This is a genomic window from Stutzerimonas stutzeri (assembly GCF_024448985.1).
Lineage (GTDB): Bacteria > Pseudomonadota > Gammaproteobacteria > Pseudomonadales > Pseudomonadaceae > Stutzerimonas > Stutzerimonas stutzeri_AP.
This window is the reverse complement of record NZ_JAMOII010000007.1, coordinates 113513-163048: the sequence shown is the minus strand read 5'-3', so window position 1 is coordinate 163048 and position 49536 is coordinate 113513. Positions and strand designations below refer to the sequence as shown.

Below are 49536 nucleotides of genomic sequence, written 5' to 3'. Positions count from 1 at the left end.
CATTCTACAGCTTTGGTTCGCCATGTCACGGCCTAATTTAGGATAGCGCCTATTTCTTCAAGCGCTTAGCGAAACGCTGATACCTGATTTCGCAGCAGCAGCCGGGAACTGCCGGGCCGGTGTGGCGCTCGGGCTGGGCTTTTGATGGTAACGAGTGATTCGCAGCATCCCCCAAAGCATCGCCAGTGCGGCAGCGCTCCAGCCGAAGATCATCAAAAGAATTACCAGTGCGGGAGTGATCATTGTTGGATTCCTTTCTAACCTGACATCAGCCTCTGTAGCTGGGACCTGGGTTTGGATGGACGGTTCCGCTGCCGCTGGTCAGTGATGCTGCTCGGCGGCGCACGGCTCGCACTGAGGGTTGCCTAACGATTGCCACGACTCTTGAAGGAGGAGATATGAAGACCTGTCTAGTTATCACGCTTGGCTTCGTGGCTGGGCTTGCCGCGATCGGCACAGCTGCCGCATCGGCCGATTCCGTTGATATCGAGTTGGCACAAAACACGGGTGCGGTCGACCGTTCTTTGGGTAACGGCTCGATGGGCGTCGGTGAAGGGATCCGGCGGCTACCCGAGCAGCCCGGGGCAGATCGAGTCGAGAGCAAGGAGCGGCAAAAAAAGATCTACGACGAAGCGGGTCACGGTGATAACGACACCGATATGGAACATCGCCCGCGCCGAACCCTCGGTGATCGTGATCGCGATGACGACTGACTGGCTGAATCGATGAAACGGGAGAGCAACGATGTCGAACACACTTGTCTTGATGACCGCTGGCCTGATATTCGTTTCCGGCGCTGCCTTGGCCGAGCCCAGCGGTGAGCTGTCCAATCCTTCTACTACCGATAACCAAGCGATAGAGCAGCCTTCATCCGATATTGGGGGCGCAACGCAGGATGAACGGGACGATGGCGAAGGGGTGGATGATGAGCCTGGGTTAGGCACCATGGGCACGGGAGCCTCCGGCACCACGGGTGGCATGGGCGCAACGACCGGAACCGATACCATTGGAGACCGCGAAGATACAGACCAGTAGTCGCCAGGCGGCACGCCCAGGGCGTTTCTAAGCGCGGTCGGCCTACGTACAATGCGCTCCTTTTTCGATTGGGCTGTTTCTGATGCAAATTGCCTTGGCCCCCATGGAAGGGCTGGTCGATGAGATTCTTCGCGATGTGCTGACGGGTGTCGGCGGTATCGATTGGTGCGTGACCGAGTTCATTCGAGTGTCGGATCGCCTGTTGCCGCCGTCCAGCTTCCGCAAGCTTGCACCCGAGCTCGATAACGGCGCCCGGACTCGCGCCGGCACCCAGTTGCGTGTGCAATTGCTGGGTTCGGATCCGTCTTGCCTGGCCGACAATGCGGCCTTTGCCTGCACCCTCGGTGCGCCTGCCATCGATCTTAACTTCGGCTGTCCGGCTAAAACGGTAAACAAATCTCGTGGCGGCGCTGTTCTGCTCAAGGAGCCCGAACTGCTTCATTCGATACTGCGCGAGGTACGCAAGGCGGTGCCTGCACATGTCCCGGTCACGGCCAAGATGCGGCTGGGTTTCGACAGTCCGGACGGGGCGCTAGATTGCGCCAGAGCCCTGGTGGATGGTGGTGCGGAGCAACTGGTCGTGCATGCCCGGACCAAGTTGCAGGGTTACAAGCCGCCTGCGCATTGGGAGTGGGTCGCCAAGGTTCAGGATGTAGTGAATATCCCTGTGTTCGCTAATGGCGATATCTGGTCGCTGGACGACTGGCGTCGTTGCCGCGAAATCAGCGGCGTCGAAGACATCATGCTAGGGCGTGGATTGGTCTGTCGGCCGGACCTGGCGCGCCAGATCAATGCAGCAAAGCATGGTGCAGAGGTTGAGCCGATGAGCTGGGAAGATCTGCAGCCGCTGCTCGCTGGCTTCTGGTTGCAGGCGCGCCGCAAGATCTCTCCGCGCTACGCACCCGGGCGTCTCAAACAATGGATTTCCATGCTGACTCGTACTTATCCGCAAGCCGTTACGCTGTTTGCCCAGCTGCGGCGGATGGACGATTGCGAGCGACTCGATGCCTTGTTGGGCATCACCTGCAAGGCATCGGAGTTCGAGGCGGTTATCTAGCGCCCGCCGCTGACGTCCAGTAGGGCGCCACTGGTGTAGCTGGCTTTTTCACTGGCCAGCCATAGAATCGCCTCAGCCACTTCCTCAGCGTCACCGCCGCGCCCCATGGGCACGCTGGCCTTGACGCGCTCAACGCGGCCCGGCTCACCACCGCTGGCATGAATCTCTGTACGAATCACGCCCGGCCGCACCGCATTGACCCGAATGCCTTCTGCGGCAACTTCTTTCGCCAGGCCAAGCGTCATGCTATCGATCGCGCCCTTGGCGGCCGCGTAATCGATGTATTCGTTAGGCGCGCCGAGCTTTGCGGCAATCGAGGAGACATTGACGATGGCGCCGCCGTTGCCGCCATAGCGGGTGGACATGCGTTTCACCGCCTCGCGCGCGCAAAGGAAACTGCCGGTCACATTGGTCGCGAACACCCGCACCAGCCGCGCCGCATCCATCTCGTCCAGACGCATCTGCCGTTCCAGCATGCCGGCGTTATTGACCAGCACGTCGAGCCTGCCGAATTCCTTGTCGATCGTGGCGAACAGGCTGGCGACCTGTGCCTCGTCTGCGATATCGGCTCTTACCGCGATGGCGTGTGTGCCGGCAACTCGAAGCTCCTCGAGCAACTGCTGCGCGATATCTTGACGCTGATGGAAGTTGAGGCACAGCGCGTAGCCTTCGGCTGCGGCGAGCCTGGCGGTGGCCGCACCGATGCCTCGGCTGCTGCCTGTAATCAGCATGACTCTGGACATGAAAACTCCGACGAATGGTCTTGAAATGGGCGGGGCAATTCCTATTTAGGGTTACACAGGATGCCGAATTCGGGTCCTGTAGTAACCACTCGCTGACTATCAGGAGATACAAATGACTAGTTTTTCCATGGCTCCGCTGTTCCGCCAATCCATTGGCTTCGATCGTTTCAATGATCTGTTCGAGTCGGCCCTGCGTAACGACGCGGGCAGCTCGTTCCCACCGTATGACGTTGAAAAGCACGGCGATGACCAGTACCGCATCATCGTAGCAGCCGCCGGTTTCCAGGAGTCCGATCTGGATCTGCAGGTCGAGCGTGGCGTGCTGACCATTAGCGGCGGGAAACGAGAGAGCAGTGGTGAGAACGTCACCTATCTGCACCAGGGTATTGCCCAGCGTGCGTTCAAGCTCTCCTTCCGTCTCGCCGATCATATCGAGGTCCGAGGCGCAGCACTCAACAACGGCCTGCTGAGCATCCAGCTCGAGCGCGTGGTTCCGGAAGAGGCCAAGCCCAAGCGCATACCGATTAACGGTGAGCGCCTGGCTCTGAACGAGGCGTAACCCGCAAGGGGTCGCATTGCGGCTCGTCGACTGATGGAGAACCCCGCCGCTTCGGCGGGGTTTTCGTTTGTGGCTCGCGTGATTCAATCCGGAAAGACAGCTGCTCGGCTTGAACATAGAGGATCGTTGGGCTGTCTCTGTTAGAACGATCGGGCGAGTTTGTCTACTCCTAAGAAGCCGAAATTGCCTTAAAAAAGCGTTGACATGTTACGGTTATGCACATTCTGGGAAACGTAACCCACCGGCTTCGCCGTCACCGCTCAAGAAATTTCTGGACATTCTTAAGTTGCTGATTTTAAAGGCTTTATGTTCGCTGAGCAAAAACCCATCGATCTGTTTGAAGGCCGCGTCAGACGGGCGTTTGGGGAAGTCATCCAAGAACTGTTCACAAGGTTATCCACAGGAATTGTGGATAATTGCCGAATGCTTCTATGGCGCGGTTTTGCAGGAGGTATTCGATGAAGCTCCCTTGGAAATTCTTCCGCTATTTGCCCATAGCGCAACGCGTACTCGCCCGTGGACGGTTACCCATGGTGCTGCTTGCCGTCGCTCGCAAGCGCTCGGCACGTGGCGGGCTTATGAAAGGTCTGCGTGAAGACCTGGGTTTGCTGCAGGCGTTATGTGTGGCTTGGTGGCGGGGCGAGTACAGGGCCATCAGCAGACCTGCGCTGATCGCTGCAGTGGCTGGGCTGTTGTACTTCCTCTCGCCGATGGATGCCATACCGGACTGGATCCCCGGGCTTGGCTTCATCGACGATCTCGCGGTGCTGGGATGGGTCATGCGCAAATGGTCCGGCGAGCTGCAGGCATTCCGCGATTGGAGAGACAGCCAGCCGGTTGATGTGCAAGCTGACATCGATCGTCTCCCTTCGATAGATGAGCCGATGGCGGACGACGTTAGCCATGCGCGTAGTGCCCGATTCCGAGACGATACACCAAGGGATTAATCCTTTCGTGCTGCTATGGGCGGCCACGCTTTCACTCTCTTAGTGCGCACCCGTAGGCTAAAAATCCGTCCTCAGGCTGTTAAGATCCGCTTTCATTCATGGACAAACGAGCGGGGTAGCGGATGAGTGTTCAGGTCATCATGCGTGACGGTGTGCCAGAGTACGCCGTGCTGCCTTGGGATGAATATCAGGCGCTGCTGAGTGAACGTAATGGGCGCACTGCCCAGGCGGGCGCAGAGGCTCCGATTGCTTTACCGAAATTCAGCGAATTGTCGGCGATGCGTGAAGCCAAGGGCATGAGTCAGGAGACGCTGGCGCGTTCCGTAGGCATCAGCCCCGTTTACCTTGGCCTTATCGAAAGCGGCGAGCGTGATCCCGGTGACCCCATACGCCGCTCTCTAGCCCGTGCGATGGAGATCGAAGGATGGGAGCCGGAAGCTTGAAAGACGCCGCGCCGTCGATTCGCATCAGCCGCCCGCACTGGCAGGCGTTGCTGGATGAGTTGACCGCCGCTCGACGGCAGCGTCATCTGGTGACCTATCGTGCGCTGGTCGAACGCCTCCAGTTACCCACGCCGGCGATGCAGACATTGACGGCTGCACTGGAGTACTTGGCGACGCTGGACGCACGCGCTGGCCGACCGTTGCGCAGCGCACTGGTGATCAGCCAAGGTGCCAGCCGTTTACCCAGAACGGGTTTCTTCGAATGCGCCGCTCGTCTTGGGCGGTTTGCAGGTCCTACCGATGGCGCAGCTGCTGCTTCCTGGCATGCGGGCGAAGTCGCGCGCGTGTTCGAATTCGATTATCCGGAGGCGCCGTAATGCTGCACAAGGTTCGGGCGCGCGCCGGTTATCTGACCGCACGCAAGCTGTTGAGCATGCGTTGGGCTGTCGAGCAGCCTAAGTTGTGGCGCTGGATGGAGGGCCAGTTTTCGCGTATGGCCGCGATAGGTGATCCGAAGGCGCAGAGTTTTTACGGGCACATCCTGCTTTTCAGAGGGCAGGGTTATGGTGCAAGACGGGAAGGCATTCGTTTGTTGCGCCTGGCCGCCGAAGGAGGCGATGCCAAGGCTGCTTACCAGATGGGCGTGATCGCCTTAAGTGAGGATGCCGAACACGGCCCGGACGGAGCCCAGGCGGCGCATTGGTGGAAGCTCGCCGTCGAGGCCGGACATCCATTGGCCACGGCCCGTCTGGCTCAGTTGTACAAGGCGGGCGGACATGGGTTGGCGCCTGATCGGCAAGAGGCTGAACGTTACAGAGCCAGCGCCGCCAAACACGGCCTCTGAACGCCTAGTGACCGCCGTTCCGTATCGATCGTGTACAGGCTGTAACCCGCCACCTGCTTGGCCTGACGCTTGGCTTCGGAGGCCAGGACGGCGAGAGATGCGGCGTCGATTTCGGGGGTTGGCCCGGACTTGAGAAGGACCGCGCCGATCGAAAGGGAGAGTAGGGGGTAGCGTTGCTGGCCGCCTTGCCGCCCTTCGGCAATGAAGCAACCCTCGGCTAGATGATCGTCGCGGTAGAAGGACCGGCAGCGTCGCTCGAATGTGTCGAACAGTCGGCTGATTCTCGCTGACCAATCTTCAGACTTCATCACCAACATGAAGTCATCCCCACCGATGTGACCGACGAAGTCACGACTCGAATCGATCTGTTCATCCAGGCAGTGAGCAAGACATAGCAGGACCTCGTCACCCTTGGCGTACCCGTACAGGTCGTTGAAGGGTTTGAAATGGTCGATATCGACGTAGCAGATCACCGCCTCTCGATTTTGCCGCAGCAGTCGCGTCAGGCATTGCTGAATCGGTACATTGCCGGGTAGCAGCGTCAGCGGGTTGGCATGGCGTGCCTGCTGAACCTTCATCTCGGTGATCAGCCTCAGCACATCGATGACCCTGCCAAGGCCGTGATAGCGACCGTTGAGGGTGATGACGAAATCTTCGTCGATGCGCTGTCGCGCTCGGCAGGTCAACAGCCGGCTGACCTGTTGCAGCGACTGGCCAAGCTCTACGGCGAGAAAGTCATCGCCCATCAATCTACTGATGGGTTTGCGCGCCAGCAGGTCCGTTGCAAAGGGCTTGAGTAGGGCGTCAGAGAGCAGGCTTCGATGTACGACACCGACTGGCGTGTCCATCGCGTCGAGGACCGCGACCGAATTCAGATTCGCTTGCAGGCGGAACAGTTCCAGCACGTCCGCTATCGGGCAGGAGATGGTAACCGCGGCTTGTTTCAGTACCAGTGGAGACAGGTCCGGCTGGTTCTCGTCCAGCGTATCGTCACGATTCCCCATACTTGGCAACAGCACCGCTGCCTCGGTGGCCGGCACCTCTTCCGGTCGGCCCAACAAGTAGCCCTGAACCAGGTCGATGCCCATGTCCGAAAGAATCCGGAGCTCCTCGCTTAGCTCGATGCCTTCGGCGATCACCTGGGCGCGTGAGGCTCTGGCGATCTTCATGATGGATTCGACAAATTCGCGCTTGATGGCGTCCCGGTGAATGCCATCGATGAAATAACGATCGATTTTGACGTAATCGGGGCGCAGTTCCGACCACATACGCAACCCGGAATACCCGGCGCCGAGATCATCGAGCGCGATCGAGAAACCCATGTCACGGTAGTGATGCAGTGCGGCATCGAGCAGTTCGAAGTCGTCCGTGGGGGTCTGTTCCGTGAGCTCAATCACGACCCTGTCCGCCGGGATGCGATATTTCTGCAGCAGCTCCAAGGTTCGGCCCGGTTTGTGGGCCGCCTCCAGCAGTGTTTCCGGCGATACGTTGAGAAACAGCTTGCCTTGTAGATTCTGCTGGCTATAGCGGCGGCAAGCATTTTCCCGGCATGTCATTTCGAGCTCGTTGAGTCGACCGGCATGTCGTGCGGCCGCGAGCAGATTGATGGGGGAGTGCAGAGCGGTGTTGGACGGGCCGCGCGTCAACGCTTCGTAACCCAGAATATGCCGTTCGGAAAGTGAAACGATAGGCTGGAAAAGGCTGGTGATGTCGCCGTGAGCGAGGATGTTATCCAGCGTGCTCAACTGCTCGGTGACGGTCATGGTGGTCTCGTGTTGGCCGTAGGAATGCGAAGGGCCGCACAGTCAGATGGTGTGAAAACTACTGCGCTCGGTTATGCCGCGTTAAAAACAGGCTCGGATGCGAGCCCAGTCGGAATGCTCATTACAACTCGTAAACTCGAGTACGAGCCCAGTCCGCTTCCTCGCCTGTTTTTGTGGGGACGCCTAGTCCTTGCCTAACCTTCGCTCGCTACGTTGTCACACAGTCTGACAGTGGCGACCCTTCGTATTTCACTACTCGATGATGTCATTTTAATGACATCTTGAGTGGCTATCGCTCTACGGCGGTATGTCCAGCCATTGCGTCCTGCAGTCCGAGGTAGTCCAGCAGAATTCTGCCGCTTTCCGAAAGGTAGGCATCGTCCTCTGGCTTTACCTTTTTCTCTTCAATGACCGGGATCGTTTCATCTTCCCGTTCGAGTTTGGCCAGCGGCTCCTCGCCTTTGGCCTTGCGCAGCGTATTTTCCAGCGCCAGTTGCCGCTTCTCGATGCCTTCCTGCTGCGCCCGGCGCTTCTCCTCGTTGAGGCTGACACTCGTCTCGTGCATGAGCTCCTGTGTGAGCGCGAGGCGATCACGGGTGAAAACGAAATCAGGGTGCTCGTTCGTGCGTGCTTCGTGGCGTGCCTTGAGTTCTGCGAGGAATGGTTTGAACGGATTGATATCAGGATTGATCGCGGCGCGGATGCTGTCCCACGGCAGCGCTTCGGGCAGGGCGCTTTCGCCGATTTCCTTGGTGTCGACTTCGGCGGGATAAGAAATGTCGGGGATCACGCCCTGATGCTGGGTGCTTTGGCCGGAGACACGATAGAACTTGGCCAGCGTCAGCTTCAGCTCTCCATGATTGAGAGGCTGGACCGTTTGCACGGTGCCCTTGCCGAAGGTCTGGCCACCGACGATGAGAGCGCGATGATAATCCTGCATGGCGCCAGCGAAAATTTCCGACGCCGACGCTGACAGCCGATTGACCAGAACGGCAAGGGGGCCTTTGTAGAACGCGCCTTGCTGCTCGTCGGCAAGCACGTCGACACGCCCATCGCTGTTGCGTACCAGCACCGTCGGGCCCTGATCGATGAATAGGCCCGTCAGCTCCGTCGCCTCCTGGAGCGAACCACCGCCGTTATTGCGCAGATCGATGACGACGCCATCCACGTTTTCGTCTTTCAGCTCCGTCAGCAGCTTCTTCACGTCGCGGGTGGTGCTCTTGTAGTCCTTGTCTCCGGCGCGCAGGGCCTTGAAGTCAAGGTAGAAAGCGGGAATCTCAATGATTCCGAGCTTGTAGTTGCGGCCGTCCTGCTCCAGATTGAGCACCGATTTCTTCGCCGCCTGCTCTTCGAGCTTCACTGCTTCACGGGTGATAGCGACGATCTTGCTGCTTTGATCGTTCGGTGCGTTGCTTGCCGGGATGACTTCGAGGCGAACAACCGAACCCTTCGGACCGCGGATCAGCTTGACCACCTCGTCGAGGCGCCAGCCGATGACGTCGACCATCTCTTCGTCGCCTTGACCGACACCAACGATCTTGTCGGCAGGGACGATCTGCTTGCTCTTCTCTGCGGGGCCAGCCGGGACCAGGCGCACGACCTTGACGTGCTCGTTGTCGCTCTGCAGCACGGCACCGATGCCTTCCAGGGAAAGGCTCATGTTGATGTCGAAGTTTTCCGCATTGTCGGGCGACAGGTACTGAGTGTGAGGATCATAGGACTGGGCAAATGCGTTGATGTAGGTCTGGAATACATCCTCGCCACGGGTCTGCTCAAGACGCGCCAGCTGATTCTTGTAGCGTTTGGTCAGCAACTCCTCGATGGCTTTGGGCTCTTTGCCGGCGATCTTCAATCGCAGAACCTCGTCCTTGACGCGTTTGCGCCATAGATCGTCCAGTTCCTTTTCGTCTTTGGGCCAGGCGGCATTTTCACGATCGACCAGTAACTCTTCGTCGAGGGTGAAATCGAAGCTGTCCACGCCTTCGCTCAGCAGGCCTCGCGCGTATTCGAGCCGGCTCTGCAAGCGCTCAAGGTGCACCTTGTAGATCGCGAAGCCGGGCTCGAGATTGCCGTTCTTGAGGAAGTCGTCGAATTGATTGCGCCAGCCCTCGAACTCGGCAAGATCTCCCGCAGTGAAATAACTGCGCGACGGATCGAGCATTGCGATGTAGCTGTCGAAGATTTTTGCCGAGCGGGCGTCGTTAAGCGGGGGTTTGTTGTAATGATGGCGCTTGAGCAGTTCTACCACGTTGAGGCTGGCGATCACTTGGTCACGGTCGGGCTGCAAGTAATCCCAGTCATGTCCGTCGGCTGGCTTGGCCAGGGCGGTGTTGGCCTGAAGGCCTAGCAGCAAGGCTAGAAAACCGGCGGTCAATGATCGTTTCATTTCGAAGGGGCGACGCGAGGCTGGGTAATAACGCATATTAGGCCATCAATCAGGCGTCGAGCGGCATCCGCCCGACGGAATAACAACAGCCCGATGATACCTGGCGGCTAACACGCCGCGACAGAGATCGCATCAGCCGGCAGGCTAACCCCGGCGCCACGCCATACCGAATCGGCAATTCGTGGTAAGGGATAGCCATATGGTCTGATGCAGCAATTATCAGCGGCCTGCATCGCCGGCAAGTAACGGTTGAGCGGGCGCAGGTGTTAAGCACTATGGAGGCAGCATGAAGGCATTGCAAGGCGTCGAGGGGCAGGTCGAGTGGGTGGAGCGCGCCGCTCCGGTGTACGGTGATGGGCAGGTAAGGATTCGGGTGGCGGCTGCCGGCCTGAATCGGGCCGATCTGTTGCAGCGTGCCGGGCATTATCCGCCGCCACCGGGCGTGACCGATATCCTGGGGTTGGAGTGTGCCGGTGTGATCAGCGAGGTAGGGCCCGGCGTTTCTCATCGTATAGGCGACCGGGTCTGCGCCTTGCTGGCTGGCGGCGGCATGGCTGAGGAGGTGGTTGTCGATGCCCGTCACGTGCTTCCGGTGCCGCAAGGCCTTTCGCTGACGGAAGCTGCCGTGATTCCGGAAGTCTACGCTACTGCGTGGCTGAATCTGTTCCGCCTGGGCGCGCTACAGCCTGACGAGAAAGTCCTGCTTCACGCTGGCGCAAGCGGAGTCGGGTCGGCTGCCATCCAGTTATGCAAGGCGTTCGGCAGCCCGTGCTGGGTCAGTGTCGGTTCGGCGGAACGCCTCGCCTACTGCGAGTCGTTGGGCGCGAAGGGCGGCGTGCTGCGCAATGAGTCGCTGGAAGCGCTTCGTGACTTCGGTCCGTTCAATGTGATCCTCGATCCGGTCGGCGCCAAGTATGTGGCACTAAATACGCAGTTGCTTGCGACGGAAGGGCGCTGGGTGATCATTGGCATGATGGGCGGTCGCAAGGCCGAAATGGATCTGGGCGGCTTGCTGGCCAAACGCATCCAGCTGATTGGCTCGACGCTGCGCAGTCGTAGTGCCGATGACAAGGCCGAGCTGCTCGCGGACATGCACGACCGGGTTTGGCCACTGTTCGCTGATAAATCCCTCTCGCCGCGATTGGAACGCAGCTTCCCGATCCACGATGTGGAAGCTGCCTTCGCTGCGTTGGCTAGCAATCAAGTCTCGGGCAAGGTCGCGCTCGTCATCGACGAGAGTATCGAGTGATCGAATCCAGGCGGGCGCTCGCCTGGATCTTCCGAGTCAGGGCAGCTCGGCGCTCGAATAAAAGGCGCTGAGCACCTTGACCAGATGCGCCAGGTCCTGGCTGCCGGCCAGTTCGCGGATCGAATGCATACCAAAAGTCGGCAGCCCGATGTCCACGGTGCGTACGCCCAGCTGGCTGGCCGTGATCGGGCCGATGGTCGAGCCGCAACCCATGTCGCTGCGCGTGACGAAGCTCTGTACCGATACCTCGTTTTCCAGGCATAGATGCCGGAAGAAGCCGGCGGTTTCGCTGCTGGTGGCGTAGCGCTGATTGCTGTTGACCTTGATTACCGGGCCGGCATTGAGTTTCGGCCCGTGATTGCCGTCGTGCTTGTCGATGTAGTTGGGATGTACCGCATGGGCGTTGTCTGCCGAGATCAGCAGTGAGCGATTGATGCAGCGCTGGAATGCTTCTCCCTCGGGCAGTACACGACGCAGCACCTGCTCCAGAAACGGGCCATCGGCGCCGCACATAGAGGCCGAGCCCACCTCCTCGTGATCGGTACAGACCAGTACGCAGGTTTCGTCCGGGCCTGCCCGCAGCAGGGCTTGCAAACCAGCGAAGCAGGACAGCAGGTTATCCAGCCGCGCGCCAGCGATGAACTCGCCGTTCAGGCCGATAACCGCCGCGCCCTGGGTATCGTAGAAGCTCAGCTCGAAATCCAGCACCACATCGGCGACCAGGCCGTGTTCGCGGCTGAGCTGATCTGCCAGCAAGGCGCGGAAATCCGGGCTGTCTTCGCTGGCGATCTGCGCCAGAATCGGCGGAAGTTCGTTTTGCGGATTGATCGCCCAGCCTTGATTGGCGTCCCGGTTCAGGTGAATGGCAAGGCTTGGGATCACGGCGATAGGCAGCCTGAAATCAATCAGCTGGCTTTCGATCTTCCCGTCGCGGCTATAGGTGACACGGCCAGCCAGGGACAGATCGCGGTCGAACCAGGGCGCCAACAAGGCGCCGCCGTAAACTTCCACCCCCAACTGCCAGAAACCCTGACGCTGCAGCTCCGGTTGCGGCTTGACGCGCAGGCAGGGGCTGTCGGTATGAGCACCAACCAGGCGCGCGCCGTATTCGATGGCGGATTTTGTGCCGAGCTGGAAGGCGATGATCGCGGAGTCGTTACGAGTGACGTAATAGCGACCACCCGGCTCTGTATGCCAGGTTTCGCTTTCATCCAGCGCCTTGTAGCCGGCCGCCTGAAGGCTTAACGCAAGGCTGCGGGTGGCGTGAAACGGCGTTGGCGAGGCCTTGAGGTAATCGATCAGGCCCTGGTTGAGTTCATTGCGCATGGGTAGCTCCGGACGGCAAGGCTGAAAAGTCTATCCCATCGGTGGAGTGGCTGCAGTCTTCGACGCTCTAGCGCGACGTTTCAGCCGGGCCGTGCTATGACCTCAAACATTTGCCAGTGCTTGGCCCGCCCCATTGCGGTCGTACCGTCGTAATCGAACTCCTTGAGCGCTAGCAGCTCCCAGCGTTCGAACTGGCGTCGAAGCTGATCTTGGCTGTGGATACTGAGGCCTTTCTTTGCCCAGTCGTCTCGTGGGCCGAAAAAATGCCCGGTGAACAGACCACCCTGCCGTAGCGCCTGGGTGATTCGCATCCAGAGGTCGGTAAATGCCTCCGGTCGGCAGAACGGCAGTGCGAAACTGGCATTTATGAGGTCCACTGCCGGCAACGGAGCGGCGTCCTCGAATGTCCGGCACAGTGCTGTGAGCGCACCGGGCGCATACGCAGCTGCCTGTTCCTGCAGAGCGCGCAATGCTTCTGGGTCCCGGTCGAGCGCGACGACCTTCCAGCCTGCACGAAGCAACGCCAAGCTATCGCGCCCGGCACCGCAGCCTAGATCCAGCGCCAGGCCGGGACTGTGCGTCCAAAGGTCGAGTGCTTTATGCAGGCTTGGGTGAGCTGGGGCGCCTCGGGTCGCATCGATGAAGCTAGTCATCAAAATGGCGCAGGGCAATCGAAGCGCATCCGCTCGCCATTCTGGGGGTGAGTCAGCGCGAGCATGCTTGCATGCAGGCACAGGCGTTCATGAGCGTTCAACGCCTGTTCGTGAGCATAGAGGCGGTCGCCGAGTAGCGGATGGCCGATGGAAAGCATATGCACGCGCAACTGGTGGGAGCGGCCGGTAATAGGGGTCAGTTCGACGCGGCTGTAGTGACCGCAGCGCTCCAGGACGCGCCAGTAGGTCAGTGCATGCTTGCCCAGTTTATGATCGACCACGTGCCGGGGCTTGGTTGGCGGGTCGTATCGCAGGGGCAGGTCGATACTGCCGCTGTCCTGTTCCGGTTCGCCCCAGCACAGCGCGGTGTAGGCTTTTTCCGTCTCGCGATCGTGGAACTGGCGCGACAACTCGCGGTGACTGCCGGCATCGCGGGCGAGCACGATCAGGCCGGAGGTTTCCCAGTCCAGCCGATGCACGATGCGCGCCTCGGGATAGCCGTTTTCCTGCAGGCGGGTCACCAGGCAGTCACGGTTATCCTCGGCGCGACCGGGTACCGAGAGCAGCAGGGTGGGTTTATTGATCACCAACAGAGCGGCGTCCTGGTGAACAATCTGGATGTTGCTTAACGGCATCTGCGTTTCCCATAAACGAAGACGGCGACCCGTGGGTCGCCGTCCGTCAGAGGTTACTGAAAATCTATTCTGGAACTGGCGAGCTAGAGCCATGCAAGGCAAAAACAGGTGAGGAAGCGGAGTTTACTGTTGTAAATGAGCATGACTCACTCCGTTCGCCCTCGGGCCGCGCTGAAGCGCGTTAGCCGCAAGCGGCTTTCCGAGCCTGTTTTTAACGCCGCAGGGCCGACGCGCAGCAGATCCAGGCAGATTTTTAACGATCCGGCAGGGTAATGTTCAATTCAAGGATCGAACAGCTGCCCTGATCTTCCAGTGCGACCTGCACCTGATCGCTTTCGATGTTCACGTACTTGCGAATCACCTCGACCAGCTCTTTCTGTAGAGCGGGCAAATAGTCCGGTTGCGTACGCTGGCCGCGCTCATGCGCAACGATGATCTGCAGGCGTTCCTTGGCGATGTTGGCGGGCGTTTCCTTCTTCTTGCGCTCACGAAAGAAGTCGAGAAGGTTCATTCGCGACCTCCGAACAATCGCTGCAGGAAGCCCTGCTTTTTAACGTCGAGGAAGCGATGGTTCACTTCCTTACCCAGCAAACGATCCACTGCGTCGCTGTACGCCTGGCCCGCATCGCTCTGGTCATCGAGGATGACCGGTACGCCCTGGTTGGATGCCTTGAGTACCGCCTGGGATTCAGGGATAACGCCGAGCAGCCGGATCGAGAGGATTTCCTCGACGTCTTCGACCCCGAGCATTTCGCCTTTGACTACGCGCTCAGGGTTGTAGCGGGTCAGTAGCAGGTGTTCCTTGATCGGCTCTTCACCATTCTCGGCACGGCGGGACTTGCTTGCCAGCAGGCCCAGCATGCGGTCCGAGTCACGAACCGAGGAAACCTCAGGATTGGTCACGACGATGGCCTCGTCGGCGTAATACATTGCCAGGTGAGCACCTTTCTCGATGCCTGCCGGGGAGTCGCAAATGACGAACTCGAAATTCTGCGCCAGTTCATCGATCACTTTGCCGACGCCTTCTAGCGTCAGAGCGTCCTTGTCACGGGTCTGGCTGGCGGCCAGCACGTACAGGTTTTCGAGGCGCTTGTCCTTGATCAGGGCTTGGGTGAGGGTGGCGTCGCCCTGAATGACATTGACGAAGTCATACACCACACGGCGCTCGCAGCCCATGATGAGGTCCAGATTACGCAGGCCAACGTCGAAGTCGACGATGACGGTCTTGTGGCCGCGCAGAGCGAGGCCGGTACCGATGGCGGCGCTGGAGGTGGTTTTACCGACGCCACCCTTGCCGGAAGTGACTACGAGGATCTTGGCCAAGGTGATTCACCCTAAATATGGAAGTCGGGACCGTAGCCAATTCGGCTCACGGCACCCCGTTTTGGTGCTTGAAAATTCGCGGCAGTATCCGTTAAAGGCGGGTGATGTTCAACACGTCGCCGGATAGCTTCATCTGTACGGCTTCGGTCCATAACGGGTCGCGTCGCAGGTCTTCGGCGACCTTGTAATGTCCGGCGATGGAAACCATTTCGGCGGCGAGCTGCTGACAGAAAATGCGTGCGTCGGTATCTCCCTTGATGCCGGCCAAGGCACGACCGCGCAATGGACCGTAGACATGGATGTTTCCATCGGCGAGAAGTTCCGCGCCCGGGCTGACGGCCGCCAGCACAATCAGATCGCCGCCTTGGGCATAGACCTGTTGGCCGCCGCGGATCGGTGTAGTGATTACGCGGGTAGGGCGATAGGTCGGTTCGGCGGGTTTGGCCGGTGCCGTCGTCGTTTTGCTGGCGAGGTCTAGCTTGCGCTCTTTTGCACCGGACGGTGGCAATACGGGAAGGTCAAGCGCGGCCGCCGCCTCGATGATCTGAGGGTCGCCGGCACGCAGCGCCAGGGTGCGCAGGCCGTGCTTGCGGCACAGCGCAATCAGGGCCGGAAGATTGAGATCGCAATCGGTGGGCAGTTTGTCCAGCGCGAGGACCAGCGGCGTGTTATTGAAGAAATCCGGCGCCTGCTCGACCTTCACTGTCAGCTGACGATCGAGGCGTTCCAGGTCGTTTTGCACTAGCTCCAGCACGGTAATGGCAAGCATGCTGCCCTTGAGCTGGAACACGGGGGCTTGATCGGAAAGGTCGGCTTGGCTCATGGTCTGCCCGCTACGGTAAATGGCGAGGACTTATAGCGGGGGAGGCGTTGAGCTGCAAGCCACAAGCGGCCAATGGAAAAGAAAAAGCAACGGCAAGCCGAGCGACCATCCCGCTGTGGTCAAGTCCCGCTCCGGCAATTTTTGCCGCAAGGGCTTTGGGTCTGTTGACGTTTCGTTCGCGGCCGCGCCGAAGCCTGTTTTGCGCGAGGCCAGGCCGCGCCCGCTCCCGGCGGGCCTGCGGCATTCACCCCATCCATGGGGATCGCATGAGGAGAGACGTTTGGTTGTTCCAAATGAACGACGAATAACGCCGCATCGCGCAAAAACAGGCCCGGCCCGAAGGGTTGCGCGGCAAATGTCGCCATGCGGCGTTGCGGGATTTGCCACGGGAACAACCATTACCTGCACCCCGCGCCTTGCGGAACGCCGCCCGGCCTGGCGACACTTGGCGCAGCAACGCGGCTAGCGACGAAACGTCAACAGACCCTAAAATGCGCGCTTTTACCGGTTCGGGCTTGCCGATGGATCGTCCTCGTTTTCGCGCATCCTTTCTTCATCCGCGTTTCTGGCTGCTGTGGCTGGGCCTGGCTTTGCTGTGGCTGGTGGTGCAGCTGCCTTACCGCGTTCTGCTGATTCTTGGGCGCGGCCTCGGTGCATTGATGTATCGGGTTGCCCGTTCCAGGCGGCACATCGCTCGGCGCAACCTGCAGTTGTGTTTCTCCGAAATGAACGACAAGCAGCGCGAGCGACTGCTGCGCGAGAACTTCGCCTCGACCGGTATCGCCTTCTTCGAAATGGCCATGAGCTGGTGGTGGCCCAAGGAACGGCTGCAAAAGCTGGCGCATGTTGAGGGTCTCGAGCACCTGCAGCAGGCCCAGGCTGAGGGGCAGGGCGTGATTCTGATGGCGCTGCATTTCACTACGCTGGAAATCGGTGCGGCCTTGCTGAGTCAGCGTCACACCATCGATGGCATGTATCGCGAGCACAAGAATGCGGTGTTCGATTTCGTCCAGCGACGCGGGCGGGAGCGGCACAATCTCGACGCTAGCGCCATTGAGCGTGAAGACGTCCGCGCGATGCTCAAGGTGCTGCGCGCCGGTCGAGCGATCTGGTACGCGCCGGACCAGGATTATGGGCGCAAGCAGAGTCTTTTCGTCCCCTGGTTCGGTATCAATGCCGCAACCGTGACCGCCACCACCAAGTTCGCCCGCCTGGGCAAGGCACGTGTCGTGCCGTATACGCAGACGCGGCTCGCCGATGGCTCCGGCTACAGATTGGTCATCCACCCACCGCTGGTTGATTTCCCGGGTGAAAGCGAGGAGGCCGATTGCCGGCGCATCAACGAGTGGGTGGAGGACGCGGTGCGGCAGCATCCCGAGCAATATTTGTGGGCCCACCGTCGCTTCAAGACCCGTCCAGAGGGTGAGCCTAGCCTTTACCGCAAGTTGCCGAAGAAGCCGATCACTCCGTAAGAACGCCGTCGCGGAAGTCGCGCAGGGCCTGCTCGATTTCCTCGCGGCTGTTCATTACGAACGGGCCGTACTGGACGATCGGCTCGCCGATCGGTTTGCCGGCCAGCAGTAGTACGCGCGCGCCAGTGCCGGCTTTCAGCTGCAGTTCGCCCTGATCGGAGAGCCTGGCCAGCTGGTTCTTGTCCAAGCGCTTCCCGGCGACCTCAATCTCGCCTTCGTATACGTACAGGATCAGCCGGTGGCCATCGACCAGCTGCGGATTGAGTTGGCTGCCGGCGGGCAGATGCAGATCGAACAACTGCGGTTGGGTATCCGGTCGTTGCACGGCGCCTGATTGATCCACCCCTTCGGCCCGGAACCGCCCGGCAATGACCACCGCTTCGATGCCGCTGTGCAGGGTTACGTGTGGAATTTCTGCTGGCGTGAAGTCCCTATAACCCGGATCGCCCATCTTGCTTTTCGCCGGCAGGTTCAGCCACAGCTGGAAGCCGCGCATCAAGCCTGCTTCTTGTTGCGGCATTTCGCTGTGGATCACGCCGCGTGCCGCAGTCATCCATTGCACGCCGCCGTTTTCGAGCAGCCCGACATTGCCAAGATGATCTTCGTGGCGCATGCGGCCCTCGATCATGTAGGTCACGGTCTCGAAGCCGCGGTGCGGGTGTGGTGGGAAGCCGGCGATGTACTCGTCAGGGTTGTCGGAGCCGAACTCGTCGAGCATCAAGAACGGATCGAATCGCTCCGCTACGTCACCGCCGAACAAACGGGTCAGGCTGACACCGGCGCCATCGGAGGTGGCGCGACCGGTGCTGATTTCAAGAATCTCGCGCATGGGCATGGCATATCTCCAAGAAGGTTAAGTGAAGATTACTGCGACCCAGGCGATTGATTGATGCGAAATTTCCGAGGTTATTATCTATTGATTCGATCACTCGCCAATCTGCAGTTCCCGGGCTCGGGTGTAGACGTAGCGGACCTTTTCATATTCGAACGGCGAATTGAGCTGCCCGTAGCGAAGGCTGGTGGTGTGGCGGATGTCGATCAGCCGTAGCGCGGTAACGCCGAATTCGCCGCCGCTGGCTTCGGCATAGTCGAGATAGTCGACTTGGCGCTCCACGCCGAAGTCCATCACCTGCCCGGCGGTGTCTCGGAGATTGGAAGGCCCGAGCGCGGGTAGGATCAGATAAGGGCCATGTGGGACGCCATAAAAGCCGAGCGTCTGGCCGAAGTCCTCGTTATAGCGCGGCAGGCCCATGCGGGTCGCCGGGTCCCAAATGCCGCCAACACCAATGATGGTGTTGAACAGCAAGCGTGCCGTGGTGCTCATGGCCCGCTGACCTTTGAGTTGCGCGACGCTGTTGAATAGCGTCGGGATCTCGCCAAGGTTGCTGAAAAAGTTGCTCACGCCGGTGCGAACGATCCTCGGCGTGACATAGCGGTAGCCGCGTACCGCCGGCAACATCACCCACTGATCCAGGCGGTAGTTGAAGTAGTACATGCGCCGGTTCAGCGATTCCCAGGGATCGTGGATATCCAGCGCCTCGAAGGTTGCGCGCTCGAACTCACGCTGATCCAGTCCAGGATTGAATTTAAGATTGCTCAGCGGATGGGTAAAGCCGTCCTCGTCGGGGACCGGCGTCTGTGCATGGGCGATGCCGCTGGCCAGGAACAGCAATGCAAACAAATGACATTTAGCCACGGAAGAACTCCAGCATGTCTTGAGCATTGACCCGGTAATCGAGATTGCCGCAATGGCCTCCGCGCGGGTAAAGCGTCATGCGCTCGCCAAACGTCCGGCGCAGGAAGCCGAGATCGCCGGCACCCAGAATGATGTCGTCAGCGTTGTGCATGACGCCGATTTTCGGGCTGTCACGCAGATAATCTTCCAGCGCATACAGGCTGACCTGTTGCACCAGTTGCGTCAGGCTTCCGCCATCCTGCTGGGCTCGCCACATGGGAATGAGTTGCTCGGTCATGTAGCAATCGAAGTCGCAGAGCAGGGCGCGGCGGAAGAAGGGCTCAAGGCTGGTGCCCTCGTCGATCGGGTAGCCGGGCGGTACGATCAGTCCCCGGCGGTTGATCAGATCGGATGTAAAAACGATATCGGCAGCTGAGAAACGGAACACCGAGCCGACCAGCATCGCCATTTGCTCGTCGGTCAGCCGCAGGGCCGATTGCTGGAAATCGAACAGCAAGGCTTCATCGAGGTTGATCGCGCCTTTTTGCCGATAGTAGCGGGCGAGCTTTTCCAGAATGACTTGGTAAAACGTAGTGGTGCTGTCGATCGCCTCGACTTGGGTTTGCACCAGCTTGTCCAGATTGTTGATCGAGGTGTAAAGATTGACCGGCGGGTTGAGCATAAGCACCCGCTTGAAATTCAAGCTCTGCCGCGTCTCGTCGAGCTTGCTGACAAAGGCTGCGTTGAGCGCGCCGAGGCTGTAGCCGGTGAGATGGAACTCGGTGACCGGCAGGTCGTGCTGTTGCGCACGGACGGCCTGCATGACTCGATACATGTCCTTGGCATCGTCAGGGCTGTAGCCGGGGGTGGCGTAACGTGAGGCAGCGGCGATGAAGTCGAAGCTGGTTGGCGAAGACAGTTGCACCACGTGATATCCGGCCCCGTAGAACAATCGCTTCAGCGACTCGGCTTTCGCCGCCGCGTAGCTCGCGCCGGTGCCCGAGATAATGAACATCAGCGGGGCAGGGCCAGGTTGCCGCGCCAAACGGTAGGTTAGCCGCGTCACTGCCCAGAAATTTTCCGGAAGGATGAATTCCCGTTCGGGACGCAGGCGCAGGCGAAAGTCAGCTTGATCGATGTCGTCATCGCTGGGTACTTCGGCGCGCAGCGCCACGGGGGTCGTGGCGATGGTCGCTTCGAAGGGGTTGCTCAAAGGGTAGCCATACGCCTCGACGCTGATATCCGCTGCTTGGACAGGCGCGACGGCCAGTGTAAGCAGCGCGATCAAGCACAGCAGCAATCGCATGTAGAGAGCTCTCCTTAGCTGGCTTGGACGGCCGGCAAACTTCAAACATTGGGGGATCGGCTTCGAGGTTGACAGATGAAGCCGCAGCCGCATGCCGCCGTCATCTTTCCGGCAAGGGAGTGCCGCGAAAGGCATGGCGCGTTAGCCATTGACCACAAGCAAGCCGGGCGGTTGCAGACTTCTTTGCAGAGTATGGAGAGCTTATGGGAGAAGCGAGCCGATGCAAACGGCTCGGATCGGGCGCGTGTCTAGTGCATTCGTTCAGGCCTGATGATGCAACCAGGCGTGAGCGGGAATCGGCTCACGAGGCGTCTGGCGCTTTTCCAAACGCTGCCAGATTTTCTCGTGGAAGTAGAAGCCGACCGAGTTGCAGATGGGTTCGATGGCTGCCACCAGACCGCCCGCTGCGAGACTACCGGTCAAGGCATAGGTCACCGCGAAGGCAATACAAAAGTGCATCAGCGTGAAGGTCACGGTCTTGGTCATGGTAGATCTCCAAATGCGGTCGAGAATGATTCTCTGTTGAATTGAAGTCTCGCTTCGCCACGCTGGTTTTGAAAATCGTCGTGCTTGATGAGCCGCATAGATCGGCTCTATTCGTGTCGACGAGCTTGCCGCAAGCCGTCTATTCCGGCCGTTTCGGAAATAAAAACCAGACTTTGGTCGGGTGGTGTTCGGTCTGTCGGGCCCTAAAGTAGCCGCCCCGCCTCATCAGTGGCGGTGATCGTGTGGAGACAGTAAATGAGCAACGAAAATATCTATCGGCAGATCTATGCCAATCCGCGTTTCCAGGAACTGGTCGCAAAGCGCGGCCGCTTCGCCTGGCTGCTATCGGCCGTCATGCTGGGCGCATATCTCGCCTTCATCCTGCTGATCGCCTTCGAGCCAGCGATCCTCGGCGTGCCGCTTGCCGCCGATACTGTCACTACCTGGGGTATTCCGGTGGGCGTCGGTGTGATCTTCATGGCGTTCATCCTCACTGGCGTTTATGTCCAGCGTGCCAATGGCGAATTCGATCGCATCAACCAGGAAATCCTCAACGAGGCTCAGCAAAAATGATTGTGCGTCCATTGCTGGCAGCCGCTCTGCTGCTCGCCTCGCCCTTGCTGATGGCCGACGCCCTGACCGGCGAAGTGCAGAAGCAGGGCGTCAACTACACAGCGATTGCCATGTTCGTTGCGTTCATCGTGTTCACCATGGGTATCACCAAGTGGGCCGCCAAACGCAACACATCCACCTCCGATTACTACACCGCCGGCGGCAGCATCACCGGCTTCCAGAACGGCTTGGCGATTGCCGGTGACTTCATGTCGGCGGCGTCTTTCCTGGGCATTTCTGCGCTGGTTTACACCAGTGGCTACGATGGTTTGATCTACTCCATCGGCTTCCTGGTCGGCTGGCCCATCATTCTTTTCCTGATGGCCGAACGCCTGCGAAATCTGGGCAAGTTCACCTTTTCCGACGTGGCGTCCTACCGTCTCGGCCAAACCCAGATTCGCATTCTCTCCGCGTTCGGTTCGCTAATCGTGGTGGCCTTCTACCTGATCGCGCAAATGGTCGGTGCCGGCAAGCTGATCCAGCTGTTGTTCGGCCTCGACTATTACGTCGCGGTTGTTCTGGTAGGCGTACTGATGGTCATGTATGTGTTGTTCGGCGGCATGCTGGCGACCACCTGGGTGCAGATCATCAAGGCGGTTCTGCTGCTCTCCGGCGCCAGCTTCATGGCGATCATGGTGATGAAAGCGGTTAACTTCGATTTCGGCAGCCTGTTCGCCGAGGCCGTGAGTATTCACGAGAAGGGCGCAGCGATCATGAGCCCTGGCGGATTGGTTTCGGACCCGATCTCCGCAATCTCTCTCGGCCTGGCGCTGATGTTTGGTACCGCTGGTCTGCCGCATATCCTGATGCGCTTTTTCACCGTCGCCGACGCCAAGGAAGCGCGCAAGAGCGTGTTCTACGCCACCGGTTTTATCGGCTACTTCTACATCCTGACCTTCATCATCGGTTTCGGCGCGATCCTGCTGGTCAGCACCAACCCCGAATTCAAGGACGCCGCGGGCGCCATCGTCGGCGGCACCAACATGGTAGCCATCCACTTGGCCAACGCCGTTGGCGGCAATCTGTTCCTTGGCTTCATCTCCGCTGTAGCTTTCGCGACCATTCTCGCGGTCGTGGCCGGCCTAACCCTGGCGGGCGCCTCGGCGGTTTCCCATGACCTTTATGCCTGCGTGATCAAGAAGGGCAAGGCGAAGGAAGAAGATGAAATGCGCGTCACCAAGATCACCACTCTGACTCTGGGCGTCGTGGCGATTCTGCTGGGCATCATCTTCGAGAAGCAGAACATCGCGTTCATGGTGGGTCTGGCGTTCTCGATCGCGGCCAGCTGCAACTTCCCGGTACTGTTCCTTTCCATGTACTGGAAAGGTCTTAGCACCCGCGGAGCGCTGGTCGGTGGCTCGCTGGGGCTGCTTACTGCGCTGGTGCTGACCATCATCAGTCCGACCGTATGGGTCGATGTGTTCGGCTATGCCGAGGCTATCTTCCCCTACAAGTATCCAGCGCTGTTCTCGATGATCGTCGCGTTCGTGGGGATCTGGTTCTTCTCGATCACTGATAAGTCCAAGTCAGCAGGTCTCGAACGCGAGCGTTTCTTCTCGCAGTTCGTACGGTCGCAGACCGGTCTGGGTTCCAGTGGTGCAGTTGCTCACTGATAGCTGATCGAGCATTGAACGAAGGGCAGCCAAGGGCTGCCCTTCGTCGTTTCGGTACGGGCAAAAGAGCTCTGGCTGGCTATCGGCCGCGTCAATCGGACTCGGAACATGCTCGTCATTCAGCATTTCGATAGAGGCCGGTGCGCGCCTCGGCTTTCGCTAGACTCGTTGCAACTCAACGAACAAGAAGGCAACAACGATGCAGAACCGCATGATGGTCACGGGTGCCGGTTCCGGCCTGGGTCGTGAAATCGCCCTGCGCTGGGCGCGTGAGGGCTGGCAGTTGGCGCTCTCCGACGTCAACGAGGCTGGTCTGGCAGAGACTCTAAAAATGGTGCGCGAAGTGGGAGGGGACGGTTTCACCCAGCGCTGCGACGTGCGCGACTACAGTCAGCTGACTGCACTGGCGCAGGCTTGCGAGAGCAAGCTCGGCGGTATCGACGTGGTGGTCAACAATGCCGGTGTTGCGTCCGGCGGTTTCTTCGAGGAGTTGTCACTGGAGGATTGGGACTGGCAAATCGCAATCAACCTGATGGGCGTGGTCAAGGGCTGCAAGGCGTTCCTGCCGCTGGTGCAGAAGAGCCGCGGCAAGATCATCAACATCGCCTCCATGGCCGCGCTGATGCAGGCGCCAGGCATGAGCAACTACAACGTGGCCAAGGCCGGCGTGGTGGCGTTGTCGGAAAGTCTGCTGGTCGAACTGAAGCAGCAGGAAGTGGGCGTTCATGTGGTCTGTCCGTCGTTCTTCCAGACCAACTTGATGGATTCCTATCGCGGGCCGACGCCGAACATGAAGGCGCAGATCAGCAAGCTACTCGAAGCATCGCCGATCACAGCCGCGGATATCGCCGACTATATGTATCGGCAGGTCGCAGAAGGCGTGTTTATGATTCTGCCGCACGATGAAGGACGCATGGCCTGGAAGATCAAGCAGCAGAACCCGCAGGCCATCTATGATGAGATGGCTGCGCTGGCGGAGAAGAAGCGTAACAAGAGCAGAACCTGACCATCTGGTCCGTTTTGCTTGCCGTGATCTGGGGTCGGGAGTAGGGTTGCCGGTCCGATCCCAGTCCGACCCATGGATTCACTTGTGAAAAACCCATCCCGCTGGCTGCTCATGCTGGCTCTGGTGCTCGCCGCCATCAATCTTCGCCCCGGAATCACATCCTTCGCTCCCTTGATCGAACGCATCGCCGAGGAGCTGAACCTCAGCCGCGGCCTGATCAGCCTGACCACGGCCTTGCCGGTTCTCTTGATGGGGCTGCTGGCTCCCCTCGCGCCGCGTCTGGCCATGCGTTTCGGGCTTGAGCGCACCATTGCTCTGTGTCTGGGCGTCATCGGTGTGGCGTTGGTGCTGCGTCTGTTCGGCGAGAGTGCCGCAGTATTGATCGGTACGGCGGCGATGGTCGGCGCCGGCATCGCGGTTGCAGGGCCGCTGCTGTCGGGTTTCATCAAGCGTCATTTTCTCGATCGCATGGGCAAAACCGCAGCCTTCTATTCACTGAGCATGGCCGTGGGCGGCACCATTGGCGTTGTGCTGACGGCGCCTGCGACGCAATTGCTGGACCAGCGCTGGACTTTGGGCCTGTCGCTCTGGGCCATTCCAGCCGTGTTGGCGCTGGCGCTGTGGTGGCGGTTGCCGAGCCAGCCGGAAGCGGCCGTCGAGCGCCAGGCCGGGTTGCCTTGGAGCGAGCCGCGGGCCTGGTTGGTGAGTATCTATTTCGCGCTACAGGCGGGGCTGTTTTACGCCCTGGCCACCTGGTTGGTGGCGCGCTATCACGAAGCCGGTTTCAGCGTCCTGCAAAGCAACGCGTTCTTCAGTGGCTTCATGCTGATTGGCTTGCCCAGCTCGTTTGCCATGCCCTGGCTCGCTCAGCGCTTCGGCAATCGGCACCTGCTGATGTCGGGTTGTGGGTTACTGGCGACGGTCTGTCTGTTGATCATCGCCTGGGTTCCGCAGGTCCAGCCGCTGGTGGTCTGCATGCTATTGGGTGTGGCTTTGAACGGCACTTTTTCCATGTCGCTGGTGCTGCCGATGTACGAAGCAAGCACGCCGCTGGCGGTGAGTCGCCTGACTGCGATGATGCTCTGCACCGGTTACTGCCTGGCCTGCTTCACGCCCGTGCTGACCGGACTGGGGCGTGACCTCGCCGGCGACTACCGCTGGCCGTTCCTGGTGCTGGCCGGCATGTCCGCCGTGATGTGCGTCCTTGCCTTGCGTCTGGCTCCACGGCGCGATCTGGCTGCGGCTACGGTGAGCTGAGACTCGAATCTCGCGACGAGGTGTGGTCTACGTCACCCCTACATCGAATGAGGATGCGTTGCCGTTAGTGGATGCTGGAACGCCGGATGGATTTGGTTAACATGTCGGGCTTTCGTCTGGAGTGTCCTTGTGGAGCCGGAATCCATCGTCTACGGCAGCATCCGTGACTGGCCATCGGTCGACGCCGAGCAGCGTCGCCTTCGCCGCGCCGTCAATCGCCGGGCGCTGGACAACCTGCCGCAAGGCGAAGGCTGGCCCTTCATCGGGCGGGAAATGTTTTCCTGCTGCACGGATGAAGGCGTCTATCAGACCCAGGTCATTCATTTCGGCGCCAGCTATCGCGCGGTCGAGTACGAGTGGGCGTTATGGGTACGCAACTTCGAGGCGCTGCTCGGCGAACTCTACTGGACCAGCGCGGTGGTCCATCTGGAAACCGAACTTAACGGTACGCACACCTTCCGCTGGGAAACCGAAAGCGGCACGCACAGCCCTCATCAACGCGATTTGCGGATGCGTTGCGCCTGGGAGCGTGACGGCGGTGTGCTGGGCTGATCCCGGCTCGCTGGTTGTCGCGACGGCCCTTGATTCGAAGACCGTAGGACTGAACTTGTTCGGCCTTGGCCGCGCTGTAGCCGAATGAATTAGGCCCCACAGGTTGGCTTGGGAGTCTGTCTAGTCCTCCAGCCACTCCTTTGGCACGTCGCTTCTGAGCGCCAGCTGACACTGTTGGTGGTCGGCATCGAACACGATCACCGCCGTACCCTTGCTCAACGCCCGGCGTACCCGTTCGACACGGGTTTGCAGCGGCGTCTCGTCGCCATTGTCGGTGCCCTCGCGGGTCACGAAGTCCTCGATGAGGCGGGTCAGGGTGTCGGGTTCGAGTTGGTCGTAAGGAATGAGCATGGAGTCGGATCAGATTGGATGGTCGGGTTCGGTGATCGGCTCGTTGAGAAAGCGATCCAGGCAAGCATACAGCTGCTCACTCTCCAGCGGCTTACCGATGAAGTCGTTCATCCCTGCGTCGCGGCCTTGCTGGCGATGATCGTCGAGGACATGAGCGGTAAGTGCGATGATCGGCACTTCCTCCAAGCCCTGTTCGGCCTCGATACGGCGGATCTGCCGGCTTGCCTCGAAGCCGTCCAGTTCCGGCATCTCGCAGTCCATCAGGATCAATTGAATGGCGGAAGGGTTCTCGCGGTAGGTCGTTACGGCGAGGCGTCCGTTCTCGACGATCAGCACTTCGTAACCGCGTTTGCGCAGTAGACCCGACACCACCATCTGGCTGACCGGATTGTCTTCGGCAATGAGGACACGCGAGCACGGTTTCGTCTCGTTTACGTGGGGCGCGACCGCCTCGATCGCAGGGTTCGTGGGCTGGTAGAGCCGATGTAGCGCCTCGCGTAGCGGGCCGAGTGGGAGCGGCAATGACAGGTTGACCAGCCGGAGCGCGGGCGCCAGAACCGGATACTCGCTCTGCGGTGGGTAGAGAAACATGACCCGCTGGTTCGGCTCGAGCTGGTTGCTCAGCGTCGCCAGCCAATCCCGCGGCTTGCCGGGCCATGGCGCTATCACGACCACCAACGGTGCGACGGCATGGTCGTCGAGGTAGCGGGACAGCCGTTGCGGCTCTTCGCAGCGCAGTACACGCATGCCCCAGCGCATGAGCAAATTGCTCATGGCATCGAGCCCATGGGCGTCCTGGGACGCGATCACCGCGGTTCGACCTTCGAGCAGGGCGGTGAGCGGGTCATGGTTGTCGCCGACATCGCACAGTGCAATGTCGAAGCTGAAGCGGCTGCCCTGGCCAGGTGCGCTCTGCACATCGATCTGGCCGCCCATCATTTCCACCAGCTCCTTGCTGATTACCAGCCCCAGGCCGCTTCCACCGTAGCGCCGGGTAGTGCTCGAATCGGCCTGCGCGAAAGAAACGAACAGTTGCGAGAGCACTTCGGTGCGCATGCCGATGCCGCTATCGGTCACCGAAAATACCAGCCGTCGTGCATCGGTCGGGCCTTGGGCTTCTACCTCGAGCATGACGCAGCCACTCTCGGTGAACTTCAGTGCGTTGTTCAGCAGGTTCATCAATACCTGCTTGAGCCGGGTTGGATCACCTCGTACTCGCCTGGGTACGCCAGGGGAGAGGCCGACGTGCAGCCGGAGTTTCTTGTCCAGCGCTTGGGCCGTGAACAGGCTGATGGTTTCTGATATCAGCGCTTCCAGATCGTATTCGATGTCTTCGAGGACCAGCTTGCCAGCGCCGATCCGTGCATAGTCCAGGATGTCGTTAATCACTGACATCAACGAGGAACTGGAACTGGCGATGGTGTCGAGATAGAAGCGCTGTTTGCGATCCAGCGAGGTGCCGCGCAACAGCTGCAGCATGCCGATTACGCCGTTGAGTGGGGTGCGGATCTCGTGACTCATCTTTGCCAGAAAGCGGCTTTTCGCCTGATTCTCGCTTTCGGCCCGCGCGGCGGCCTGGCGAGACCGAAAGCCTTCTTCCTTGAGCAGATTGATTCGGTCGGCCAGGCCGATGGACAACGTGATCAGCTCGAAGGCGATGCCGACCTTGACCACCGAGGAGCCGTACAGACCGAACAGGTTGAAGCCCAGGGACCCGGCGGTGACGATCGCGAAGGTCGCCAGCAACACGCCCCAGGCCAGGGTGTAATAGAGACCATAGCGAACACCGCGGCGCCAGACGAACGCTCCGGTCAGCAACAGGCCGATTGAGGAGCCGATCACCATGACGCTGGACAGGATGCTCCAGGTTCGCATGTCGAGCACCAGCCCGGACAGGAGCGCTCCAAGTGACGCCACGAGCGCCACACGCAGCGTGAGGTCGAGCCTCGGAAAGTACTCGCGGGTATGCAGAAAGTGGCGACTGAACTGGATCGAGACCAGGCAGTGGCTGAGCATCAGCGCATAGATGCCCTGGGTGACGAAGCCGCCGTCACCGCTCAGCCATTTGACCAGCATGCCGTCGAAGCTGAGCGTGAACAGCCCGACGTTGAGGTTGTAGACCAGGTACCAGAAGTAGGCCGGCTCGCGAAGCGACAGAAACAGGAAGAAGTTGTAGCAGAACATCGCGAAAAGCACGCCGTAGAAGGCTCCGGCGAGGCCCATTGTCTCTTCGGCTGCGGCTGCGTTCGCTGCATAGCTACTGAAGTAAAGCGGGACATACAGCGTGCTGGTGCTCTGCACGCGCAGGAGCAGCGTCGATGTGCCGGGCTGCAGATCGACCGGGAACCAGAAATTGCTGACCTTGACCGCTCGCTCACTGAAAGGGTGACTATCGCCGGATTGCTGTCGGCTTATGCTGCCATCGGGATGCCGCAGATACAGGTCGATGTGGTCGAGTAGGGGGTAGTTGATTTCGAAGAAGCCGCCGATGGACTCGCTCAGCTGGTTGTCAAGTTCTACCCGAAACCACCATGCGGCGCTGTTCTTGCCCTTGTTGGGGTGGATGCCGGTGACCGGTTCGAAAGTCTTGTCCGCCAGCTCGAACACTTCGGCGACGTCCAGCTCTGCGGCCGGATCGCGCAGGAAATAGGTCCAGTTGCCAAGCGGTTGGCGGAATTCGTCCGAGCCCACTGGGACCGGGGTGGAAGCCCAGACCTGGGCAGACAGGCAGAACAGGAAGATGGCCAGGCAAAGACGCGGCAGCATGTAGGGACCCGGAGTGGTGCAAGTCGCAGCGGATCAAGCGAAGCAGTCCAATCGCGAACAGTGCGCGGTTTATACGCAAATGGCAAAACCAGCATTGTCCGGCTGGTTTGCAGATCCATGAATATCAGTGGCTTGCGACTTTGCCCGTATCGCCGATTCATCGCAATTGGCAAACGCCTCAACTTGGCGGCACATCATGAAACCCGGACGTCAATCGTCGGTTCGCTTGTCGAGAATCGAGTCGACTGGCGGTACTCGTGTGTCATTTTCCATCTGGGTCTCGTGTTCGAGCTGATGACTGAAACTTTCCAGAGTCCCTTGGCCGCTGTGGGCGTCGCTGGCGAAGACGGGCGGACTGAGCAGATAGCTGCATATCAGACGGCTCATCGCAGCCAGGCTGTCGATATGGGTTCGCTCGTAGCCGTGTGTCGCATCGCAGCCGAACGCGAGCAGCGCGGTGCGGATGTCATGTCCGGCGGCGATCGCCGATTGGGCGTCGCTGTGGTAGTAGCGGAACAGATCGCGGCGCACCGGTATGTCATGGGCTTCGGCTAACCTGATCAGATGCCGAGACAGATGGAAATCGTAAGGCCCGCCGGAATCCTGCATCGCGACCGTGACGGCGTGCTCGCTGGACTCCTGACCCTTGGCGGTCGGAGCGATGTCGATTCCGACGAATTCGCTGACATCCCAAGGTAGCGCGCCCGCAGCACCGGAGCCGGTTTCCTCGGTGATGGTAAATAGCGGATGACAATCGATTGGCAGCTCCTGACCGCTCTCGACCAGCGCCTTCAACGCCGTCAACAGGGCAGCCACTCCAGCCTTGTCATCCAGATGCCGTGCGCTGATGTAGCCACTGTCGGTGAACTCCGGCATCGGATCGAACGCGACGACATCTCCAATATTGATCCCCAGCGCAAGGGTATCGGCGCGGCAGGTGGTATGGGCATCCAGACGCAGCTCGACGTGATCCCAGCTGATCGGCATCTTGTCGACCTCCGTATTGAACGCATGCCCAGACGCGAGCAATGGCAATACGCTGCCGCGAATGACGCCGGTATCGGTAAAGACGCTGACGCGGCTGCCTTCGGCGAAGCGGCTCGACCAGCAGCCGACCGGTGAAAGCCCCAGTCGGCCGGTTGCGTGAATTTCACGAACGCTGGCGCCGATGGTGTCGAGGTGCGCCGCGATGGCGCGGTCCGGACTGTCCTGGCGACCTTTGAGCGTCGCGCGGATGGTGCCGCGACGGGTCAGCTCGAATGGAATCCCGAGCTCCTTCAAGCGTTCGGCGACGTATCGCACGATGGTGTCAGTGAAACCGGTGGGGCTTGGGATGGCCAGCGTTTCCAGCAACACGCGTTGCAGGTAGTTGAGATCGGGCTCTGGAAGTTTTGCAGTCATGGTCATTCCTTGTGGGGCAAAAGGCTGCCGCCATGCGGTTGAATGAATGCGGGTATGGGTGCCGCGGGGGAGCATGGCGCCCCGAGAGGCGGCTGTCCGCCTCTCGGGAATTGCCGTCAGTGAGTGTTATGGCTGAGTGGAAACAGCAGATCGATGAACCGCTCCGCAGTCGGCTGCGGATGATGGTTGGCCAGCCCAACACGCTCGTTCGCCTCGATGAAGACATACTCCGGCTGGTCTGCCGCCGGAACCAACAGATCCAGTCCGACCACTGGGATATCCAGCGCGCGCGCCGCGCGAACGGCGGCATCGATCAGCTCGGGATGCAGCTGATCGGTGACATCCTCGAGCGTACCGCCGGTGTGCAGATTTGCGGTGCGACGGACTGCCAGATGCTGGCCTCGCGGCAGCACGCTGTCGTAGTCGTAACCGGCATCTTCGATGCAACGCTGGGTTTCTTCATCTATCGGGATACGGCTTTCGCCGCCGGTGGCGGCCTGACGTCGGCGGCTCTGGGCTTCGATCAACTCGCGAATGCTATGACTACCGTCGCCGACGACCTCGGCAGGACGGCGGATGGCGGCTGCGACCACTTCATAGCCGATCACCACGATGCGCAGATCGGATCCCGGGTGGTAGCTCTCGAGCAGTACCCGCTGATCGAACTGACGTGCCCGGGCGATGGCTTCCTCGACGTCTTCGATGCGGCGCAGGTCCACCGATACGCCGTGGCCCTGTTCGCCATCGACCGGCTTGACCACCACGCTGCCATGTTCCGCGAGAAACGCCGCATTGCTGTCCTTATCGTTCGCCAGTTGTTGCGCAGGAAGTTTCAAGCCCGCTCGGGCCAGGGTGCGATGGGTCAGGCATTTGTCTTGGCACAGCGTCATGCTCACGGCCGAGGTCAGGTCGGACAGCGACTCGCGGCAGCGTACTTTCCGGCCGCCCTGGGTCAGGGTGAAGAGACCGGCTTCGGCGTCATCGATGTTGATCTCGATGCCGCGTCGCCGGGCCTCGTCGACGATGATGCGGGCGTAGGGATTCAGTTCGGCTTCCGGGCCCGGGCCGAGAAACAGGGACTGGTTAATGGTGTTCTTGCGCTTGACGGTGAAGGTCTGCAGATCGCGGAACCCAAGTTTGGCGTAGAGCGCCTTGGCCTGCTTGTTATCGTGCAGCACGGATAGATCGAGATAGGCCAGACCGCGACCCATGTACTGCTCGATCAGATGGCGAACCAGCGCCTCGCCGACACCGGGACGTGTGCAACTCGGTGCCACCGCCAGACACCAGAGACTTGACCCGTTCTCCGGATCGTTGAATGCAGTGTGATGATTGATGCCCATGACGCTGCCGACGATCTGCCCGGAGTCGTCATCCTCGGCCAGCCAGTAGACCGGCCCACCTTGCTCGCGTGGCGTGCACAGCTCGGGGTTGACCGGCAGCATGCCGCGCGACTGATACAGACAGTTGATTGCCTTCCAGTCCGCCTCGCTCTGCGCACGGCGGATGCCGAAACCGCGAAAGCTGCGGTGGGCAGGGCGGTAGTCAGTGAACCAGATGCGCAAGGTATCGGACGGATCAAGAAACAGTTGCTGCGGTGCATAGGCGAGCACCTGATGGGGCGCGGCGACATAGAGCGCGATATCGCGTTCACCGGCTTGCTCATCCAGCAGGGCTGCGGCCAAGTCAGCCGGATCGGAATAGGTGTGGCCGACCAGAATGCGGCCCCAGCCACAATGCAGCGTGACCGGCCCCTGGGGTTCGCCCTGGCCATCTTCGGCAAAACGGGCCTGCAGCCGCTCGTAGGTGGGTGTCTGGCCGCGCAACAATCGCTGTCCGTAAGCTTGAGACTTCTGCATGGTGTTTTTCCTTGCTTGTCATGACGCTTCGGAACACTGGGCGGAACTGGGTCCGCCTGTGGATCGGGCGTCGTCACGATCGAGTGCTATAGGCCTTGCTCGGTCAACCATAGGTTGACTGCCGCCAACTGCCACAGTTTCGAACCGCGTAGCGGTGTCAGCTGCCCCTCCGGATCGTTGAGCAGCTTCTCTATCATTGCCGGGTTGTACAGGCCGCGATCCTGGCTCGGGTCTGTCAGCAGTTCGCCAACCCAGTTCAGGGTATCGCCCTGCAGATGCTTGAGTCCGGGCACCGGAAAATAGCCCTTTGGTCGATCGATCACTGCTGCGGGGATGACCTTGCGTGCGGCTTCCTTGAGGACGTACTTGCCGCCTTCGGGCAATTTGTATTTCGCCGGAATACGTGCCGACAGCTCCGCTACGTTGTGGTCGAGGAAGGGCACCCGCGCCTCCAGGCCCCAAGCCATGGTCATGTTGTCGACGCGTTTGACCGGATCGTCGACCAGCATCACGGTGCTATCGATGCGCAGCGCTTTGTCCACCGCCGCGTCGGCGCCGGGCTGGGCGAAGTGCTGGCGTACGAAGTCGCCAGAGAAATCACCTTTGGCCCATTGCGCCTGCACCGTGTCGGCATATTCCTCGTAGCTGCGGTCTCGGAAGGCGGCGAGGTAGGCCGCGACGGGGTCCGCGGCGCCATCGACCTGCGGATACCAATGATACCCGGCGAACAGTTCGTCGGCGCCCTGGCCGCTCTGCACCACCTTGCAGTGTTTGGACACTTCGCGCGACAGCAGGTAGAAAGCGATGCAGTCGTGACTGACCATCGGCTCGCTCATGGCCTGGAAGGCGGCGGGCAGTTGTTCGAGGATTTCCTTTTCCTGGATGCGCAGCTGATGATGGCGGGTCTGGTAATGCTCGGCGATCAGGTCGGAATACTTGAACTCGTCGCCACGTTCTCCGCCGGCATCTTCGAATCCGATGGAGAAGGTCAGCAGATTGTCCGCCGCACCGGCTTCACGCAACAGCCCGACCAGCAGGCTGGAATCGACACCTCCGGACAGCAGCACACCCACGTCCACCGCCGCCCGCTGGCGCAGCGCCACCGATTCACGCAGTGCCGCTAGCGTACGGTCCTGCCAGTCCTCGAATGTGTAATTTTGCTCGTCCGCACGAGCGCCGAACTCCAACTGCCACCAGCGATGCTGGCTGCTTTTGCCGTTGGCATCGACGCGCATGAAAGTGCCTGGCGGCAGCTTTTCGATACCGGCGATCAGCGTGTCCGGTGCCGGCACCACCGCGTGAAAACTCATGTAGTGATTGAGCGCCACTGGGTTTAGCACGCCGGCAATGTCGCCGCCCTTGAGTAAGGCCGGGAGGGCAGAGGCGAAGCGAAGACGATCGCCAGTCTTAGACAGATACAGTGGCTTGATGCCCAGACGATCGCGGGCGATGAACAGCTCCTGCCTATCGCGTTGCCAGATGGCGAAGGCGAACATGCCGTTGAGGCGTGGCAGCAAGGCTTCGCCCCAGGCATGGAAGCCCTTGAGCAGGACCTCGGTATCGCCGCCGGAGAAGAAGCTGTAGCCCAGCGCTTCGAGCTCGGCGCGCAATTCGGGGTAGTTGTAGACGGCGCCGTTGAAGACCATCGAAAGGCCCAGCGCGGAATCGATCATCGGCTGGCCTGAGGCCTCGCAGAGATCCATGATTTTCAGCCGTCTATGCCCCATCGCCATCGGGCCGGCACTATGAAAACCGCTCGCATCGGGACCGCGGGCGGTGAGGTGTTGAGTGATGCGTTCAATCGCCGCCAGGTCAGCGGGTCGATTATCGAAACGAAGTTCTCCAGCTATGCCACACATAAGATCCTTACCGGTTTTGCCGTTGGGGAGTGTGACTGACGCGCGGATTGCGAAGTTCAGGTTTTCGGACCAGCGTGCGCCGCTCTGGCGTGCTGCTTGTCGATGCAATCCGCACCGCGCGGATCGCGTCCTGCGGCGTCAGTCGGGCTTTACACCAAAACAGACCAGCGCGCTCAGGTCAAACCTGGCGTGCGAAAGAGCAGGCCGGACGACGCTCCGGTAGGGTGGGCTTCAGCCCACCATCGACGAGGCCGGTGCTTTGCTACGGTCGGCTGAAGTGGAACGCCGCCTTGCCATCCCTCGGTGCTGGTTGACGAAGAGGCTTGACCGCGGCGTAGCTGCCATCTGTGAATCTGGTGAGCTAAAGCACACCCTACGGAGGTAACTCAGCTCGGTAGAGTGGGTTTCAGCTCACCGCACCAAGGCCTAGATACGAAACCCTTCGACGATATGCTCGGCCAGGGTTTCGCTCACCTGCGACTGGCTATGCTCGCTGCGTAGCAGCACGATGCTGCTCAGCGGCAATTCCGGCATCCCCTCGGCCTCGCCCAGCTGGCGCATATCCGACGACACCAGGCTTTGCAGCTGCGCGGTCACTGCCAGCCCGGCGTTGACCACCGCCATCAGCGCCGACAGGCTCGGGCTGGTATAGGCGACTCGATAAGGAATATCCAGGCCGTCCAGGGCGTTGCATGCCCAGGCTCGGCAGAAACAGTTGGTGTTGAACATCGCCAGCGGCATCGGCCGTTGCTCGTGAATATTGAAACCCGGCGCTTCGGCCCAGACGAAGCGCTCACGACGCAGCAACTGGCCGATTTCCGTGCCCGGCTCGCGGGTGACGATGGTCAGGTCCAGATCGCGGCGTTGGAGCAACTGATAGGACGGCTCGCAGTGCACCTCCACCTGCACCAGCGGATAGGCTTGGGCGAAGCGCGAAAGGATGCCGGGCAAAAACCGCATCACATAATCATCCGGCGTGCCGATGCGCACCGATCCAACCATGTGTGGCTCGCGCAATGTAGTCAGCACTTCACCGTGCAGCTTGAGAATCCGCCGCGCATAACCGAGCAGAATCTGCCCCTCCGCCGTAAGCCGAACCTGACGTCCGTCGCGCTCGAACACGGCCCGCTGCAGCACATCTTCTTCCAAACGCTTCATCTGCATGCTGATGGCAGACTGCGTGCGGTTGACGGCTTCGGCCGCTCGGGTGAAACCGCCGTGATCGGCGATGGCAACGAAGCTGCGCAGCAGTTCGGCATCGATACTTGGATAGTGGGCCATTCATCAATCTCCAAGATGAATGTCATCAGAAACATTCGTTGGATTGATCATAATCCTGGCCGGAAACTGACGCCATCCCCATTGAAGGTGCATCAGATGAAAAGCCATGCTGAGTTTTTGAAGGCTTCATATTCGCCCCGCAGCCGTAGTGCGTCGCTTGCCTCATTGCTGCTCACTTATTGGCAGCGGCTCGGTCGCTGGCACGCGTTGTACCGGCAGCGTCGACAGCTCGCCGCACTGAGCGACGAGATGCTCAAGGATCTCGGACTGAGCCGTGCCGATGTCGAAACCGAAGCGAACCGACCGTTTTGGGACGATCCCCTTCGTCGCGATTGATTCGACGCTTCAGTCCGTTCGCCGAATGAGCTTGCGTAGCAAGAATCGATTCGGATGGCAGGCCTCGGCGATGGCGCGCGGCAGCGGTAGCGGCTCGCCATCGAGCCAGGCGGCCAGCAGTTCACCAGACAGCGGCGTGGTGATCAAACCGCGCGAGCCGTGGGCGGTATTGACGTATAAACCGTCCAGCCAGGGGCACGCTGTGTCAGGCACCTGACGGGCATCCTTACCCAGCACGGCATAGGCTTCGGCGAATCGTTCGGGATCGGCCAGCGGACCGATGATTGGCAGATAGTCCGGGCTGGTGCAGCGAAACGCGACACGCCCGTGCAAGTCTTCGATTGCGCGGGTATCGGCTTCCAGACGCTGATACAGGTCGGCGGAGATGTCCTTGAGCATGTCCAGATTGGCGCGATGTTCCGCTTCGCTTGGGGCCGGGTCGTCTTCGGCGAAATTGAAACTGGCACCCAGCGTGTGCTGGCCGTCGCGTGGCGGGGCGACATAACCCTGGGCGCAAACCACGGTACGTAAAGCCGCGCTTTGTTCGGTCGCTGGCAGCCCGGTGATCTGGCCGCGAATGCGCTTAAGCGGCAGCCAGGCGCTCTGGCTGAAGCGTTTGGCGTCGCCCGCACCTGCCAGAATCGCCACGGGCGCTTCGGCCAACATCTCATCGCCATTCCATGCCTGCCAGCGCCCCTCAACGCGGCGCAGGTCGACAGCTTGTCGGTGCCGGATCAACTCGATAGCGGGATGGTCGAGCAGCGACCGGCACAGCGCGGGCGGGTGCGCCCAGCCAGCATCGGGGTAGAACAGGCCGCCATTGTCCAGCGCCACACCGGCCAGCTGCTCGGCCTCGGTGCGCTCCACGCCGCGCAACAGGCTGGGCGCAAAGGCATCGCGGAGTGTGGCTTGGCGCGCGCGTTCCTTGTCATCGAAGCCGAGCTGCAACACGCCGCAATCGTCCCAGTCACGCTCTTTCTGCAGGCTACCCAACAGGCGGCGGGTATAGCCGAAACCGCTCACAACCAGTTGCGAGAGCGCGGTGCCGTGGGCAGACAACTTCAGGTAGAGCACGCCCTGGGGGTTGCCGGACGCTTCCTGAGCGATATCCCCGTGACGCTCCAACAACGTCACCTGCCAACCACGGGCGGCGAGGCTCGCCGCAGTCGCGCAACCGGCCAGCCCCGCGCCGATCACCAATGCCTTGCGCTGCGCCGGTTTGAACGCAGGACGGGCGTACCAGGGCGTCCCGGCCGGCTGCGGCGTGCCGAGGAAACGGCCATGCAAGCTTTCCCATTTTTTGCCGAAGCCGGGAATCCGCTCGACTTTGAATCCTGAGTCCTGCAATCCGCGCCGCACGGCACCTGAGCTGGTGAAGGTTGCCAGGGTCGTGCTAGGTGCCGACAAGCGCGCCAATTGAGCGAACAGCTCGGGTTGCCACATCTCGGGATTCTTGGCCGGGGCGAAACCATCGAGGAACCAGGCATCGATCTGCGCATCCAGGCCGCTCAGGCAATCGAGCGCATCGCCGACCAACAAGGTTAGCACCACGCGCCCAAAACGAAATTGCTGAAAGCCTGGGTTGATCGCCACGTACTGATCCAGCAGCTGTCGGGCCTGAGGCTTCAGCTCGGGCCAGAGAGACAGTGCACGCTGCATATCGTCATGGGTGAGCGGATGCTTTTCGACGCTGACGAAATGCAGCTGTGCTGTCGACGGCGCGGTGCGCTCGAACAATGCCCAGGCGCACAGAAAATTCAGCCCGGTCCCGAACCCCGTTTCGCCGATGACGAATCGCTCTGCTTCATCTAGCGCGGCAAACCGCTCGGCGAGTGCGTTGGGCCGCAGGAAGACGTGAGCGGTTTCCGCCATCCCCGAAGCGCGCGAAAAATACACATCACCATACTGCCGGGATTGCGGCTGGCCATTCTCGTCCCAGTCGAGTTCGGCATGCTGGAAACCGGTGGTGACCTGAGAGGACATGAGCGATTCCTGGAGCGAAAGGGGGCGATTCTACCAGCGCTGCGAAACCTGCCGCGGGCGCGGTTTGTCGCATCGATATGGCTTTCGTTGTGCGGCATCCGACGCGGTCCACCGCCCGCCGGAATTGTCGCGATGTCACCTGTTCAGGAGAACACGATGTTCGAATCCGCAGAAATCGGCCACACCATCGATAAGGCAACCTATGACGCCGAGGTGCCCGCCTTGCGCCAGGCCTTGCTGGACGCGCAGTACCGGTTGCGCGAGCAGGCGCGGTTTCCGCTGCTGATCCTGATCAATGGCATCGAGGGCGCCGGCAAGGGCGAGACGATCAAGCTGCTCAGTGAATGGATGGACCCTCGGCTGATTCGGGTCGACAGCTTCGACGTGCCTACTGACGAGGAGCTCTCGCACCCGCCGGCCTGGCGCTATTGGCGACGCCTGCCGCCAAAAGGTCAGACCGGGATATTCTTCGGCAACTGGTACAGCAAGATGCTCGAGGACCGCGTCCACGGGCGCATAAAGAAGTCTGAACTGGAACTGGCCATTGACCGCGCTCAGCGTTTGGAACGCATGCTCTGTAAGGAAGGCATGCTGATCTTCAAGTTCTGGTTTCATCTGTCTAAGAAACAGATGATGAAGCGCCTGGACTCGCTCAAGGATGATCCGTTGCACAGCTGGCGGATCAGCCCACTGGATTGGCAGCAGTCGAAAACCTATGACCGGTTCGTGAAGCATGGCGAGTTGATCCTGCGCCGCAGCAGCCGGGATTTCGCGCCCTGGTACGTCATCGAGGGCAGCGACGAGCGTTATCGCAGCCTGACAGCCGGGCGTCTGTTGCTCGAAGGGCTCACTGCAGCGCTGGACGCTGCCCAACAGAAACCTGTACAGCCGCATACGGCGCCGGTCGAGCTAAACACTGATCGCCTGAGCCTTCTCGGCAGTCTCGACCTCGATCAGAAGCTCGACAAGGATCAATACAAGCATCAGCTGGTACAGGAGCAGGCACGTCTGTCCCAGCTGCTACGCGACCGCCGTCTGCGCAAGCGTGGGGTGCTGGCGTTGTTCGAGGGCCACGATGCTGCGGGCAAGGGCAGCGCCATCCGCCGTGTAACGGGTGCGCTGGATCCGCGGCTGTATCGCACGGTACAGATTGCCGCACCCAGCCAGGACGAACTGGCCCAACCCTGGCTGTGGCGGTTCTGGCGCAACGTGCCGGCGCGCGGCGAATTCACCATCTTTGACCGGTCCTGGTACGGCCGGGTGCTGGTCGAACGGGTCGAAGGCTTCTGCACGCCGGATGAATGGTTGCGCGCCTACACCGAGATCAACGATTTCGAGGAGCAACTGGTGGATGCTGGTGTGGTGGTAGTCAAATTCTGGCTATCGATCGACAAGGAAACGCAGCTGGCGCGGTTCAAAGAGCGTGAGGACACCCCGCACAAGCAGTTCAAGATCACCGAAGAGGACTGGCGCAACCGCGACAAGTGGGACGATTACGGCCATGCGGTGGCAGACATGGTCGACCGCACCAGTACCGAAATTGCGCCCTGGACCCTGGTGGAGGCCAACGACAAGCGTTTCGCCCGAATCAAGGTGCTGCGTACCCTCAACGACGCGCTGGAGGCCGCTATCAGCTGAGGAATGGCGAGCGGGGCAAACGATGGTCGACCATATCCCTGCTGAATGGTCGTCGCCTTCGGCAAATAGCTGGAACTATGCTCGGGCAATCGTCAACAGACAGGGCGCCGTTATCGCGGCCTGCATAACAATTCGAGGTATGCCATGCGTGAAGTAGTGATCGTCGACAGCGTACGGACCGGCCTGGCCAAGTCCTTCCGCGGCAAGTTCAACATGACCCGCCCCGATGACATGGCGGCCCATTGCGTCAACGCGCTGCTGTCGCGCAACGGTCTGGACCCCAAGTTGGTCGAGGACTGCATCGTCGGTGCTGGCTCCAATGAAGGAGCGCAGGGCTACAACATCGGCCGTAACGTAGCGGTGCTGTCGAACCTGGGTATCCAGTGCGCCGGTATGACGCTCAATCGTTTCTGCTCGTCCGGCCTGCAGTCGATCGCCATCGCCGCCAACCAGATTGCCTCCGGTTGCAGCGACATCATCGTCGCCGGCGGTGTTGAGTCCATCACCATGACGGCGAAGAGCAAAAACACCGACAACCTGTATAACTCGATTCTGCAAGAGCGGGTGCCTGGCCTCTATCACAGCATGGGCCAGACCGCGGAACTGGTTGCACGTCGTTACAACGTAACTCGCGAACAACAGGACATCTACTCCCTGCAGAGCCAGCAGCGCACGGCGCGGGCTCAAGCAGAGGGGCTGTTCCAAGACGAAATCGTACCGATGAACGTGCGCTATTTCACCGAGGACAAGGCCACTGGCGAGCGCACCGAGCACGATGGCGTGGTTGATCGTGATGACTGCAACCGTCCGGATACCACGCTGGAAAGCTTGTCGGGCCTCAAGCCGGTGTTTGCTGAAGACGGTTCGGTCACCGCGGGCAACGCCTCGCAACTGTCCGATGGCGCCTCGATGACGCTGGTGATGAGCCTGGACAAGGCCCTCGAACTGGGTCTCAAACCGCGCGCCTTCTTCCGTGGCTTCACCGTGGCTGGCTGCGAGCCGGAAGAAATGGGCATCGGCCCGGTCTTTTCGGTGCCACGTCTGCTCAAGGCCAAGGGCCTGCAGGTTAGCGACATCGATCTGTGGGAACTCAACGAAGCCTTCGCCTCGCAGTGCCTGTACTGCCGCGACACGCTGGAAATCGATAACGAGAAATTCAACGTCAACGGTGGTTCGATCTCTATCGGCCACCCGTTCGGCATGACTGGCTCGCGCACCACTGGCCATCTCATCCGCGAGCTGCAGCGTCGCAACCTGCGTTACGGGGTAGTGACCATGTGCGTTGGTGGCGGGATGGGTGCCTCGGGGCTGTTCGAGGCGGTGCGCTGAGCTTGCGCTGACCCGATAACAAAGAACCCGTACCCAATGGCGCGGGTTCTCTGTTTAGACACAACCGGTTTTCGGACGTAGTGGCTGCGCTCCCAGACGCAGTGGTGTCGCTTTGTAGGAGCCAGCTTGCTGGCGATCCGGCACTACGCGGTGTGCCGACAAAACCAACAGTCCGCCTGCCCCTTGCCTGAGAATGCTCAGCTGCGACTGGATTCCAACATGGTTTCCGGCCGCACCCACTGATCGAACTCCTCATCGGTGAGATAACCGAGCTCCAGCGCCGCTTCTCGCAACGTGCGGTTTTCGGCATAGGCCTTCTTGGCGATCTCCGCGGCCTTGTCGTAACCGATATGCGGGTTCAGCGCGGTCACCAGCATCAATCCACGTTCCAGATGCTCGGCCATGCGGGTGGCGTCCGGCTCCAGGCCGACGATACAGTGCGTATTGAAGTTGCGGCAACCATCGGCCAGCAGCCGGATCGATTCGAGCAAATTGTGGACGATCACCGGCTTGAACACGTTCAGCTGCAGATGTCCCTGGCTCGCGGCGAAGCCGACCGTCACGTCATTGCCCATCACCTGACAGGCCAGCATCGATAGCGCCTCGCACTGCGTTGGGTTTACCTTGCCAGGCATGATCGAACTGCCTGGCTCGTTGGCGGGCAAACGCACTTCGGCAAAACCGCCTCGCGGTCCAGAGCCGAGCAGCCGTAGATCGTTGGCGATCTTCATTAGGGCAGTCGCCAGCGTCTTCAAACCACCGGAAAGAGCGACGAGCGGCTCATGGCCGGACAGCGCGGCGAACTTGTTCGGTGCCGAGACGAAGGGCAGGCCGGACAGTGCAGCCAGTTCGGCAGCGATCGCTTCGGCGAAACCATGTGGCGCGTTCAGGCCGGTGCCCACCGCCGTGCCCCCCTGAGCCAATTCGAGCACCGCAGGAAGGGTGTGGCGAATCGCCTGCTCGGCGAGATCCAACTGGGCGACAAAGGCCGAAAGCTCCTGCCCGAAGGTTACGGGTGTCGCGTCCATCATGTGGGTGCGCCCGGTTTTGACCAATTGGCCGTGGCGGGCAGCCTGCTCGGCGATGCCCCCCGAAAGCTCGGCGATAGCGGGGAGCAGGTCATTGTAAACGGCACGGGCGACGGCGATGTGCATGGCCGTCGGGAAGCAGTCATTGGAACTCTGCGCACGGTTTACGTGGTCGTTAGGGTGGACGGGGCTCTTGCCGCCACGGGCACCACCGGCGAGCTCGTTGGCGCGGCCGGCGATCACTTCATTGACGTTCATGTTGCTCTGGGTGCCGCTGCCGGTTTGCCACACCACCAATGGAAACTGATCGTCATGTTGGCCGTGCAGAATTTCATCGGCGGCCTGTTCGATCAGTCGAGCGATGTCAGGCGGCAGGTCGCCGATACGGTCATTAACCCTTGCCGCCGCCTTCTTGATCAGTGCCAGCGCGTGGCACACGGCAAGCGGCATGCGTTGTTCGCCGATGGCGAAGTTGCTCAGCGAGCGCTGGGTCTGCGCTCCCCAGTACGCCTGTTCCGGGACTTCCACTGGGCCAAGGCTGTCGGTTTCGGTGCGGGTCATGCCGTGCTCCATCGATGAGGTCTTCCTGTTAGGTCGCCCGCCGAGGACACAGGTTCAATCGGCTGGCTCGCTGTTTCTTGAGCGATTGGAACTCCGCGCGCAGAATGAGTCCATTGAGGCTCATCTATCGTTCGCCAAGGAACATCCAATGCACTTTTTTCGTACCTCTGGGCTTCGGGCCCTCGGCCTGTGCAGCGCCCTATCGATGGCGCTGCTGAGCGGCCAGGCCAACGCCGACAGCGCCAGCCATGCGGCCAAGGCCGAGCGTTTTCTCGAACTGGTCAACGCTGATCGCATTGCGGTGCCGGTCTACGCCCAGGTGCAGCAGATGTTCGCCGAGCGCTTCGCCCAGACCCAGGCTCCCGAGAGCAAACGGGCGCTGCTGGAAAGCTACCAATCCAAGGCAGATGCTGCGCTTGAAAAGGCCATCGGCTGGAAGGAGGTCAAGCCCGAACTGGTCGCGTTGTACACCGAGGCCTTCAGCGAAGCCGAACTCACACGGTTGAACGAATTCTACGAATCCGAATTGGGCAAGAAGATGCTCACCCAGCTACCGCAGCTTAATGCGCGCTCGGCTCAGGTCACTCAGACCAAGCTGGAAAGTGCCGTGCCGCAGGTGAATAAATTGCTGGCTGAAATGACAGCCGAACTCGACACCCAGAAGAGCCCTTGAGGGAGTGCATCAAGCATGACCAAATTATTTACCATCGAAAACGCATTGCAGTCGGCCCTGCAGCCCGTGCATCTGCAGGTGCTGGATGAAAGCCACATGCATAGCCGCGGGCAGGAAACTCACTACAAGGCGGTGATCGTCAGCGAGCAGTTCGCCGGGCTGAATGCGGTCAAGCGCCATCAGAAGGCATACGCTGCGATGGGCGAACTGATGCAGCAGATACACGCCCTCGCGTTGCACACCTATACCCCCGAAGAATGGGCAGAGCAGGGCGCGGCGCCGGCCTCGCCTGTTTGTGCCGGTGGCCATAAGTAGCCATCTGCCTGCCGCTTGAAGCCCATTGCTCGTTTATTGATAGAATGCGCGCCGCGCCGGCTCACGCCGGCGTTGTCGTTTTCGTATTCCCGGTCCGCCCCTTACGAGGGTGACCACTGGAGGAAGTAACCGCATGACCCAGAACATCGTCGTCGCGGCGCTGTACAAGTTCGTCTCGTTGCCGGACTACGTCGCGTTGCGTGAGCCCCTGCTTGAAACACTCAACGCCAACGGCATCAAGGGCACGCTGCTGCTCGCCGAAGAAGGCATCAACGGCACGGTTTCCGGCAGCCGTGAAGGCATCGACGCGCTACTCGCCTGGTTTGGCACCGATGCTCGCCTGGCCGATATCGATCACAAGGAATCTTATTGCGAGGAGCAGCCGTTCTACCGCACCAAGGTCAAGCTGAAGAAAGAGATCGTCACCCTCGGCGTACCAGGCGTCGATCCTAACCAGCGTGTTGGCACCTATGTCGAGCCGAAGAATTGGAACGCGCTGATCGATGATCCCGAAGTGCTGCTGATTGACACCCGCAACGATTACGAAGTGGCCATCGGCACCTTCGAGGGTGCGATCGATCCGCAGACCAAATCCTTCCGCGAATTCCCGGACTACATCAAGGCGCATTACGACCCGGCCAAGCACAAGAAGGTCGCGATGTTCTGCACTGGCGGCATCCGCTGCGAAAAGGCGTCGAGCTACATGCTGGGCGAGGGCTTCGAGGAGGTTTATCACCTCAAGGGCGGCATCCTCAAATACCTCGAAGAAGTGCCGCAGGACGAGACGCGCTGGCGCGGCGACTGCTTCGTCTTCGACAATCGCGTGACCGTGCGCCACGACCTCAGCGAAGGTGATTTCGACCAGTGCCATGCCTGTCGCACGCCGATCTCGCTGGAGGACCGCCAATCGGAGCACTACGCTCCAGGTATCAGTTGCCCGCATTGCTGGAATACCCTGAGCGAGAAGACTCGCCACAGCGCCCGTGAGCGGCAGAAGCAGATCGAATTGGCGCTCAAGCGCAACCAGCCGCACCCGATCGGTCACAACTACCGCAAACAGGGTGTGTAGCCGAATCGGCCTGGATAGATGATGGTGCGCAGTTCGCGCTCCCCGAGAGAACCGGAGCCCAGATGAGCACCCGACTGATCTACGTAATGGACCCGATGTGTTCCTGGTGCTGGGGTTTCGCGCCGGTGGTGCAGGCACTCGTTGAGCAGGCGCAGGCACGCGGCGTAGGCGCCGAGCTGATCGTCGGCGGCCTGCGCCGGGAGCGCACGGCGATGGACCAGCCGGCTCGCGAGCGCACGGCGTCCTACTGGCACGCGGTCCACGAGGCAAGCGGCCAGCCGTTCAACTTCGAGGCGGGTTTGCCTGACGGGCTGGTCTACGACACCGAGCCGGCCTGTCGCGCACTGGTTGCGGCGCGTGGCTTCGAGGCGAAAGCTGCCTGGACGCTCCTCGGGCTGATTCAGCGAGCGTTTTACGTCGAGGGGCGAAACGTCACTTTGCCACCGGAGCTCGTCGAGCTGGCCGAGGCGGCTGGCATTGCACGCGGTGAGTTCGCAGATCGCTTCGATTCCCAGGCCGTTCGTGATGCCACTGCCGCCGACTTCGATTGGGCGCGCAATTTGGGCATTGCCGGCTTTCCCACCTTGCTTGCCGAGCACGACGGCCAGCTCGCTCTGCTGACCAACGGCTATCAGCCCCTCGACGCGCTTTCGCCTCTGTTGAATCGCTGGCTGGAACACAATGTCCTTGCCTGATCAGCTTAGCTGGGCGGAAATCCGGCGACTCGCGCTGCGTCATCGCAAGGCGCTGGTCCTCGCCAATCTGGTGGCCGTGCTGGCGACGCTGTGCAGCGTGCCGATCCCGTTGCTGCTGCCCCTGCTGGTCGATGAAGTGCTGCTGGGGCATGGCGACACGGCTTTACAGATCATGGATCGCATGCTGCCCGCAGGATGGGAGACGGCGATTGGCTATATCGGCCTGATGCTCTGCGCAACGCTGCTGCTGCGCGCCTTCGCATTGATCTTCAACGTGTTGCAGGCGCGGCTGTTTGCGCGACTTTCCAAGGATCTGGTCTATCGCATCCGCATTCGTCTGATCGAGCGGCTCAAGCGTATTGCTTTGAGCGAGTACGAAAGCCTCGGCGGCGGTACGGTTGCGGCGCACTTGGTCACCGATCTGGAAACCATCGATAAATTCATCGGCGAGACCCTCAGCCGTTTCCTTGTGGCACTGCTTTCAATTGCTGGCACGGCGGCGATTCTGATCTGGATGCACTGGCAGCTGGCACTGCTGATCCTGTTGTTCAACCCGCTGGTGATCTACGCCACAGTGCAACTGGGCAAGCGCGTCAAACACCTGAAAAAACTGGAGAACGACAGCACTTCGCTGTTTACCCAGGCGCTGACCGAAACCCTGGATGCGATCCAGGAGGTGCGCGCTGGCAACCGTCAGGGATTTTTCCTTGGCCGCCTGGGCCTGCGCGCTCGCGAGGTACGTGACTACGCGGTGGCCTCGCAGTGGCGGACCGACGCTTCCAACCGTGCCAGTGGTCTGTTATTCCAGTTCGGCATCGATATCTTCCGCGCCGCGGCGATGCTTACGGTGCTGTTCTCCGACTTGTCGATCGGGCAGATGCTCGCTGTGTTCAGCTACCTGTGGTTCATGATCGGGCCGGTGGAGCAATTGCTGAATTTGCAATACGCCTTCTATGCCGCCGGCGGCGCGCTCAGCCGGATCAACCAGCTGCTGGCGCGTGCCGATGAGCCTCAATATGCCGGCGGGCAGGATCCGTTCGCCGGGCGGGAGACGGTAGATATCGAAGTCCGCGGGCTGTGCTTCTCCTATCAGGACGAGCCGGTGCTGGACGGTCTGGATCTGTCCATCGCGGCGGGCGAGAAGGTAGCGATAGTCGGCGCCAGCGGTGGTGGCAAAAGCACGCTGGTCCAGCTGCTGCTGGGCCTGTATCAGCCACAGGCGGGGCAGATTCGCTTCGCCGGGATCGATGTGCAGGACATTGGTCTGGGCACTGTTCGAGATAACGTCGCCGTAGTGCTGCAGCATCCCGCGCTTTTCAACGACACCGTGCGCGCCAATCTGCTGATGGGCCGTGAGCGCGATGATCGGGCCTGCTGGCAGGCACTGGAAATTGCCCAGCTGGCCGAGACCATTCGCCAGTTACCGGCGGGGCTCGACAGTGTCGTCGGTCGGTCCGGGGTACGCCTGTCGGGTGGCCAGCGGCAGCGGCTGGCGGTGGCGCGAATGGTGTTGGCCGAACCCAAGGTGGTGATTCTCGACGAGGCGACGTCCGCCCTGGACGCCGCTACCGAATATGCGCTGCATGAAGGACTGAACCGTTTTCTGCATGGGCGCACCACGCTGATCATTGCGCACCGGCTGTCGGCGGTGAAGCAGGCCGATCGGGTTCTGGTATTCGATGAAGGACGCATCGCCGAACAGGGCGATCATCAGCAGCTGATTGCTGACGGAGGGCTCTACGCCAAGCTTTACGGACATTTGCAGCAGCATTGAGCCGCGCTTGCCGTTGCCGCTGTGCGTTTTGTTCGATTCTTTGGAATGTTCGCTGGCAAATAGCCATTTCACCTTGGTTAAATCGCGTTGTTTTTGCGCTCAACTTTGGCCAGCACCGGCCGACTCCATGACGTGCGCTAATCTTTCAAGGGATTTTCTGATGCAGTCTGTCGATATATTCGCCAACCTCTCCGTGGGCAAGAAGCTGTTGCTCGGCTTCGCCATGGTGCTGTTGCTGACCCTGGGAGTCGCCGGGACCGGCTTCTTTGCCGTGGATTCGATCCTGACCCGCTCGTCTCAGACGGATCAGCTGGCGGCCATCAACGCCGCGATTCTCGACGCGCGCGGTCAGGAGCGCGATTACGCCCTGACCCGCAGCGACGCTTCGGCCGCTGCGCTGCGCGATATTCTGGACCAGCTCAACAGGGACCTGGACGATCTCGCCAAAGTCTCTAGCGCTGAGGAACAGGCGGCTCTTGAGCAGATCCGAAGTGACGCGGCGATCTATGCCCGACAGTTTGCCGACTATGGCGTCCTGATTAGCAAAGGCGTGGAACTGCGTAAGCGCATGGCCGATGCCGCGCAGACCAGCCGTGAAGAATTCGAATACATCGAACTGGACATGTACGACGCGGTGCGCGTCCTGCGACTTGAGGGCGATCACCTCAAGGGCAGTGATCCGTTGACGGTCGCCGAGGCGGCATCGGGCCTGACCAAGCGCATCCTCGATCTGCGCACCTTCGAGAACCTGTTCATCAGCGACAGCTCCCAGGAAGCTAAGGACGCCTGGAACGAGGCCTATGGCGATGTCACTACCATTGGCGCCAGTCTGAAGACTTGGATCAACGACGAACAGAAAGCCACCATGGATGGCGCGCTAGCCGCGCTTGCCATCTACGAACAAGCCTTCGGCGAGTTCCAGCGTTATCGCTTGGAGCGGGTAGCCTTGGAAGAGGCCATGGTCGGTCAGGCACAGCGGATACTCGATACCGCCGACCAGGCTCTGGCAGTGGCTAACCACGCGATGCAGAACCAACGCAGCAGCGCCTACTGGCTGCTCGCGATCATCACGACCCTGGCTGTCATCATCGGTCTGGTGGCGGCCACGGCGATTTCCCGGATGGTCGTCGTGCCACTGCGCTACACCGTGCAGTTGGCGCAGCGGGTGGCCGACGGCGACCTCACCCAATCGCAGCAGGTCACTCGTCGTGATGAGCTTGGCCAGTTGCAGCAGGCCATGTTTGGCATGACCGAAAGCCTGCGTACCCTGATCGGGCGCATCGGTGGCGGTGTAGGGCAAATTGCTGCCGCCGCCGAGCAGCTGTCGGCCGTCACCGCGCAAACCAGCGTTGGTGTTCAGAAGCAGCGTGAGGAGACCGATCAGGTCGCGACCGCGATGCACGAGATGGCCGCAACCGTGCAGGAAGTCGCGCAGAACGCCGAGCAGGCATCTCACGCCGCTCGTCAGGCGGATCAGCAGGCCCGTCAGGGCGACCTGGTTGTCAAGGAAGCCATCGGCCAGATCGACAGCCTGTCCGGCGAAGTGGAGCAGTCAGCCCATGCCATCGAAGAGCTGAATACCGAAAGTGGACGCATCGGAAGTGTGCTGGAAGTGATCCGTGCGGTCGCCGAGCAAACCAACCTGCTCGCACTCAACGCCGCGATCGAAGCGGCTCGCGCGGGTGAGCAGGGCCGCGGCTTTGCCGTGGTGGCCGATGAAGTGCGCGCGCTGGCGCGTCGCACCCACGATTCCACCGAAGAAATCGAAGGCCTGATCGGCAATCTGCAGCGGGTTGCGCAAAACGCCGTCGAGCAGATGCAGACCAGCCGTGAGCTAACCCAGCGCACGGTCGATCTGGCCAGCGAAGCCGGTACCGCACTCGAACGCATCACCGAGTCGGTGTCGACCATCGAGCAGATGAACCAGCAGATCGCCGCCGCTGCCGAGGAGCAGAGCGCGGTCGCGGAGAACATTTCCGAGAGCGTGACGCGGGTGCGCGACATCGGTGAGCAGAGCGCCAGCGGTAGCGAGCAGACCGCCGCATCGAGTGCGGAACTGGCGCGCCTGGGCGTCGAATTGCAGGGGCTGGTGGCGCGTTTCCGCACCTGATTCCGCCCGCTTGCTGCATCGAAGCCCTGGCCCGCTGGGGCTTTGTCGGTCATGGCGCTGAACTCCATTGAGACTCCACCTCTCTAGAAAGAAACGCGGCCGTCGCCGCACGCTGTGGAGATGCTCGATTGAACACCCTGTCGCTCGTTATCGTCATTCCCGTTCCGGGAGCGATCCGCCGATGAAAACCACCGCATTCGTTGCAGGCGAATCCCGGTTGAAACGGGCGATTACCGGCCCGGCGCTGTTCCTGTTCATCCTTGGCGATGTGCTGGGCGCCGGTGTCTATGCGTTGGTGGGCAAGATTGCCGGCGAGGCGGGCGGCGCGGTCTGGGTGCCGCTGCTGGTTGCGTTGGGCTTTGCGATGCTGACCGCGGCGTCCTACGCCGAGTTGGTCACCAAATATCCTAAAGCCGGTGGCGCCGCCGTGTTCGCGGAGCGTGCATTCGGCAAGCCGCTAATCTCTTTTCTCGTGGGGTTCTGCATGCTGGCGGCCGGCGTGACCAGCGCAGCCGGGCTGTCGCTGGCGTTTGCCGGCGATTATCTCGGCGCCTTTCTGGACACCCCGGCGGTGCCCACCGCTCTGGTGTTCCTGACGGTCGTTGCATTGCTCAATGCGCGCGGCATCAAGGAATCCCTCGGCGCCAATGCGGTGATGACCGTCGTCGAAGTCTCGGGTCTGCTGTTCATCATCGTGCTGGCTGCGCGCTTTCTTCTGAGCGGGCAGGGCGAGCCGGCGCGAG

General features: G+C 60.7%; 47 protein-coding genes (1 of these 47 running past the window's edge). 25 read left to right on the top strand and 22 right to left on the bottom strand.

Annotated elements, in window-relative coordinates; genetic code table 11:
* Positions 1–57: 57 nt before the first annotated feature.
* Positions 58–243 (bottom strand): hypothetical protein, encoded by a 186-nt coding sequence (locus NA647_RS11040; protein WP_256057724.1) that lies wholly within the window; start codon positions 241–243, stop codon positions 58–60.
* 155 nt (positions 244–398) lie between these two features.
* Here NA647_RS11040 and NA647_RS11035 point away from each other — a divergent pair, with 155 nt between their 5' ends.
* The 3 genes from NA647_RS11035 (at position 399) to NA647_RS11025 (ending at position 2092) form a co-directional block, all read left to right on the top strand.
* Positions 399–713 (top strand): hypothetical protein, encoded by a 315-nt coding sequence (locus NA647_RS11035; RefSeq protein ID WP_256057722.1) that lies wholly within the window; start codon positions 399–401, stop codon positions 711–713.
* Between the two features lie 31 nt (positions 714–744).
* Entirely contained in the window at positions 745–1035 is a 291-nt protein-coding gene (locus NA647_RS11030; RefSeq protein WP_256057721.1) for a hypothetical protein, read from the top strand.
* Between the two features lie 82 nt (positions 1036–1117).
* Positions 1118–2092 carry a tRNA dihydrouridine synthase gene (locus NA647_RS11025; protein WP_256057720.1) on the top strand — a complete coding sequence of 325 codons (975 nt, stop codon included), beginning with the start codon at positions 1118–1120 and terminating at the stop codon, positions 2090–2092.
* Here NA647_RS11025 and NA647_RS11020 read toward each other — a convergent pair.
* Positions 2089–2835 (bottom strand): SDR family oxidoreductase, encoded by a 747-nt coding sequence (locus NA647_RS11020; RefSeq protein WP_256057719.1) that lies wholly within the window; start codon positions 2833–2835, stop codon positions 2089–2091. The genes NA647_RS11025 and NA647_RS11020 overlap by 4 nt on opposite strands.
* Positions 2836–2947: 112 nt before the next feature.
* On the opposite strand from NA647_RS11020, the gene NA647_RS11015 reads away from it, so the two are divergent.
* From NA647_RS11015 to NA647_RS10995, 5 genes are all read left to right on the top strand, one after another.
* Entirely contained in the window at positions 2948–3394 is a 447-nt protein-coding gene (locus NA647_RS11015; RefSeq protein ID WP_256057718.1) for an Hsp20 family protein, read from the top strand.
* A gap of 458 nt (positions 3395–3852) precedes the next feature.
* Positions 3853–4341 (top strand): YkvA family protein, encoded by a 489-nt coding sequence (locus tag NA647_RS11010; protein WP_256057717.1) that lies wholly within the window; start codon positions 3853–3855, stop codon positions 4339–4341.
* A 122-nt stretch (positions 4342–4463) separates the two neighbouring features.
* A complete protein-coding gene (locus NA647_RS11005) occupies positions 4464–4784 on the top strand; it encodes a helix-turn-helix domain-containing protein (protein ID WP_256057716.1) in 321 nt (106 codons plus the stop codon).
* Complete coding sequence (locus tag NA647_RS11000) at positions 4766–5161, top strand: hypothetical protein (protein ID WP_131650368.1); 396 nt, start codon at positions 4766–4768, stop codon at positions 5159–5161. Before NA647_RS11005 ends, NA647_RS11000 begins: the two co-directional genes overlap by 19 nt.
* Entirely contained in the window at positions 5161–5628 is a 468-nt protein-coding gene (locus NA647_RS10995) for a tetratricopeptide repeat protein (RefSeq protein ID WP_256046902.1), read from the top strand. The genes NA647_RS11000 and NA647_RS10995 overlap by 1 nt, the downstream gene beginning before the upstream one ends.
* Here the strand turns inward: NA647_RS10995 and NA647_RS10990 are convergent.
* Entirely contained in the window at positions 5595–7391 is a 1797-nt protein-coding gene (locus NA647_RS10990; protein WP_256057715.1) for a bifunctional diguanylate cyclase/phosphodiesterase, read from the bottom strand. The two genes, NA647_RS10995 and NA647_RS10990, sit on opposite strands and share 34 nt — an antisense overlap.
* A gap of 289 nt (positions 7392–7680) precedes the next feature.
* Positions 7681–9777: a carboxy terminal-processing peptidase gene (locus tag NA647_RS10985; protein WP_256057738.1), complete on the bottom strand. Its 2097-nt coding sequence runs from the start codon at positions 9775–9777 to the stop codon at positions 7681–7683.
* Between the two features lie 286 nt (positions 9778–10063).
* Here NA647_RS10985 and NA647_RS10980 point away from each other — a divergent pair, with 286 nt between their 5' ends.
* Positions 10064–11026: an NAD(P)H-quinone oxidoreductase gene (locus NA647_RS10980; protein WP_256057714.1), complete on the top strand. Its 963-nt coding sequence runs from the start codon at positions 10064–10066 to the stop codon at positions 11024–11026.
* Positions 11027–11062: 36 nt separating this feature from the next.
* Here NA647_RS10980 and NA647_RS10975 read toward each other — a convergent pair whose 3' ends face one another.
* The 6 genes from NA647_RS10975 to minC all read right to left on the bottom strand — a co-directional run bounded on the left by NA647_RS10975 (position 11063) and on the right by minC (position 15786).
* Positions 11063–12352, bottom strand: a complete 1290-nt coding sequence (locus tag NA647_RS10975) for a M18 family aminopeptidase (RefSeq protein ID WP_256050332.1) — start codon at positions 12350–12352, stop codon at positions 11063–11065.
* An 80-nt stretch (positions 12353–12432) separates the two neighbouring features.
* Entirely contained in the window at positions 12433–13005 is a 573-nt protein-coding gene (locus tag NA647_RS10970) for a class I SAM-dependent methyltransferase (RefSeq protein WP_256057712.1), read from the bottom strand.
* Positions 13005–13640, bottom strand: coding sequence for an RluA family pseudouridine synthase (locus NA647_RS10965; protein ID WP_256057711.1), 636 nt, complete (start codon positions 13638–13640; stop codon positions 13005–13007). The genes NA647_RS10970 and NA647_RS10965 overlap by 1 nt, the downstream gene beginning before the upstream one ends.
* Before the next feature lie 253 nt (positions 13641–13893).
* Positions 13894–14151: a cell division topological specificity factor MinE gene (minE, locus tag NA647_RS10960; RefSeq protein ID WP_131650376.1), complete on the bottom strand. Its 258-nt coding sequence runs from the start codon at positions 14149–14151 to the stop codon at positions 13894–13896.
* Positions 14148–14963, bottom strand: a complete 816-nt coding sequence (gene minD, locus NA647_RS10955) for a septum site-determining protein MinD (RefSeq protein ID WP_256057710.1) — start codon at positions 14961–14963, stop codon at positions 14148–14150. The genes minE and minD overlap by 4 nt, the downstream gene beginning before the upstream one ends.
* A 91-nt stretch (positions 14964–15054) precedes the next feature.
* Entirely contained in the window at positions 15055–15786 is a 732-nt protein-coding gene (gene minC, locus NA647_RS10950) for a septum site-determining protein MinC (RefSeq protein ID WP_256057709.1), read from the bottom strand.
* A 521-nt stretch (positions 15787–16307) separates the two neighbouring features.
* Here minC and NA647_RS10945 point away from each other — a divergent pair.
* Entirely contained in the window at positions 16308–17258 is a 951-nt protein-coding gene (locus NA647_RS10945) for a lipid A biosynthesis lauroyl acyltransferase (protein WP_256057737.1), read from the top strand.
* Here the strand turns inward: NA647_RS10945 and NA647_RS10940 are convergent.
* From NA647_RS10940 to NA647_RS10925, 4 genes are all read right to left on the bottom strand, one after another.
* The gene (locus tag NA647_RS10940; RefSeq protein ID WP_256057708.1) at positions 17248–18093 is read right to left on the bottom strand and encodes a pirin family protein; all 846 of its coding nucleotides are present in this window, start codon (positions 18091–18093) and stop codon (positions 17248–17250) included. The two genes, NA647_RS10945 and NA647_RS10940, sit on opposite strands and share 11 nt — an antisense overlap.
* 90 nt (positions 18094–18183) lie before the next feature.
* The gene (locus tag NA647_RS10935) at positions 18184–18981 is read right to left on the bottom strand and encodes an MlaA family lipoprotein (RefSeq protein WP_256057707.1); all 798 of its coding nucleotides are present in this window, start codon (positions 18979–18981) and stop codon (positions 18184–18186) included.
* Complete coding sequence (locus NA647_RS10930) at positions 18947–20239, bottom strand: serine/threonine protein kinase (RefSeq protein ID WP_256057706.1); 1293 nt, start codon at positions 20237–20239, stop codon at positions 18947–18949. Before NA647_RS10930 ends, NA647_RS10935 begins: the two co-directional genes overlap by 35 nt.
* Positions 20240–20500: 261 nt before the next feature.
* Positions 20501–20725 (bottom strand): DUF2061 domain-containing protein, encoded by a 225-nt coding sequence (locus NA647_RS10925; protein WP_181101278.1) that lies wholly within the window; start codon positions 20723–20725, stop codon positions 20501–20503.
* 255 nt (positions 20726–20980) lie between these two features.
* Between NA647_RS10925 and NA647_RS10920 the strand changes: the two genes are divergently transcribed.
* The 5 genes from NA647_RS10920 (at position 20981) to NA647_RS10900 (ending at position 25765) form a co-directional block, all read left to right on the top strand.
* Positions 20981–21298, top strand: coding sequence for a DUF485 domain-containing protein (locus NA647_RS10920; protein WP_256057705.1), 318 nt, complete (start codon positions 20981–20983; stop codon positions 21296–21298).
* Positions 21295–22950 (top strand): cation acetate symporter, encoded by a 1656-nt coding sequence (locus NA647_RS10915; RefSeq protein WP_256057704.1) that lies wholly within the window; start codon positions 21295–21297, stop codon positions 22948–22950. The genes NA647_RS10920 and NA647_RS10915 overlap by 4 nt, the downstream gene beginning before the upstream one ends.
* A gap of 199 nt (positions 22951–23149) precedes the next feature.
* Complete coding sequence (locus tag NA647_RS10910; RefSeq protein WP_256057703.1) at positions 23150–23956, top strand: SDR family oxidoreductase; 807 nt, start codon at positions 23150–23152, stop codon at positions 23954–23956.
* A gap of 111 nt (positions 23957–24067) precedes the next feature.
* Positions 24068–25213: a CynX/NimT family MFS transporter gene (locus NA647_RS10905; RefSeq protein ID WP_256057736.1), complete on the top strand. Its 1146-nt coding sequence runs from the start codon at positions 24068–24070 to the stop codon at positions 25211–25213.
* A gap of 129 nt (positions 25214–25342) precedes the next feature.
* The gene (locus tag NA647_RS10900; protein WP_256057702.1) at positions 25343–25765 is read left to right on the top strand and encodes a hypothetical protein; all 423 of its coding nucleotides are present in this window, start codon (positions 25343–25345) and stop codon (positions 25763–25765) included.
* Positions 25766–25885: 120 nt separating this feature from the next.
* Here NA647_RS10900 and NA647_RS10895 read toward each other — a convergent pair whose 3' ends face one another.
* The 6 genes from NA647_RS10895 to NA647_RS10870 all read right to left on the bottom strand — a co-directional run bounded on the left by NA647_RS10895 (position 25886) and on the right by NA647_RS10870 (position 35282).
* Entirely contained in the window at positions 25886–26116 is a 231-nt protein-coding gene (locus tag NA647_RS10895) for a YheU family protein (protein WP_256057701.1), read from the bottom strand.
* 9 nt (positions 26117–26125) lie between these two features.
* Complete coding sequence (locus NA647_RS10890; RefSeq protein ID WP_256057700.1) at positions 26126–28882, bottom strand: hybrid sensor histidine kinase/response regulator; 2757 nt, start codon at positions 28880–28882, stop codon at positions 26126–26128.
* A gap of 210 nt (positions 28883–29092) precedes the next feature.
* Complete coding sequence (locus NA647_RS10885; RefSeq protein ID WP_256057699.1) at positions 29093–30283, bottom strand: osmoprotectant NAGGN system M42 family peptidase; 1191 nt, start codon at positions 30281–30283, stop codon at positions 29093–29095.
* Positions 30284–30399: 116 nt separating this feature from the next.
* Complete coding sequence (ngg, locus tag NA647_RS10880; protein WP_256057698.1) at positions 30400–32142, bottom strand: N-acetylglutaminylglutamine synthetase; 1743 nt, start codon at positions 32140–32142, stop codon at positions 30400–30402.
* 86 nt (positions 32143–32228) lie between these two features.
* Positions 32229–34001, bottom strand: a complete 1773-nt coding sequence (locus NA647_RS10875) for an N-acetylglutaminylglutamine amidotransferase (protein WP_256057697.1) — start codon at positions 33999–34001, stop codon at positions 32229–32231.
* A 426-nt stretch (positions 34002–34427) separates the two neighbouring features.
* Positions 34428–35282, bottom strand: a complete 855-nt coding sequence (locus NA647_RS10870; RefSeq protein WP_256057696.1) for a LysR substrate-binding domain-containing protein — start codon at positions 35280–35282, stop codon at positions 34428–34430.
* A gap of 96 nt (positions 35283–35378) precedes the next feature.
* Here NA647_RS10870 and NA647_RS10865 point away from each other — a divergent pair, with 96 nt between their 5' ends.
* Positions 35379–35618 carry a DUF1127 domain-containing protein gene (locus NA647_RS10865; protein ID WP_336604953.1) on the top strand — a complete coding sequence of 80 codons (240 nt, stop codon included), beginning with the start codon at positions 35379–35381 and terminating at the stop codon, positions 35616–35618.
* 9 nt (positions 35619–35627) lie between these two features.
* Here the strand turns inward: NA647_RS10865 and mnmC are convergent, their stop codons facing one another.
* Positions 35628–37601 (bottom strand): bifunctional tRNA (5-methylaminomethyl-2-thiouridine)(34)-methyltransferase MnmD/FAD-dependent 5-carboxymethylaminomethyl-2-thiouridine(34) oxidoreductase MnmC, encoded by a 1974-nt coding sequence (gene mnmC / locus NA647_RS10860; RefSeq protein ID WP_256057694.1) that lies wholly within the window; start codon positions 37599–37601, stop codon positions 35628–35630.
* Positions 37602–37757: 156 nt separating this feature from the next.
* Between mnmC and pap the strand changes: the two genes are divergently transcribed.
* Together pap and NA647_RS10850 are read left to right on the top strand one after the other, a co-directional pair.
* Positions 37758–39239, top strand: coding sequence for a polyphosphate:AMP phosphotransferase (gene pap, locus NA647_RS10855; RefSeq protein WP_256057693.1), 1482 nt, complete (start codon positions 37758–37760; stop codon positions 39237–39239).
* Positions 39240–39383: 144 nt separating this feature from the next.
* Complete coding sequence (locus NA647_RS10850; protein ID WP_256057692.1) at positions 39384–40568, top strand: thiolase family protein; 1185 nt, start codon at positions 39384–39386, stop codon at positions 40566–40568.
* Between the two features lie 197 nt (positions 40569–40765).
* On the opposite strand, the gene NA647_RS10845 is transcribed toward NA647_RS10850, so the two are convergent.
* Complete coding sequence (locus NA647_RS10845; RefSeq protein ID WP_256057691.1) at positions 40766–42157, bottom strand: class II fumarate hydratase; 1392 nt, start codon at positions 42155–42157, stop codon at positions 40766–40768.
* A gap of 205 nt (positions 42158–42362) precedes the next feature.
* On the opposite strand from NA647_RS10845, the gene NA647_RS10840 reads away from it, so the two are divergent.
* The 7 genes from NA647_RS10840 to NA647_RS10810 all read left to right on the top strand — a co-directional run.
* Positions 42363–42830, top strand: a complete 468-nt coding sequence (locus NA647_RS10840) for a DUF2059 domain-containing protein (protein WP_256057735.1) — start codon at positions 42363–42365, stop codon at positions 42828–42830.
* A gap of 15 nt (positions 42831–42845) precedes the next feature.
* Complete coding sequence (locus NA647_RS10835; RefSeq protein WP_256057690.1) at positions 42846–43145, top strand: BolA family protein; 300 nt, start codon at positions 42846–42848, stop codon at positions 43143–43145.
* 133 nt (positions 43146–43278) lie between these two features.
* The gene (locus NA647_RS10830; RefSeq protein WP_256057689.1) at positions 43279–44214 is read left to right on the top strand and encodes a rhodanese-related sulfurtransferase; all 936 of its coding nucleotides are present in this window, start codon (positions 43279–43281) and stop codon (positions 44212–44214) included.
* 62 nt (positions 44215–44276) lie between these two features.
* Positions 44277–44909: a DsbA family protein gene (locus NA647_RS10825; RefSeq protein WP_256057688.1), complete on the top strand. Its 633-nt coding sequence runs from the start codon at positions 44277–44279 to the stop codon at positions 44907–44909.
* Positions 44902–46683 carry an ABC transporter ATP-binding protein gene (locus NA647_RS10820; protein ID WP_272889647.1) on the top strand — a complete coding sequence of 594 codons (1782 nt, stop codon included), beginning with the start codon at positions 44902–44904 and terminating at the stop codon, positions 46681–46683. The genes NA647_RS10825 and NA647_RS10820 overlap by 8 nt, the downstream gene beginning before the upstream one ends.
* 160 nt (positions 46684–46843) lie before the next feature.
* Entirely contained in the window at positions 46844–48793 is a 1950-nt protein-coding gene (locus NA647_RS10815; RefSeq protein WP_256057686.1) for a HAMP domain-containing methyl-accepting chemotaxis protein, read from the top strand.
* Positions 48794–48974: 181 nt separating this feature from the next.
* Positions 48975–49536 carry the start of an APC family permease gene (locus NA647_RS10810; protein ID WP_256057685.1) on the top strand. Its footprint extends 764 nt past the window's final position, so the window shows 562 of its 1326 coding nt (coding positions 1–562); its start codon is at positions 48975–48977; its stop codon lies off the right edge, out of view.

What these genes read in the sequence shown, in the direction of transcription:
- NA647_RS10975 (WP_256050332.1), bottom strand. Translation starts at nt 12,352, where the DNA reads ATGCGCAATGAACTCAACCAGGGCCTGATCGATTACCTCAAGGCCTCG.
- NA647_RS10840 (WP_256057735.1), top strand. Translation starts at nt 42,363, where the DNA reads ATGGCGCTGCTGAGCGGCCAGGCCAACGCCGACAGCGCCAGCCATGCG.
- NA647_RS10885 (WP_256057699.1), bottom strand. Translation starts at nt 30,283, where the DNA reads ATGACTGCAAAACTTCCAGAGCCCGATCTCAACTACCTGCAACGCGTG.
- NA647_RS10815 (WP_256057686.1), top strand. Translation starts at nt 46,844, where the DNA reads ATGCAGTCTGTCGATATATTCGCCAACCTCTCCGTGGGCAAGAAGCTG.
- NA647_RS10990 (WP_256057715.1), bottom strand. Translation starts at nt 7,391, where the DNA reads ATGACCGTCACCGAGCAGTTGAGCACGCTGGATAACATCCTCGCTCAC.
- NA647_RS10875 (WP_256057697.1), bottom strand. Translation starts at nt 34,001, where the DNA reads ATGTGTGGCATAGCTGGAGAACTTCGTTTCGATAATCGACCCGCTGAC.
- NA647_RS11040 (WP_256057724.1), bottom strand. Translation starts at nt 243, where the DNA reads ATGATCACTCCCGCACTGGTAATTCTTTTGATGATCTTCGGCTGGAGC.
- NA647_RS10890 (WP_256057700.1), bottom strand. Translation starts at nt 28,882, where the DNA reads ATGCTGCCGCGTCTTTGCCTGGCCATCTTCCTGTTCTGCCTGTCTGCC.
- NA647_RS10930 (WP_256057706.1), bottom strand. Translation starts at nt 20,239, where the DNA reads ATGCGATTGCTGCTGTGCTTGATCGCGCTGCTTACACTGGCCGTCGCG.
- NA647_RS10835 (WP_256057690.1), top strand. Translation starts at nt 42,846, where the DNA reads ATGACCAAATTATTTACCATCGAAAACGCATTGCAGTCGGCCCTGCAG.
- NA647_RS10915 (WP_256057704.1), top strand. Translation starts at nt 21,295, where the DNA reads ATGATTGTGCGTCCATTGCTGGCAGCCGCTCTGCTGCTCGCCTCGCCC.
- NA647_RS11030 (WP_256057721.1), top strand. Translation starts at nt 745, where the DNA reads ATGTCGAACACACTTGTCTTGATGACCGCTGGCCTGATATTCGTTTCC.
- NA647_RS11010 (WP_256057717.1), top strand. Translation starts at nt 3,853, where the DNA reads ATGAAGCTCCCTTGGAAATTCTTCCGCTATTTGCCCATAGCGCAACGC.
- NA647_RS10925 (WP_181101278.1), bottom strand. Translation starts at nt 20,725, where the DNA reads ATGACCAAGACCGTGACCTTCACGCTGATGCACTTTTGTATTGCCTTC.
- NA647_RS10995 (WP_256046902.1), top strand. Translation starts at nt 5,161, where the DNA reads ATGCTGCACAAGGTTCGGGCGCGCGCCGGTTATCTGACCGCACGCAAG.
- NA647_RS10985 (WP_256057738.1), bottom strand. Translation starts at nt 9,777, where the DNA reads ATGAAACGATCATTGACCGCCGGTTTTCTAGCCTTGCTGCTAGGCCTT.
- minE (WP_131650376.1), bottom strand. Translation starts at nt 14,151, where the DNA reads ATGAACCTTCTCGACTTCTTTCGTGAGCGCAAGAAGAAGGAAACGCCC.
- NA647_RS10920 (WP_256057705.1), top strand. Translation starts at nt 20,981, where the DNA reads ATGAGCAACGAAAATATCTATCGGCAGATCTATGCCAATCCGCGTTTC.
- mnmC (WP_256057694.1), bottom strand. Translation starts at nt 37,601, where the DNA reads ATGTCCTCTCAGGTCACCACCGGTTTCCAGCATGCCGAACTCGACTGG.
- NA647_RS10825 (WP_256057688.1), top strand. Translation starts at nt 44,277, where the DNA reads ATGAGCACCCGACTGATCTACGTAATGGACCCGATGTGTTCCTGGTGC.
- NA647_RS10965 (WP_256057711.1), bottom strand. Translation starts at nt 13,640, where the DNA reads ATGCCGTTAAGCAACATCCAGATTGTTCACCAGGACGCCGCTCTGTTG.
- ngg (WP_256057698.1), bottom strand. Translation starts at nt 32,142, where the DNA reads ATGCAGAAGTCTCAAGCTTACGGACAGCGATTGTTGCGCGGCCAGACA.
- NA647_RS11005 (WP_256057716.1), top strand. Translation starts at nt 4,464, where the DNA reads ATGAGTGTTCAGGTCATCATGCGTGACGGTGTGCCAGAGTACGCCGTG.
- NA647_RS10850 (WP_256057692.1), top strand. Translation starts at nt 39,384, where the DNA reads ATGCGTGAAGTAGTGATCGTCGACAGCGTACGGACCGGCCTGGCCAAG.
- NA647_RS10935 (WP_256057707.1), bottom strand. Translation starts at nt 18,981, where the DNA reads ATGCTCAAGACATGCTGGAGTTCTTCCGTGGCTAAATGTCATTTGTTT.
- NA647_RS10845 (WP_256057691.1), bottom strand. Translation starts at nt 42,157, where the DNA reads ATGACCCGCACCGAAACCGACAGCCTTGGCCCAGTGGAAGTCCCGGAA.
- NA647_RS10895 (WP_256057701.1), bottom strand. Translation starts at nt 26,116, where the DNA reads ATGCTCATTCCTTACGACCAACTCGAACCCGACACCCTGACCCGCCTC.
- minC (WP_256057709.1), bottom strand. Translation starts at nt 15,786, where the DNA reads ATGAGCCAAGCCGACCTTTCCGATCAAGCCCCCGTGTTCCAGCTCAAG.
- NA647_RS10905 (WP_256057736.1), top strand. Translation starts at nt 24,068, where the DNA reads ATGCTGGCTCTGGTGCTCGCCGCCATCAATCTTCGCCCCGGAATCACA.
- NA647_RS10980 (WP_256057714.1), top strand. Translation starts at nt 10,064, where the DNA reads ATGAAGGCATTGCAAGGCGTCGAGGGGCAGGTCGAGTGGGTGGAGCGC.
- NA647_RS10865 (WP_336604953.1), top strand. Translation starts at nt 35,379, where the DNA reads ATGAAAAGCCATGCTGAGTTTTTGAAGGCTTCATATTCGCCCCGCAGC.
- NA647_RS10945 (WP_256057737.1), top strand. Translation starts at nt 16,308, where the DNA reads ATGGATCGTCCTCGTTTTCGCGCATCCTTTCTTCATCCGCGTTTCTGG.
- NA647_RS11020 (WP_256057719.1), bottom strand. Translation starts at nt 2,835, where the DNA reads ATGTCCAGAGTCATGCTGATTACAGGCAGCAGCCGAGGCATCGGTGCG.
- NA647_RS10910 (WP_256057703.1), top strand. Translation starts at nt 23,150, where the DNA reads ATGCAGAACCGCATGATGGTCACGGGTGCCGGTTCCGGCCTGGGTCGT.
- NA647_RS10970 (WP_256057712.1), bottom strand. Translation starts at nt 13,005, where the DNA reads ATGACTAGCTTCATCGATGCGACCCGAGGCGCCCCAGCTCACCCAAGC.
- NA647_RS11035 (WP_256057722.1), top strand. Translation starts at nt 399, where the DNA reads ATGAAGACCTGTCTAGTTATCACGCTTGGCTTCGTGGCTGGGCTTGCC.
- NA647_RS11000 (WP_131650368.1), top strand. Translation starts at nt 4,766, where the DNA reads ATGGGAGCCGGAAGCTTGAAAGACGCCGCGCCGTCGATTCGCATCAGC.
- NA647_RS10830 (WP_256057689.1), top strand. Translation starts at nt 43,279, where the DNA reads ATGACCCAGAACATCGTCGTCGCGGCGCTGTACAAGTTCGTCTCGTTG.
- pap (WP_256057693.1), top strand. Translation starts at nt 37,758, where the DNA reads ATGTTCGAATCCGCAGAAATCGGCCACACCATCGATAAGGCAACCTAT.
- NA647_RS10870 (WP_256057696.1), bottom strand. Translation starts at nt 35,282, where the DNA reads ATGGCCCACTATCCAAGTATCGATGCCGAACTGCTGCGCAGCTTCGTT.
- NA647_RS11025 (WP_256057720.1), top strand. Translation starts at nt 1,118, where the DNA reads ATGCAAATTGCCTTGGCCCCCATGGAAGGGCTGGTCGATGAGATTCTT.
- NA647_RS11015 (WP_256057718.1), top strand. Translation starts at nt 2,948, where the DNA reads ATGACTAGTTTTTCCATGGCTCCGCTGTTCCGCCAATCCATTGGCTTC.
- NA647_RS10940 (WP_256057708.1), bottom strand. Translation starts at nt 18,093, where the DNA reads ATGCCCATGCGCGAGATTCTTGAAATCAGCACCGGTCGCGCCACCTCC.